Annotated in this window: 51 protein-coding genes and 1 tRNA gene (1 of these 52 only partly in view); 32 read left to right on the plus strand and 20 right to left on the minus strand. The window is 37.7% G+C overall.

All coding sequences use genetic code 11. The annotated features are described in order from the left end of the window. Window positions 1-1,542: 1,542 nt before the first annotated feature. A complete protein-coding gene (gene cas13b / locus C4F49_RS05915; protein ID WP_196934958.1) occupies window positions 1,543-4,980 on the minus strand; it encodes a type VI-B CRISPR-associated RNA-guided ribonuclease Cas13b in 3,438 nt (1,145 codons plus the stop codon). Window positions 4,981-5,199: 219 nt separating this feature from the next. On the opposite strand from cas13b, the gene C4F49_RS05920 reads away from it, so the two are divergent. Beyond that, the gene (locus C4F49_RS05920) at window positions 5,200-5,910 is read left to right on the plus strand and encodes an SH3 domain-containing protein (protein WP_196934959.1); all 711 of its coding nucleotides are present in this window, start codon (window positions 5,200-5,202) and stop codon (window positions 5,908-5,910) included. Window positions 5,911-6,002: 92 nt separating this feature from the next. Here the strand turns inward: C4F49_RS05920 and C4F49_RS05925 are convergent, their stop codons facing one another. Then, a complete protein-coding gene (locus tag C4F49_RS05925; protein WP_196934960.1) occupies window positions 6,003-6,350 on the minus strand; it encodes a winged helix-turn-helix transcriptional regulator in 348 nt (115 codons plus the stop codon). 141 nt (window positions 6,351-6,491) lie between these two features. On the opposite strand from C4F49_RS05925, the gene C4F49_RS05930 reads away from it, so the two are divergent. Further along, window positions 6,492-6,863: a DoxX family protein gene (locus tag C4F49_RS05930; protein WP_196934961.1), complete on the plus strand. Its 372-nt coding sequence runs from the start codon at window positions 6,492-6,494 to the stop codon at window positions 6,861-6,863. A gap of 192 nt (window positions 6,864-7,055) precedes the next feature. Here C4F49_RS05930 and C4F49_RS05935 read toward each other — a convergent pair whose 3' ends face one another. After that, window positions 7,056-7,463, minus strand: a complete 408-nt coding sequence (locus tag C4F49_RS05935; RefSeq protein WP_196934962.1) for a group III truncated hemoglobin — start codon at window positions 7,461-7,463, stop codon at window positions 7,056-7,058. An 81-nt stretch (window positions 7,464-7,544) separates the two neighbouring features. Here C4F49_RS05935 and C4F49_RS05940 point away from each other — a divergent pair, with 81 nt between their 5' ends. From C4F49_RS05940 to rodA, 6 genes are all read left to right on the plus strand, one after another. Next, window positions 7,545-9,200, plus strand: a complete 1,656-nt coding sequence (locus tag C4F49_RS05940) for a M1 family metallopeptidase (protein ID WP_196934963.1) — start codon at window positions 7,545-7,547, stop codon at window positions 9,198-9,200. 148 nt (window positions 9,201-9,348) lie between these two features. After that, window positions 9,349-10,371: a rod shape-determining protein gene (locus C4F49_RS05945; protein WP_196934964.1), complete on the plus strand. Its 1,023-nt coding sequence runs from the start codon at window positions 9,349-9,351 to the stop codon at window positions 10,369-10,371. 87 nt (window positions 10,372-10,458) lie between these two features. Beyond that, a complete protein-coding gene (mreC, locus tag C4F49_RS05950) occupies window positions 10,459-11,292 on the plus strand; it encodes a rod shape-determining protein MreC (RefSeq protein ID WP_196934965.1) in 834 nt (277 codons plus the stop codon). Further along, window positions 11,285-11,812, plus strand: coding sequence for a rod shape-determining protein MreD (locus C4F49_RS05955; RefSeq protein WP_196934966.1), 528 nt, complete (start codon window positions 11,285-11,287; stop codon window positions 11,810-11,812). Before mreC ends, C4F49_RS05955 begins: the two co-directional genes overlap by 8 nt. Before the next feature lie 17 nt (window positions 11,813-11,829). Continuing rightward, window positions 11,830-13,809: a penicillin-binding protein 2 gene (gene mrdA / locus C4F49_RS05960; protein WP_196934967.1), complete on the plus strand. Its 1,980-nt coding sequence runs from the start codon at window positions 11,830-11,832 to the stop codon at window positions 13,807-13,809. Then, on the plus strand, window positions 13,787-15,061 hold the full coding sequence (rodA, locus tag C4F49_RS05965) for a rod shape-determining protein RodA (protein ID WP_196934968.1): 1,275 nt from the start codon (window positions 13,787-13,789) through the stop codon (window positions 15,059-15,061). The genes mrdA and rodA overlap by 23 nt, the downstream gene beginning before the upstream one ends. A gap of 2 nt (window positions 15,062-15,063) precedes the next feature. Here the strand turns inward: rodA and C4F49_RS05970 are convergent, their stop codons facing one another. The 3 genes from C4F49_RS05970 to C4F49_RS05980 are packed head-to-tail and all read right to left on the minus strand — an operon-like array spanning window position 15,064 to window position 17,389. After that, entirely contained in the window at window positions 15,064-15,918 is an 855-nt protein-coding gene (locus tag C4F49_RS05970) for a nucleoside phosphorylase (protein WP_196934969.1), read from the minus strand. Then, a complete protein-coding gene (locus C4F49_RS05975; RefSeq protein WP_196934970.1) occupies window positions 15,915-16,532 on the minus strand; it encodes an IMPACT family protein in 618 nt (205 codons plus the stop codon). The genes C4F49_RS05970 and C4F49_RS05975 overlap by 4 nt, the downstream gene beginning before the upstream one ends. After that, window positions 16,529-17,389 carry an EamA family transporter gene (locus C4F49_RS05980; RefSeq protein ID WP_196934971.1) on the minus strand — a complete coding sequence of 287 codons (861 nt, stop codon included), beginning with the start codon at window positions 17,387-17,389 and terminating at the stop codon, window positions 16,529-16,531. The genes C4F49_RS05975 and C4F49_RS05980 overlap by 4 nt, the downstream gene beginning before the upstream one ends. A gap of 578 nt (window positions 17,390-17,967) precedes the next feature. Here C4F49_RS05980 and C4F49_RS05985 point away from each other — a divergent pair. From C4F49_RS05985 to C4F49_RS06005, 5 genes are all read left to right on the plus strand, one after another. Next, window positions 17,968-18,792, plus strand: a complete 825-nt coding sequence (locus tag C4F49_RS05985; RefSeq protein WP_196934972.1) for a prephenate dehydratase — start codon at window positions 17,968-17,970, stop codon at window positions 18,790-18,792. 33 nt (window positions 18,793-18,825) lie between these two features. Then, the gene (locus C4F49_RS05990; RefSeq protein ID WP_196934973.1) at window positions 18,826-19,932 is read left to right on the plus strand and encodes a chorismate mutase; all 1,107 of its coding nucleotides are present in this window, start codon (window positions 18,826-18,828) and stop codon (window positions 19,930-19,932) included. Next, the gene (gene aroA / locus C4F49_RS05995) at window positions 19,933-21,183 is read left to right on the plus strand and encodes a 3-phosphoshikimate 1-carboxyvinyltransferase (RefSeq protein ID WP_196934974.1); all 1,251 of its coding nucleotides are present in this window, start codon (window positions 19,933-19,935) and stop codon (window positions 21,181-21,183) included. Between the two features lie 67 nt (window positions 21,184-21,250). Further along, the gene (gene aroC / locus C4F49_RS06000) at window positions 21,251-22,348 is read left to right on the plus strand and encodes a chorismate synthase (protein WP_196934975.1); all 1,098 of its coding nucleotides are present in this window, start codon (window positions 21,251-21,253) and stop codon (window positions 22,346-22,348) included. Beyond that, on the plus strand, window positions 22,338-23,195 hold the full coding sequence (locus C4F49_RS06005) for an ROK family protein (protein WP_196934976.1): 858 nt from the start codon (window positions 22,338-22,340) through the stop codon (window positions 23,193-23,195). Before aroC ends, C4F49_RS06005 begins: the two co-directional genes overlap by 11 nt. Window positions 23,196-23,199: 4 nt before the next feature. Here C4F49_RS06005 and C4F49_RS06010 read toward each other — a convergent pair whose 3' ends face one another. Beyond that, window positions 23,200-25,617, minus strand: a complete 2,418-nt coding sequence (locus C4F49_RS06010) for an alpha-ketoacid dehydrogenase subunit alpha/beta (RefSeq protein ID WP_196937213.1) — start codon at window positions 25,615-25,617, stop codon at window positions 23,200-23,202. Window positions 25,618-25,769: 152 nt separating this feature from the next. On the opposite strand from C4F49_RS06010, the gene C4F49_RS06015 reads away from it, so the two are divergent. Together C4F49_RS06015 and C4F49_RS06020 are read left to right on the plus strand one after the other, a co-directional pair. Further along, a complete protein-coding gene (locus C4F49_RS06015; protein WP_196934977.1) occupies window positions 25,770-26,510 on the plus strand; it encodes a hypothetical protein in 741 nt (246 codons plus the stop codon). Window positions 26,511-26,540: 30 nt separating this feature from the next. After that, window positions 26,541-26,990, plus strand: a complete 450-nt coding sequence (locus tag C4F49_RS06020; RefSeq protein WP_196934978.1) for an NUDIX domain-containing protein — start codon at window positions 26,541-26,543, stop codon at window positions 26,988-26,990. A gap of 233 nt (window positions 26,991-27,223) precedes the next feature. Here the strand turns inward: C4F49_RS06020 and rlmH are convergent, their stop codons facing one another. Continuing rightward, window positions 27,224-27,697 carry a 23S rRNA (pseudouridine(1915)-N(3))-methyltransferase RlmH gene (gene rlmH, locus C4F49_RS06025; RefSeq protein WP_196934979.1) on the minus strand — a complete coding sequence of 158 codons (474 nt, stop codon included), beginning with the start codon at window positions 27,695-27,697 and terminating at the stop codon, window positions 27,224-27,226. Between the two features lie 117 nt (window positions 27,698-27,814). Here rlmH and C4F49_RS06030 point away from each other — a divergent pair, with 117 nt between their 5' ends. Next, entirely contained in the window at window positions 27,815-28,690 is an 876-nt protein-coding gene (locus C4F49_RS06030) for a DUF3078 domain-containing protein (RefSeq protein ID WP_196934980.1), read from the plus strand. A gap of 73 nt (window positions 28,691-28,763) precedes the next feature. On the opposite strand, the gene C4F49_RS06035 is transcribed toward C4F49_RS06030, so the two are convergent. The 5 genes from C4F49_RS06035 to dnaB form a co-directional block, all read right to left on the minus strand. After that, complete coding sequence (locus C4F49_RS06035; protein WP_196934981.1) at window positions 28,764-29,393, minus strand: YceI family protein; 630 nt, start codon at window positions 29,391-29,393, stop codon at window positions 28,764-28,766. Between the two features lie 113 nt (window positions 29,394-29,506). Further along, window positions 29,507-30,832: a UDP-N-acetylglucosamine 1-carboxyvinyltransferase gene (murA, locus tag C4F49_RS06040; protein ID WP_196934982.1), complete on the minus strand. Its 1,326-nt coding sequence runs from the start codon at window positions 30,830-30,832 to the stop codon at window positions 29,507-29,509. A gap of 96 nt (window positions 30,833-30,928) precedes the next feature. Further along, entirely contained in the window at window positions 30,929-31,681 is a 753-nt protein-coding gene (locus C4F49_RS06045; protein WP_196934983.1) for a DUF4290 domain-containing protein, read from the minus strand. 66 nt (window positions 31,682-31,747) lie between these two features. Further along, window positions 31,748-34,015, minus strand: a complete 2,268-nt coding sequence (locus tag C4F49_RS06050; protein ID WP_196934984.1) for an ATP-dependent helicase — start codon at window positions 34,013-34,015, stop codon at window positions 31,748-31,750. A 208-nt stretch (window positions 34,016-34,223) separates the two neighbouring features. Next, window positions 34,224-35,825: a replicative DNA helicase gene (dnaB, locus tag C4F49_RS06055; RefSeq protein ID WP_196934985.1), complete on the minus strand. Its 1,602-nt coding sequence runs from the start codon at window positions 35,823-35,825 to the stop codon at window positions 34,224-34,226. 411 nt (window positions 35,826-36,236) lie between these two features. On the opposite strand from dnaB, the gene ubiE reads away from it, so the two are divergent. Genes ubiE through C4F49_RS06080 form a run of 5 tightly spaced genes read left to right on the plus strand, consistent with a single transcriptional unit; the run spans window position 36,237 to window position 39,493 of the window. Then, window positions 36,237-36,980 (plus strand): bifunctional demethylmenaquinone methyltransferase/2-methoxy-6-polyprenyl-1,4-benzoquinol methylase UbiE, encoded by a 744-nt coding sequence (gene ubiE / locus C4F49_RS06060; protein WP_196934986.1) that lies wholly within the window; start codon window positions 36,237-36,239, stop codon window positions 36,978-36,980. Beyond that, window positions 36,977-37,801 carry a PorT gene (locus tag C4F49_RS06065; protein WP_231388220.1) on the plus strand — a complete coding sequence of 275 codons (825 nt, stop codon included), beginning with the start codon at window positions 36,977-36,979 and terminating at the stop codon, window positions 37,799-37,801. The genes ubiE and C4F49_RS06065 overlap by 4 nt, the downstream gene beginning before the upstream one ends. A gap of 5 nt (window positions 37,802-37,806) precedes the next feature. After that, window positions 37,807-38,577, plus strand: coding sequence for an SDR family NAD(P)-dependent oxidoreductase (locus C4F49_RS06070; protein ID WP_196934987.1), 771 nt, complete (start codon window positions 37,807-37,809; stop codon window positions 38,575-38,577). Window positions 38,578-38,589: 12 nt separating this feature from the next. Continuing rightward, the gene (locus tag C4F49_RS06075; RefSeq protein ID WP_196934988.1) at window positions 38,590-39,039 is read left to right on the plus strand and encodes a GatB/YqeY domain-containing protein; all 450 of its coding nucleotides are present in this window, start codon (window positions 38,590-38,592) and stop codon (window positions 39,037-39,039) included. A gap of 1 nt (window position 39,040) precedes the next feature. After that, window positions 39,041-39,493, plus strand: coding sequence for a GNAT family N-acetyltransferase (locus C4F49_RS06080; RefSeq protein WP_196934989.1), 453 nt, complete (start codon window positions 39,041-39,043; stop codon window positions 39,491-39,493). Window positions 39,494-39,528: 35 nt separating this feature from the next. Here the strand turns inward: C4F49_RS06080 and C4F49_RS06085 are convergent, their stop codons facing one another. Both C4F49_RS06085 and C4F49_RS06090 read right to left on the minus strand, forming a co-directional pair. Continuing rightward, entirely contained in the window at window positions 39,529-40,488 is a 960-nt protein-coding gene (locus C4F49_RS06085; protein ID WP_196934990.1) for a GNAT family N-acetyltransferase, read from the minus strand. 3 nt (window positions 40,489-40,491) lie between these two features. Next, window positions 40,492-41,325, minus strand: a complete 834-nt coding sequence (locus C4F49_RS06090; protein ID WP_196934991.1) for a 1-acyl-sn-glycerol-3-phosphate acyltransferase — start codon at window positions 41,323-41,325, stop codon at window positions 40,492-40,494. 205 nt (window positions 41,326-41,530) lie between these two features. On the opposite strand from C4F49_RS06090, the gene C4F49_RS06095 reads away from it, so the two are divergent. From C4F49_RS06095 to C4F49_RS06135, 9 genes are all read left to right on the plus strand, one after another. Next, window positions 41,531-42,193 (plus strand): CBS domain-containing protein, encoded by a 663-nt coding sequence (locus C4F49_RS06095; protein WP_196934992.1) that lies wholly within the window; start codon window positions 41,531-41,533, stop codon window positions 42,191-42,193. A 126-nt stretch (window positions 42,194-42,319) separates the two neighbouring features. Next, a complete protein-coding gene (locus C4F49_RS06100) occupies window positions 42,320-43,213 on the plus strand; it encodes an NAD kinase (protein ID WP_196934993.1) in 894 nt (297 codons plus the stop codon). A 92-nt stretch (window positions 43,214-43,305) separates the two neighbouring features. Next, window positions 43,306-44,136, plus strand: coding sequence for a type IX secretion system protein PorG (porG, locus tag C4F49_RS06105; RefSeq protein ID WP_231388221.1), 831 nt, complete (start codon window positions 43,306-43,308; stop codon window positions 44,134-44,136). A 19-nt stretch (window positions 44,137-44,155) separates the two neighbouring features. Next, entirely contained in the window at window positions 44,156-44,893 is a 738-nt protein-coding gene (locus C4F49_RS06110) for an isoprenyl transferase (protein ID WP_196934994.1), read from the plus strand. 116 nt (window positions 44,894-45,009) lie between these two features. After that, window positions 45,010-47,586 carry a BamA/OMP85 family outer membrane protein gene (locus tag C4F49_RS06115; RefSeq protein WP_196934995.1) on the plus strand — a complete coding sequence of 859 codons (2,577 nt, stop codon included), beginning with the start codon at window positions 45,010-45,012 and terminating at the stop codon, window positions 47,584-47,586. Window positions 47,587-47,649: 63 nt separating this feature from the next. Next, on the plus strand, window positions 47,650-48,183 hold the full coding sequence (locus C4F49_RS06120) for an OmpH/Skp family outer membrane protein (RefSeq protein WP_196934996.1): 534 nt from the start codon (window positions 47,650-47,652) through the stop codon (window positions 48,181-48,183). A 102-nt stretch (window positions 48,184-48,285) separates the two neighbouring features. After that, window positions 48,286-48,825 carry an OmpH/Skp family outer membrane protein gene (locus tag C4F49_RS06125; RefSeq protein WP_196934997.1) on the plus strand — a complete coding sequence of 180 codons (540 nt, stop codon included), beginning with the start codon at window positions 48,286-48,288 and terminating at the stop codon, window positions 48,823-48,825. Window positions 48,826-49,015: 190 nt separating this feature from the next. Continuing rightward, window positions 49,016-50,305: a 4Fe-4S dicluster domain-containing protein gene (locus C4F49_RS06130; RefSeq protein ID WP_196934998.1), complete on the plus strand. Its 1,290-nt coding sequence runs from the start codon at window positions 49,016-49,018 to the stop codon at window positions 50,303-50,305. A gap of 9 nt (window positions 50,306-50,314) precedes the next feature. Beyond that, complete coding sequence (locus C4F49_RS06135; RefSeq protein ID WP_196934999.1) at window positions 50,315-51,109, plus strand: (Fe-S)-binding protein; 795 nt, start codon at window positions 50,315-50,317, stop codon at window positions 51,107-51,109. A 9-nt stretch (window positions 51,110-51,118) separates the two neighbouring features. Here the strand turns inward: C4F49_RS06135 and C4F49_RS06140 are convergent. The 5 genes from C4F49_RS06140 to C4F49_RS06160 all read right to left on the minus strand — a co-directional run bounded on the left by C4F49_RS06140 (window position 51,119) and on the right by C4F49_RS06160 (window position 56,531). Next, a tRNA-Leu gene (locus C4F49_RS06140) sits at window positions 51,119-51,202 on the minus strand. Window positions 51,203-51,257: 55 nt separating this feature from the next. Next, the gene (locus tag C4F49_RS06145; protein WP_196935000.1) at window positions 51,258-52,133 is read right to left on the minus strand and encodes a Ppx/GppA phosphatase family protein; all 876 of its coding nucleotides are present in this window, start codon (window positions 52,131-52,133) and stop codon (window positions 51,258-51,260) included. Between the two features lie 116 nt (window positions 52,134-52,249). Continuing rightward, window positions 52,250-53,275 carry a Gfo/Idh/MocA family oxidoreductase gene (locus C4F49_RS06150; protein ID WP_196935001.1) on the minus strand — a complete coding sequence of 342 codons (1,026 nt, stop codon included), beginning with the start codon at window positions 53,273-53,275 and terminating at the stop codon, window positions 52,250-52,252. Between the two features lie 4 nt (window positions 53,276-53,279). Then, complete coding sequence (locus C4F49_RS06155) at window positions 53,280-53,882, minus strand: hypothetical protein (protein ID WP_196935002.1); 603 nt, start codon at window positions 53,880-53,882, stop codon at window positions 53,280-53,282. A 72-nt stretch (window positions 53,883-53,954) separates the two neighbouring features. Next, window positions 53,955-56,531, minus strand: coding sequence for a phosphoenolpyruvate carboxylase (locus C4F49_RS06160; protein WP_196935003.1), 2,577 nt, complete (start codon window positions 56,529-56,531; stop codon window positions 53,955-53,957). 193 nt (window positions 56,532-56,724) lie between these two features. Between C4F49_RS06160 and C4F49_RS06165 the strand changes: the two genes are divergently transcribed. Beyond that, complete coding sequence (locus C4F49_RS06165; RefSeq protein WP_196935004.1) at window positions 56,725-57,138, plus strand: organic hydroperoxide resistance protein; 414 nt, start codon at window positions 56,725-56,727, stop codon at window positions 57,136-57,138. An 89-nt stretch (window positions 57,139-57,227) separates the two neighbouring features. After that, a protein-coding gene (locus C4F49_RS06170; RefSeq protein WP_196935005.1) for an FUSC family protein crosses the window boundary here: on the plus strand, window positions 57,228-57,671 show its start. It continues 1,716 nt past the right edge of the window; 444 of the gene's 2,160 nt are visible here — the first part of the coding sequence; its start codon is at window positions 57,228-57,230; the stop codon falls past the right edge of the window.

Raw genomic sequence — 57,671 nt, forward strand, 5'->3', positions numbered from 1 at the left:
CACTGACCGTGGCACAAGTAAACCCATCCGACCCATAGGGACACACTTTAAAACCTACTATATAATTAACGATAAATAGTTGTGATTACCTTTCAAATTAAGGGCATTAACAACGCTTTCCTTTGGCAAGGATTAGATAGGTTTGTTGTGACTACCTTTCAAATTAAAGGCATTAACAACGTGTTGGTGTTTGTTGGTGTTAAAACTATTGTTGTGACTACCTTTCAAATTAAAGGCATTAACAACTTAGCACCTACGAGAGAGGAGGTTGAGGATGTTGTGATTACCTTTCAAATTAAGGGCATTAACAACTTCAGGTCATCATATTTATGCTTATACCAAGTTGTGATTACCTTTCAAATTAAGGGCATTAACAACACGGTGTAGAGATATTTGAAGGGGATATCGGTTGTGATTACCTTTCAAATTAAGGGCATTAACAACCTCAACAAGAAGCTATCGAATTACTTTTCCGTTGTGATTACCTTTCAAATTAAGAGCATTAACAACGGGTTAACAGAATAACATTATGATAGTTACGTTGTGATTACCTTTCAAATTAAGAGCATTAACAACTGAGCGATGCGCCTGAACGCACGAGAATTTGTTGTGATTACCTTTCAAATTAAGAGCATTAACAACTTTAAAATCGAAATAATATGTTAGTAGAAAGTTGTGATTACCTTTCAAATTAAGAGCATTAACAACGTACGGCGTGAAAACCCGTTGGGATGCCAAGTTGTGATTACCTTTCAAATTAAGGGTATTAACAACAGAATTCTTGTTTAAAAATGGCTACTCGAAGCTGTGACTACCTTTCAAATTAAGGGCATTAACAACTTGTTTCCTGCGTATGCTGTTTTACACCCCGCTGTGACTACCTTTCAAATTAAGGGCATTAACAACTCTTCCAATGAAAGCGATAAAACAGAATTTGTTGTGACTACCTTTCAAATTAAGGGCATTAACAACCAGGAGGTACTACAGGCGCTGGTACTTCATGGTTGTGATTACCTTTCAAATTAAGGGCATTAACAACGAAACACTTTAGACGCATTTGTATTAGCTAGTTGTGATTACCTTTCAAATTAAGGGCATTAACAACTGGGTCAAGGTCCTACTGGTGAACCGGGTGGTTGTGATTACCTTTCAAAATAAGGGCATTAACAACTGTCCTGCACGGTGGCCTTGGCCATTTTATGTTATGATTACCTTTCAAAATAAGGGCATTAACAACCGGTCGGGCGCAAGTCTTCTGTAGTTTTTCGTTGTGATTACTTTTCAAATTAAGGGCATTAACAACTTTGGCAACAGGCTTTTGATTGGTTTAGAAGTTGTGACTACCTTTCAAAATAAGGGCATTAACAACCAAAATCAAAGGAGGTAACAATGGATAGTTGTTTTGATTACCTTTCAAATTAAGCGCATTATATCTCTATCAATTAAGCTATTGTCATCAACTTAAAAAGGTAAGATTTATTTTTATTCTAAATCGCCTAATATTAGTTAGATTTCAAAGAACGCTAGTGATTTAATCAATCATTAGTTTACCGATGGATTAAAGAACCCAATGCCTCGCCTCACAAACGAAAGGATAAGCTCGCTATAGCTTTGTGCATGTTGCTTTTCTTCTTCAGAAAGAAATATTTGCACCAAGCTCATATATGGCTCGATAAGCAATTGATTATGTGCGAATTTATTCCGAATATAGATAAGCAAGAAAGCTTGCTGAACAAGCTCTGGCTTGGTATCCACTGTATTTATCGTGGCTTCGCTTTCAAATGTGCTATCGCCTAACCCTTTAATCCAATCTATATCATCCGATGAAATATCTGCTCGATTTCGCAGTATGCCTTCTGTGATATACAATTTTAAATTAGGGTTACCTTTAAGTTCAAATTTAGAAGGATGATTAACGCCATCAAATTCATTCGCTAATAAGATATTCTTTTCCAATTGCTGATACGCGCTAAAGAGCTGATCTCTGCGAATAACTTCATATGAACTAGGCAGAAGCTGTAGTTCATTTTCTAATGCTAACTTCGTCCAGGTCCTTTCTGGGTTGTAAGAGAGTATACGTTTGGCTTTTGAAGAATGAATTAAGCTTTTGAACTTCCCAAGATCTTTTAATCGAACCTTAGGTTCTTCGATTTGTCCCTCCATATACGGAACTGTCATTCCCCAGATAAAACTATCGTTTATTATATTTTCCGAAGCATCACCTTCCACACGTTGACTTTGCTGAAGGGCTATTTGTTCTCTTTTTATTCGTTCTGCTTGTGTCAGATAATAGTCTTTCAAGGATAGTTCTACACGATAGCCAAATACTTTTTCGAACAAATCTTTTACAATTAGGTTCAGATATAAGTCTTGCATCTGAACTTTCTTTATCTTCTGATCTTGCTTTAATTTAATAAAATCAACTTGTTGTTGATGGGTATATTCCTTCTTGTTCTTGGCTAAGCTTTCATTGTCTACACGATGTTGATCAAATAAGGTACTACAATCCCTTTCCATGGCGTAGAAGCTTTGGTAAGCGTGTTGCTGATATGCATAACTATACCAATCGGCATATTTTTCAGGATGCTTGTGGATATCTTCGCCCAAAATAAAGGTTGGTTTGTCATCAAATAAGCCACGAGGCATAGCTACCGGATGGCTGAGCAATTTGTTGATCTGATCTTCCGTTTTATCTATTCGATACAAACGTTCATAAAAAATCGTCCAAATAGACTGTTGTTTGATAAATCTTTTCAGTAATCCATTATTGTCTTGAAATCCTTCAATCTGCTTTGCGTAATTACTTAATAATTGCTTTCGACTCGATAAATATTTCTTGTAGAGATCTTCGAAGGTTTTGGTCGTATCGAAAGCTTGCTTAATACCTTGATTCCACGCATGAGACTTATCCTCAAAATTCCAAAATTGACTTAATAGATCAATGGATTCATTTCTATTAATGGAATAATAAGCCAAAGACTGCTGAAGCTGACTATGGTGATAACCCTTCCATTGTTCCCTTACAGGGATGGGCATAAAGCGTTTTAAATCGTTAGCTAACCAAGTCGCCTCTTGACCAACTTCGCGAGAACCAAACATGTATCGTTTTGGAGGTTTAGCATTTCGCTGTTCGTCACTTTTTGTTCTGATAAATTCTAGCTTTTTATCTGTGACCTCAATTTCTCTGCTTATTGCATTTATCAGCTTCAAGACATCGATAACCGCACCGTTTCCATTACTCCTTTTTAGTTTAGTGGTAATCTGGGAGCTTGGCAATTGTTGGTCTGGATTGTAGTTCTTTACTACATTTAGACGAGCAAATAATTTACGTTTATATATTCTTTCGATTTCTTGCTCCGTCAGTTTATTATTTTCATTAAGCAACGCATACAACAATCCAGGAAGTTCGTTTAATGAAAGCATCGCATCCGGTGATTCGACATTGGCCTTATCAGCATGGGTAAACGTATGATTTAACAATTCACCCAAAAAGCCCTGCTTTGCTTTGTGCTTATCAGGATCACCATTAGCCCGATTTAATCGTATTTGAATGGGAATATTACCGGCGACGAAATTATAAGATGGATGAGGAAATTCCTCCCATCCTATAACGTCAGGCTGTTCCTTTTGCACAAAATAATCTGACTTAATATGTACAAGGTCAGCTAACTTCCCAAATACATTAACAGCCTTTTTTGTTGTTCGTTCGGTCTGATAGTCAAGGCCATTCAATTGTTTCACTCTACGGTCGTGCACATAATTTCCTAAGAAGATTTGAAAACGAAGCTGATCAAAGTTTCTAAACTCATCCAGGTATCGAATAACAAAATAGTTAAACTTATCCTCATAGCGCTTCCGAATCACTGGATGAACAACCAATGCGTTATCTAGGGATTGGCTCTCCAGCCCATCTTTATAATATTGGTTTACATCTTCAACAAATTCCTCTTGCTTTTTCGGAGACAAGGATTGATACACTTCATCGGGTACTTTACTTAATTCGTCTACAATCTGGATCAATAGAGTTTCTTTGCTGAAGGTTGTAGTCAACCGTCGTTTCAATCCTTTAAAGCCTAAATAACTAAAGACCCAATGAGTCGCCATATATTTTAGGCTATTGTTATTGCTATCGACTGGCTTATCTACATCCTTAATAACTTTTGCTTTGTATCCAGTGATCTGTCCTCTCATATCTTCGCCTTCTTTCTTTTTTAGGAACATGCCCATCAAGAATACAAGCCCGCTCTGAGAAATGCTGATGTTATTTTCGGCAGGCAAGGTGTCATCAAGCCTAGCTTCATAATTTCTATTGATGCCATCTTTATACAATAGATGGTAAAAAGCATCATTAAATACAGCATTTTTAATAGCCGTTTCCGTTAAATCTACACGCTTACCTTCTGCCTTATCAGCTTGGAGTTTCGCTCTTTTCAGTTTTTCTAGGGTGATTAATTCTTGTTTGAGAGAAGATTTCAAGAGCTGTTTAGTTTTATCGTCTTTTTTCTTCGTCTTTTTAACGTGATCGATCACATGAAACAAAACATCATCCAGCACATCAAAAAGCTCCTGGTCAAATTCAATAGGCTTGTGGAAATAATGGGTATAAAAGTTCCGCAGGGATTCAATAGCTGAGATCAAGAAGGTAAAACTCTCTAAAAAATACTCTCTTCTGCTAAGTTCCTTATCGTTTGCTCTTTCAAATCGAATGTTTGCCGGAGACAGATCCAAATAATTAACTACCGGCAAATACTGCTTTAGAAAATCTAAATACATCGTATAATCGGACGGCGATATTAGATGAATCGTATCCTTATGAAATTTAGTTTTAAAATCACCATTATATCGCTCTTTAAACGCGCTAAATACCTCTTCTTTATTATTCACCGCTAGGTTCAAATAACCTGCGAAATAATGTTTATCCTCAATCTTGGTGTGGTTGTATTGGATACCCCTTCCTATCCTCTCCGTGTTTTGATTCATGTTAATAATATTTGGTTAGAAATTAGCATAGTGGAGCCTTCCTCTAGTACAGCTACGATATACCAATTATTGATATCAATAAACAAAAAAAATCTAACAATTCAAAAGACAATGTCAAGGAGATTAACTTTACGTATTTCCTCGGCTAATATGCGTACCTGTGTCTTAACACTTTGAATATTGGAATTTAATAAAGATATTACCCCCAAATAAAATCATATGTTCAAACTGATTCTAACTTTAGCAGGTATCTGCGCTTTCCTGCCCTCCTTTGCTCAATTTGCAAAAGTTGTGGATAAGGATGGCTACGCCAATGTAAGGGAGCAAGCAAATGGGCAATCCAAAATCATCGGCAAGGTCAATTCGAATGAAATCGTGTATGTTTTCGACCCGTTTGATTTGGCTTCTGGATGGATAAATATTGATTATGTCGAAAATGAGAAGATTCGGTTTTCGGGACATATGCACACTTCGAGACTAAAGTTGATTGCTGATTTTGAGGAAATCCCTCTGGCTATCGCCGAAGAACATGATGCGACGTTTATCTTGCGCGATATCGCAGTCAGCATTCAGTCCGCTCCCTTTGATTATGAACTTAATAAAAAGCTATTTTCCTCAACCAATTATGGAGACTACACGATAGAGGACAAGTATAAAGGGAAGCAGGTTTGGGGAACGGACGGAACCATTCCGCAAACGCAGTATACCTCAATTTTAATCACAAAAGGCAACAGCAAAATCGAAATACCTCGAGGAGAATTTGAGAACTTATTTAATGTCAATAACGACTTTGCGAACTGCTATTACGACAAAGATTCCGACAGGATTTACATCACATCCGTAAATTCAGACGGAGCCGGTGGCTATGCGGTATTATTTATTATCGAGAATGGAAAATATAGCAAGAAAATTGTGCTGATGCCTTTTTAGATGAAGAACGTTTGACTGATACATGGGTTTAGCGTGTCCTTTTATCAAATAAGATTTAATTATTCGCCACTTGAGCATATGAGCATCAATACTTATTGCAGATATTTCACGCCCCATTTTTCGATTTCGGCGATGATTGGTTCCATCGCCTTGCCCTTATCGGTTAAGGAATATTCGACAGTCGGTGGTACGGTCGCGTATGCTTGACGGTTGATAATCCCTTCAGCCTCCAACTCTTTTAGCTCTTTGACCAGCATCCTCGTGTTGATTCCATGCAGGGCACGCTCCAATTCTTTGAACCTAAACGTACCATCCATCAGGGTTTTGATAATCGGAAATGTCCAGCGTCCTTTGAAAATATGCATGGCTCTTCCGACATGACAATGTAATTCTAATTTCACATGTTTTTTTTCTTCGAATGTAACTGCTTGATTTCCCATATTACTTTAATTTATGTTCCTAGTGGACATATTGGTAACTACTTGCAAAAGTAAAGTAATGTATTCAATTTTGCTGTATGAAATCGTTAATTAATTAAAAGCGAGCAGTATTTAAGAATAACAGTATACAACATCATCATTATGAACACAAAAACGAAAAACATCATCGGATGGGTTTTAGCAGGCCTTGTTGCCTTTGTATTAATTGCCAGTGGCGTGCAAAAATTAATTGGCAGTCCTGAAATGGTCGAGCAGTCCGCGAAAATGGGCGGTCTTGCAACGCTAAGAATCTTAGGCACATTGGAATTAGTAATCGCCGTTTTGTACCTGATTCCTCGCACGGGCGTATTAGGCACCTTGCTTGCTGTAGCTTACATGGGTGGCGCGATGGCGACGCATCTTGTAGGTGGCATGCCGATTTTGATTCCGACCATTATCCAAATCCTTATCTGGATTACATCAGCCATTCGTTTTCCAGAATTGACAACTAGGTTGGTAGGCAGTAAGCCGTAAGCTTTAGGCGGTAGGCTTTAGGCGGTAGGCAGTAAGCCGTAGGCTTTAGGCCGTAATCTTAGGCGGATTGAGGTGCTGGCGCTAGGCGGATTGAAGTGACAGGTTTTAGGCGGAATGAAATCCCCTTCAGCAATCAGGCTCGAAGCTTAAAGCCTATTGCCTAAAGCCTAAAGCTTATAGCCTACGGCTTCTTCAAATCAGCGGTTTACCAGCTTGCGTTTTATAATATGCAATCTTGCTCATAAAGATTTCGGCCATGCGCTTGCCTTGCCAGATTGCTTTTTCGGTATTAGCTCCTTGATTAAGTTCGTGCAGGGTGGATTCAAAAATAGAAATCCAGCGCTGAAAGTGATGGGGCTCAAGATTCATTGTCGCATGAGGGAGAAAAGGCGCACCAAAATACGTCTTCTGCTCGAAAAGAATAGTTTCCCAGAAAGTATACATTTTCTCTAGGTGTATAGCCCATTTGTCTCCAATGCGTTCGGTAAAGATGGGGCCAATCAAATCATCCTTCCTGATGCGTGCATAAAAGGTATCCACAAACAATCGGATATCCGCCAAGTCACGCACATCTTTCAATTCCTGATTCTCATTCTCCATCTTATTGTTTATGATTTATGTATGAATTTGACACCAAATTAGTAATTTGGCTATCTGTAAAAGTAAAATACGCACTTATTTATGTCATCTAAAAATTTCTTCCTGATTATTACACTGGTATTGCTTTCCCATCTTGCTTCTGCACAGCTTATGAAGGCCAAAGAAATTTTCAGTAAAGCAGATTCATTGCGTGGAATGCTGACCCCATTAAGAACTTGTTATGATATTCAATATTATCATTTAGATATTCAAGTCGATATTAAGAACAAATCCATTGCCGGAAGCAATCTCTTTCGCTTCAAAGCCAACGATACATTTTCCCGATTGCAATTTGACCTGTTTGAAAATCTATCTGTCGATAAGGTAGAATATCAAGGAAAATCCCTACCATTCGAACGGGAATACAACGCTGTTTTCGTAGATTTTCCGCAAGCCATTGAGAAAGGCAAATTGGATTCGTTCACTGTATATTATTCGGGCACGCCGATTCAAGCAACCCGTGCACCTTGGGATGGAGGATTCGACTGGAAGAAAGATAAAAATGGCAAACCTTGGGTAGCGACAGCTTGTCAAGGATTGGGAGCCAGCGTTTGGTGGCCCAATAAAGACCATTTGTCGGACGAAGTCGACAGCATGTTGATTTCTGTATCCGTTCCGAAAGACTTGATAAATGTGTCTAATGGCAGACTGGTTAAGGTCGAGGCAAATGGAAATTTCAAAAAGTACCATTGGAAAGTCCGCAACCCGATAAACAATTATAATGTAGCGCTAAATGTCGGCGACTACGCACATTTCTCCGAAAAATATTCTGGTGAGAAAGGAACCTTGGATATTGATTATTATGTCTTAAAAGAAAACAAGGAGAAGTTACCGCACTTGAAGAAAAATGTCCACGAAACGTTGGACGCTTTTGAACATTGGTTCGGCCCCTATCCGTTTTACGAAGACGGCTATAAAATTGTCGAGACTGCCCATCTGGGAATGGAACATCAGAGCGCCATTGCCTATGGCAACAAATACATCAATGGCTATTTAGGAAATGATGGTTCGGGCACAGGATGGGGAAAGAAATGGGATTTTATCGTCGTGCATGAGTCTGGGCATGAATGGTTTGGCAATAACATCACGGCAAAAGATTTGGCTGATATGTGGATTCACGAAAGCTACACCAATTATTCAGAAGCCTTGTTTATTGATTACCATTATGGCAAAAAAGCAAGCGCAGAATATGTAAACGGAAATCGCCGGGGCATACGGAACGATTCCCCAATCCAAGGACCTTATGGGGTCAATAAAGAAGGTTCGGGCGACATGTATGTGAAAGGTGGCGTCTTGCATCACATGATACGCACCATTGTTGCCGATGACGAAAAATGGAGGGAGCTGTTAAGAGGGTTAAATAAAACCTACTATCATCAGACCGTAACCTATAAAGACATTATTTCTTACCTGAATAAAGAATCTGGAATCGATTTATCCAAAGTTTTCGGACAGTATGTTCAGCATACTGAGATTCCTGTATTGGAAATTAAATTTATCGACGAAAACAGCGCTAAGTTTCGTTGGATTTCAGAAGTCAAAGGCTTCAACATGCCGATAGATATTGGTTTGAAAGGAAAAAACAAGCAACGTTTTTACCCAACGACTGAGTTTCAAGAGTTAAAGCTTGACGGACTGACAAAACAATCGCTAGACGTCGATTTATTTAACTATTATATTCAACTTTCTGTACAATAAACTGAATAAAAAAACGTTTATTTTCAGTCATTTAGTAATTGTAGAATAATATGCAGATTAGATGCATTTTTTCATGCAATACTATAACATAAACCATTTTTTTTCATTAGTTTTGCATCTAAATTACAAATCAGAAAATACAGTTTAAATGGGGTTATTCAATTGGTTTACGCAGGAAGTTGCTATCGACTTAGGGACAGCAAATACCCTTATCATACATAACGATAAAGTAGTAGTAGATGAACCTTCTATAGTTGCTTTCGACCGAACCACCAACAAGGTGATTGCTATCGGAAGACAAGCAATGCAAATGGAAGGAAAAACGCACGACAATATTAAAACAGTAAGGCCATTACGCGATGGTGTTATTGCAGATTTTACGGCAGCTGAACATTTGATTCGCGGCATGGTGAAATTAATAAACAATGGGAAGAGCTGGTTTTTTCCATCGTTAAGAATGGTTGTCTGTATTCCTTCAGGTATTACAGAAGTAGAGAAACGTGCAGTAAGAGATTCGGCGGAAATTGCTGGTGCAAAAGAAGTTTACTTGATTCATGAACCAATGGCCGCAGCAGTGGGTATTGGAATTGATGTTGAAGAGCCTGTCGGAAATATGATTATCGACATCGGTGGTGGAACGACTGAAATTGCCGTTATTGCCTTGTCAGGAATTGTTTGTGACCAATCTATCCGTGTTGCCGGAGATAATTTTGACTCGGACATCGTACAGTACATTCGTCGTCAGCATAACATTATGATTGGAGACCGTACAGCAGAGAAGATTAAAATCGAAGTTGGTGCGGCTTTACCAGAGCTGACAGACCCACCAGAAGATTTCGCTGTTCAAGGACGCGATTTGATGACTGGTATACCAAAACAAATTACAGTTTCTTATACAGAAATCGCTCACTGTTTGGATAAATCAATTTCTAAAATTGAGGAAGCAATACTGAAAGCTTTGGAAATTACGCCTCCAGAATTATCAGCGGATATCTACCAAACAGGAATTTACCTGACAGGTGGCGGTGCTTTGTTGAGAGGTTTGGATAAACGTATTCAGGCAAAAACAAAACTACCTGTTCATGTTGCTGAAGACCCATTGCGCGCGGTGGTTAGAGGAACAGGAATCGCGTTGAAGAATATCGGCAGATTTAAATTTTTAATGCAATAATTAATTGCAAACCATACAATATTGCGATAGAGAAAATTGAGTTTTTCTCTATCGTTTATTTTTACAACATAAAGAACGAATTAGTACATGAAAAACCTTTGGCTTTTCTTTGTTAGATACAATGCCTTTTTTTGGTTCGTTTTGTTCTTTGTGATTTCCATTTTATTAGTTGTCCGCAACAATAATTACCAAAAATCTTCTTTTATCAATTCTTCGAATGTCGTTGTAGGCTCTTTCTACGAGAAACTAAACTCATGGAAAAGCTACCTTGCTTTGACAGAAACCAATGAAAGTTTAGCGCAGGAGAATGCTTCGTTGCGTCAGGAACTTCAGAATTACATTGCAAAAGATACGATTGATTCCGTTCAGCTTGTTGATTCAATTGAACAAGGACGTTATGAATTTATTATCGCCGATGTAGCCAACAATAGTGTCAATCAAAAAAGCAATTTCTTGACGTTGAACAAAGGCTCTAAAGATGGTGTGGTAAAAGGAATGGGTGTGATGACTTCAAATGGAGTTGTAGGAACGGTACTGAATGTTTCAGCAAATTTTAGTACGGTTCAATCTCTTTTAAATCCGAACACAAAAATTTCCGTTACTTTAGATAGCACCGGTGAATTAGGTTCCTTGGTTTGGGGAAATAATATCGACCCTCGTTATGCCATCGTGCGGGATATTCCAAATCATGTAGTGGTTAAAAAAGGGCAGAAAGTATTCACTTCCGGTTTTTCAATTTATCCTAAGGGAATCAATGTCGGTGCCGTAGAAGAAACAGGCATCACCTCAGGAGAAAGTTTTCTGGATGTGCGCATAAAATTATCCACCAACTTTAGCAACCTTCATCATGTATACATTGTGAAGGATAACTTAGCTGGAGAAAAACAGGCCTTGGAAGCCTTGAATGACGACAATGGGTAGAATTTTAATTTATAATGGTATTCGTTTTGTAGTATTGATTTTACTGCAGGTCGTGCTGTTCAAAAATATTGGGTACTACAACCTAACATCCTCATTTCCGTATATCCTTTTTATATTCTTATTGCCGATAGGGATTTCAAATTTTCTATTGTTCTTAATTGCATTTCTTACGGGCCTTACCGTCGACGCATTTTATGATTCCATCGGCGTCCATGCGGCGGCATGCGTTGCGCTGGCTTGGTTTCGCATATTCTTCAAGCGGATTACGTTGGAAATCGAAGTCCGGGAATCTTTTGACACGCCGACCTGGGATGAAATGGGATTTAAATGGTTTTCGTCTTACATCTTTTTTGGATGTCTTATCCATCATTTCGTCTTATTTATGGTCGAAGCTTTTTCTTTTAAAAACTTCCACTACACTTTACTTAGTACACTCTTAAGTAGTATCTTTACGTTTTTAATTATTTTGTTAATCAGTTTGCTATTCTATAAACGTAAATCGCGTTTGATTAGCAAGTAAATCATATCAACACATTTATGAACAGTTTTTTTGCTCGTAAATATGTGATTCAAGGGATTTTTATAGCCATCGCATTGATTATTGTCGCGCGGTTGTTTTATCTCCAAATCATAGACGACAAGTATATTTTATCGGCTAATAACAACGTACTACGCAAGGTGGTAGTCTACCCGGCGCGCGGTGTTATTTTGGACCGGAACAATGAAGTTTTGGTTCAGAACGAACCTGTTTATGATTTATTGGTGACACCAAGAGAAGCCAAAGAAATCGACACGGCTTTATTGTGTCGTTTAATCGATATTGATGTAAAAGGTTTTAATGACCGAATGGACAAAGCTAAAAAGCATTCTCCATACCGCGCATCTATATTCGAGAAGCAATTATCGTCTGAAACCTACGCCAGTCTTCAAGAACATTTATATAAGTTTAGTGGCTTTTATGTTCAGAATAGAACCGTCCGTAATTATCCCGATAGCATTGCTGCGCAATTCTTAGGTTATATTACGGAGGTCAATGACAAAGATATCGAACGCTCGAATGGATTTTATAGCCCTGGAGATTACATCGGCAAAAGTGGCGTCGAACGCGCTTATGAAGAATTGCTTCGTGGAAAGCGCGGTGTCAAAAATTTAATGGTAGATGCGTTGAACAGACCGAAAGGTGTGTTTATGGAAGGGAAATATGACACGTTAGCTGTTACCGGAGACGGGTTAGTTTCTTCATTGGACAAAACACTACAAATTCTTGGTGAAAAGCTAATGAAGAATAAGCTGGGTTCAATTGTCGCGATAGAGCCTTCGACCGGAGAAATATTGACATTTGTCAGCAGCGAAACCTACGACCCGAATATGATGGTCGGCCGGCAATTAGGAAATAATTACATGAAATTGCTGGAAGATGAAAATCGACCGATGTTTATCCGTCCAATTCAAGCTTCGTATCCTCCAGGTTCAGTTTTTAAAGTGGTTGCGGCATTAACTGCCCAACAAGCTGGAGTAATTGATGATAAGACTACATTTTATTGTCCTGGTGGCTACAGTTATGGAGGTGGCCGTGGCTTTATGAAATGTACTCATGTAGATGGTTCGACTGATTTAGTCAAGTCAATCCAACGCTCTTGTAACACGTATTATGGCTATGTGTATGCACGCATGATTGAATCACGTGGCATGCCGACAACCAAAGCATACGATTTATGGCGCGAAGCTTTAGGACAATTTGGACTGGGCCATACGTTGGGAATTGATTTACCCGGCGAAAAGCCAGGACTAGTTCCGACATCAGATTATTACACCAAAAGTTACGGAAATGCGACTTGGCGTTCAAGTTTCAATATTTCGTTATCGATTGGTCAAGGCGAATTAGGTATCACTCCTCTCCAAATGGCTAATATTATGGCAATTGTTGCGAATCGTGGTTTTTATTATCGTCCGCATCTGATTAAAGGGATTGGAGAAGAAAAAATTGTCAAGAAGGAGTTTACAGAGAAAATCTATGCAGGTGTTGATGCTAAATATTATGAGCCCGTTATCGAAGGGATGAGCCGTGCAGTAAATATTCCGGGAGGAACTGGGTATTCTGTTCGCATCAATGGAATTGAAATGTGTGGCAAGACCGGAACTGTGCAGAATCCTCATGGGGAAAACCATGCGGTATTTTTTGCATTCGCTCCGCGGGAAAACCCAAAAATTGCTATTGCAGTTTTTGTGGAAAATGCAGGATACGGTGGTACTTGGGCTGGCCCGATAGCCAGTATGCTGGTGGAGCAGTACCTAACCGACACGATTACGTTAGCTAAACATCTTCAAGACCGGATTTACAATGCAAGTTTATTGCCAGCGCCGAAAAAAGTTGAGCAACCAAAGAATAGCACCATCAAAGCAGACAGCACAAAAAAGAACACGCAACAAGCAAATACCACGCGTGCAACAAATAATGAATTAGTCGTTCACCATAGTCAAGTGAGAAGAAGAAATGAACAAGTCGCAGCAAGGTAGTTTTTTCGGACGTATTGATTGGGTAACCATTGTTCTATGGTTGCTGTTGTGCTTAATCGGATGGTTTAACATCCACGCGGCAGTTTTTGACCCTGAACATCCGAATATTTTTAGTTTAGAAACAAACTACGGCAAGCAGTCGATTTATATTTTTACAGCCTTGTTAATAGGTGTGAGCATATTGATTATCGATTCGCGGTTTTTTATTTCAGCTAGCCCGATAATTTATATTGTCGTTATGCTGTTGTTGGTGACGGTGTTGATTGTTGGTCGGAATGTGGGTGGAAATCAAGCTTGGATTCCGCTAGGAAGTTTTAGGTTGCAGCCTTCGGAATTTGGAAAATTAGCAACCTGTTTGCTATTGGCTTATTATTTAAGTTCGCAAGCAGGAAAAATGCCAAACAACAAAAGTTTATTTATTGGCTGTTTGATAATTTTATTGCCGGTCGCACTGGTTATGCTGCAGCCAGATACAGGTTCAGCTTTAGCCTTTTTTGCCTTAATCTTTGTTTTCTATCGAGAGGGATACATCGGAAATTCAGTTTTGATTATCGGTGCTTTGGCAATTTTGCTATTCGTGTTAGCGTTGCTAATCAACCAATGGATTTTAATCGGAATCATCGCTGCAGTTTGCATCTTCTTCGGATTTATGCTTCGCAAAAGACGTAAAAACATTATCAATATTGCGATACTGTTTTTTGCTTCTTCCATGTATATTTTATGTGTTGATTTTGCATATGAAAACATTTTGCAAACCCATCAACGGAACCGCATCGATATTATTTTAGGGAAAATTGATGACCCTAGGGGTCAAGGTTATAATTTGAACCAATCCAAAATTGCGATTGGGTCTGGTCAATTGTTTGGCAAGGGTTATCTGCAAGGCACACAAACGAAATATAATTTTGTACCCGAGCAAAGTACGGATTTTATTTTCTGTACGATTGGTGAAGAATGGGGATTTGTGGGTTCGGTAGTCTTGATTAGCATCTATTTATTTCTATTGGTCCGAATCGTCAACATCGCCGAACGGCAACGAACGGCCTTCGCACGAATCTATGCGTACGGTGTTGCATCTATTCTGTTTTTCCACTTCTTTATCAATATAGGAATGACGATTGGAATTGTTCCAGTTATTGGAATTCCATTGCCATTTATTAGCTATGGAGGTTCTTCCTTATGGAGTTTTACAATTTTGCTGTTTATCCTATTGCGCTTTGATTCGGCAAGAAAAGGATTAAGCCCGATGTAATTTTACAATCTGTCTAATACAAACCGAATAGCTTGGTCTACAATTTCAGCAGGTTTTTCAGCAAACTCTTCTTTGACACGGCTTGCTAAAATAGCGTTGATGGAAATGGCATGATGGCCAAACATATTGGATAGCGCGTAAATCCCTGCGGTTTCCATTTCTAGGTTCGTGATTTTGCGGCTATTCCATGAAAATGAATTTGCTGTTCGGATTAAATCAGGGTACACATTCTTTGAACGAAGCATTCGCCCTTGAGGTGCATAAAATCCCGGTGCGGTCATCGTGATTCCCTTTGGCAAATCCTTGGCAATTTTTTCCAGCAATACCGAACTCGCTTTACCGACATAAGGTTTAAAGCTTAACGAATTAAACTGACTGTCTATTTCTCTTTTTAAATCCTCTTCATCTGATGTGTAAGGTTTGACATAATATTGCATTAAAGCATCAAAACCGATTGCATATTCGCTTGCCAAAAGTGTCCCAATCTGAAGATTTCCTTGAATCGAACCTGATGTTCCAATCCGGATAATCGTTAATGATTTTAAATCAGATTTCAATGATTTTGTATTGAAATCAATATTTGCCAACGCATCCAATTCATTCATGACGATGTCAATGTTGTCCGTTCCAATTCCGGTTGAGATGACTGAGATTTTCTTGTTTCGTAAAGTTCCGGTATGCGTAATAAATTCTCGTCTTCCTTTCGTAATTTCGATGGAATCGAAATATCTAGACACTTCTCCCACTCTGTCAGGGTCTCCAACAAAAAGAATCGTATCGGCAATGTCTTCAGGCAACAAATTGAGGTGATAGATGCTGCCATCTGCATTTAAAATTAGTTCGCTATCATTTATCATACTGTTCTTAAATAGTTCAATTTTAGGTTCTCTATTTTCTCCAATTTCGAAAGCACGCCTTCAACCTGCGTCTGCCGCATCTCAATCTGCATCTCACAATCCAAATCAAACTGCTGATTGATGACAGTGATATCTTCCTCTTTAATAACACGCATAACATCATTTAGTTGTAAATATTCGAAATGAATTTTGTAAACATCATTCACGGTCATCTCGATAATTTGGGATTGTTCAATTGCTTCAATCGTTGCCATTTTATAGGCATTAATCAAACCCGGAACACCCAGCAAGGTTCCACCGAAGTAACGCACAACAACAACGAGGATATTTGTCAAATCCTTAGATAGCAACACATTCACGATTGGTCGGCCAGCTGTCCCCGAAGGTTCGCCATCATCATTGACCCGATAGACCGAGCGGTCCACGGTTAACCGATAGCCATAACAAAAGTGGCGCGCTTTGGGATGTTGCTCCCTAAGTTCAGAAAGGATTTCTTTTAATTTGGCTTCATCACGGAACGGAAAAGCGTAGGCAAGAAATTTACTTCCTTTATCCCTAAAAATTCCTTCAGACTTGTTTTCAATTGTTTGGTAGGTATCTTCGAATAAACTCACAAATAAGCAATTAATAAAACGGATACAACAGCCAAAAGTAAGCCTATTTTATTTAGGTTAGTCAATTTTTCCTTAAATAACAGCACGCCAACCAAAGCTCCCAAAACGATTACTCCAATGTTCATTCCTGTAAATACGACTGATGGATTATCCGGAAGGGTTCGATGTGCTTTCATATAGAAAAGAATATTTCCGAAGTTAAACACGCCGAGCAACAAACCTGAAAACAATGCCCGAACATCAAATTTTTGCTTATCCAGAATCAATAGATAGCCTAAATACAAGAAGGAAACGAACATGGCCAAACAAAAGATAATGAACATGGACGTCGTATAAGGAATGGCTGTGAACTGTGCGACCTGCTTGAATAACACATCGATTACGCCCATTCCAATAAACACGATTAATGGGTATTTCCAATTCTTGCTTGATGCTGTTATTGATGTATCCTTCGTCCATCCGATTGAAAATAAGATAGCAAGAAATCCGACTGAAATCCCTGCCAATTTCCCCATTTCCAACTCTTCGTGAAAAATAAAAAATGCCGCAAGCAAGGGGATAAATAAGGAAAGGCGCATAGCGATTTCCGTTTTAACAATTCCACTATATTGTATAGCCAAGGCTATGAACACAAAAATAGTCGGCAGTAAAATCGATAAAGGAATATAAAACTCCCAAGGCAAGTAAAGGTAATTTAAGGTAGTTAAAGAAGGTTTGAATAGTGCATAAGTCAACAAAACTGCAATCGGGTAATTCCATACAATCAATTGCTTTGTGTTTACTCCCCTATTTCTTGCGAGTTTAATGATAATCGAAACGATTACACTGCAAACCACACTATATAAAACATAAATCATAGTAACACTAAATTTTGAGTTTCAATTCGGTAAAAACTTATGCAAAAATAGAATCTATTTCATAAATAGGCATGATAATCCGAAAAAATCTAAATTTCTGCATGAATAGAAGGGTATTATTGTCAACTATTTTGTAAAAAATAAAGTAATTTTTAGTCGTAAAATCATCAAAATTTTACGACTAAAAATTAATAAAAAATATAATCATTTTAAATAGGCAATTTTTAGCAAAAATACCATTTAAAACGATTAAACACACTTAATGACATTTTACAACTCGATAATCGAACAATAATTGACGGATTAAATCAATAATTTATGTTAAAAAACAGACAAAATATCTATCAAAAACGAAACTAAATAACGACTTATTTTATAAAAAAAATTAAATTTATTTTGCAGAATAAAAAAATAGTTCTACATTTGAAATGTTAAAACGAGACATGAAAAATTTAGCAACATATCAATCATTTTGGTTCTTTTATTTTGAAAGTAAAAGCCGGGATTAGTATATGTTCTAAAACAGAAAATATAAAAAGTCCCGGATGAAAATTCGGGACTTTTTTTGATTAAAAACTATGCAGACAAAAATTGCCATACAAGGTGTAAAAGCCTCATTTCATGAAGAAGCAGCCATCAAATATTTTGGCGGAGACATTGAAACATTAGAATGTGATTCGTTCAAGCAGACTTGTGAAATGCTTAAACATGGGAAAGCAGACTATGTGGTGATGGCCATCGAAAACTCGATAGCCGGAAGCATTCTTCCCAACTACAATCTGCTTCGTGACTATCGCTTTCATATTATTGGCGAAGTTCACTTAAACATTCAACAGAATTTGTTAGCCTATCCGGGAGTCAAATTAGAAGACATTCAATTTGTCGAGTCACATCCGATTGCCATCAGGCAGTGTGATGAATTTTTGTCGGACCATCCCAACTGGACAATTAAAGAAGGAATGGATACAGCGGCTTGCGCTAAAAAAATTGCAGACGAAAAGCTTAAAAATACTGCTGCAATCGCAAGTGCATTAGCCGCAGAGATATATGGTCTTCATATTTTGGAGAAACGCATTGAAACGAACAAAAAAAATGCAACACGCTTCTTGATATTGGCCAATGAAGTAACCGAGCAAAAAAACGCAAATAAAGCATCTTTATCATTCCAGACAGGAAATGCTGTAGGTTCTTTGGCAGCAGTACTTCAATGTTTTGCGGAGCAAAATGTCAATTTGAGTAAAATTCAATCAATGCCTGTCGTCGGACGTAGAAACGAGTACGATTTTTATGTCGATGTGGAATGGAAAAAACAGGCAGAATACGACGCGGCTATCCGTAAGGTTTTAAAGCACACCGTCAACTTTAGCATTCTAGGCGAATACATCAAAAACGAAAAAGTATAATTTATCATTAGCAATTAAAAATCTTATCATACAATGAAACATTCATTAGACATCGTCCCTTTAAAATCTTGGATTGACACAGGTGACAAACCATTAATTATCGCAGGACCATGTAGTGCGGAAACAGAAGAGCAATTAGTTTCAACAGCTCACTTATTAGCTAACACTGGAAAAGTAAACATTTTGCGTGCTGGAATTTGGAAACCACGTACTCGTCCGGGAGAATTCGAAGGAATCGGAAGCATCGGTTTGCAATGGTTAAAAAGAGCAAAAGAAGAAACTGGATTGTTAACAGCAACAGAAGTTGCGACAGCAAAACACGTTGAAGAAGCTTTAGAAGCTGGTGTGGATGTTTTGTGGATTGGTGCTCGTTCAACAGCAAATCCATTCACCGTGCAAGAAATTGCGGATGCACTTAAGGGTGTTGACGTTCCAGTATTAATCAAAAATCCGGTGAATCCAGATTTATCATTATGGATTGGCGCATTAGAGCGTATCAATGGCGCAGGCATCAAAAAAATCGGAGCGATTCACAGAGGATTCTCTTCATACGAGAAAACAGCGTTCCGCAATGAACCGATGTGGGATTTGGCAATTCAATTGAAAACGATTGCACCTGATTTGCCTATTATCAATGACCCTAGCCACATTTGTGGAAATAGAGAATTGATTCCATACATCACACAAAAAGCAATGGATATGGATATGCAAGGCTTGATTATCGAATCACATATCGACCCAAGCGTAGCATGGACGGATGCGAAACAACAAGTAACTCCATCAGCATTGGCGGATTTATTGAACAACATTTCTGTCCGTAAACCAGAATCTGATAACCCGGCGTTCGAAGATAAATTAGCTGAATTGCGTACGCAAATCGATAAGATTGATGACCAAATCATTAAACAAATCGGTGACCGTATGAAAATCGCAGAAAAAATCGGCGAGTACAAACGTGATAACAACGTAACAATCCTTCAAGTAAATCGTTGGGACGAAATCGTTCAAAAACGCGTTCAATTAGCAAAAGCATTGAACCTAGGAGAAGATTTTACGGTGAAATATTTAGAACTATTGCACAACGAATCCATTCGTAAGCAAAATGAGGTGATGAATAGCAATACGGTTGCGGAGGCATAAATGAATCATACAAGCATTACGCTTTCCCACCCTACTCAGGAAATTTCAGGCACGGTACAACTGACAGGTTCAAAATCTGAAAGTAACCGTGCGTTGATTATCCGAGCATTAAGCAAAGGAAAAGTTTCTATTGAAAATCTATCAGACGCCGATGACACAGTCATTCTTCAGAATGCACTACAAATCGCTCATCAAGCTGGCGAATCAGAAAAAATCATCAACATCGGCCCCGCTGGAACCGCGATGCGTTTTTTGACGTCTTACCTAAATCTTGTAGAGGGAAAATTTGTTCTTACCGGAACTGACCGCATGAAACAACGGCCTATCGGAATTTTAGTGGATGCATTAAAAAACCTAGGGACGACCATAAGCTATCAAGAAAAAGAGGGATTTCCTCCCATTCAGATTACTGGAGGTTTCAAGCAAAAAGCAAATTCAACAACAATCAAAGGCGATGTGAGCAGTCAGTACATTTCTTCGTTGCTTTTAATCGCATCAGCATTAAAAGATGGGTTGAGATTGGATATTGAAGGTGAATTGACATCAAGGCCTTATGTGAACATGACCCTGCAACTGCTGCAAGATTCTGGAATAGCACATACTTGGGAAAACAATTCAATCATTATCCAGCCACAAGCGCATCAGGCGACGAAAATTTACATTGAACCAGATTGGAGCGCAGCTTCGTATTGGTATTCTGTTGTCGCACTTTCGAAAAATGGCCGTATCCTTTTGCCTGGCTTAAAAGAAAACAGTCTTCAGGGAGATTCAGCAATTGTTGAAATCATGACTCATTTTGGTGTCAAATCGACATTTACGAACGATGGAATTCTGCTGGAGAAATCGGACTCCGATTCGGATAAAAAATTATTCGATTTCAAGGAATGTCCAGATTTGGCACAAACAGTTGTTGTCATCGCAGCAGCATTAAAAAGAAATGTTTCTTTCACCGGTTTAGAAACTTTAAAGATTAAAGAAACAGACCGTATTCTTGCTTTGCAAAATGAAATTGGAAAATTCGGAGCCAAATTACTGGCCGACGGAGAAATCTACCATTTGAAAACAGAAGAAACTTTTGTTCCTGAAAAATTAGAAATAAAGACGTATGAAGACCATCGCATGGCGATGGCATTCGCTCCTTTAGCGCTAGTCTTTAAGAATTTAACAATTATAGAACCACAAGTTGTCGAAAAATCATACCCAGATTTTTGGTTACATTTAGAACAACAGGGTTTCAAAATAACTCAATAATTCATTTTAATAGGTCATAAACCACAAAGTTTGTGACCTATTTAATATATTTACAGAAATTTAAATTATGGCAGGTAATTCTTTCGGCGATATTTTCCGTATAACTACATTCGGTGAATCACATGGTTCTGCGATTGGAGTTATTATTGATGGTTGTCCATCGAATATTTCTATTGACGAAAATTTTATCCAATCGGAACTTGATAAACGTAAACCGGGTCAATCTAAAATAACTACCCAAAGGAAAGAAAGCGATACCGTTCAGATTCATTCTGGTGTTTTTGAAGGAAAATCAACAGGTACTCCGATTGCGATGTTTATTCCTAACGAAGACCAACGTTCGAAAGACTATTCACATATCTTGGATAAATTCAGGCCCTCACATGCTGATTTCACGTATCAAAGCAAATATGGAATCCGTGATTATCGAGGTGGCGGACGCTCTTCGGCAAGAGAAACCGCAGCACGCGTAGCTGCTGGTGCAATTGCAAAATTATTTTTAAAGCAAGAAGGTATTGAAGTCTTCGCGCACGTTTCCGGTGTGGGTTCAATCGAATCTCCAAACATCGACCCAACAGATTTAACAGATTTACTAGCGCTTCGCGAAGAAAATATCGTTCGCTGTGCAGATCCTGCGACAGCAAATGAAATGATTTCTTTTATCGATGACATTCGCAAAAATGGCGATACTGTTGGCGGAAGAATCTCAACCGTTATCCGGAATGTTCCGGTAGGATTGGGAGAACCCGTTTTCGACAAACTTCATGCAGATTTAGGCAAGGCCATGTTGAGCATCAATGCTGTACACGGTTTTGAATACGGATCAGGTTTTGAAGGTTCAAAAATGAAGGGTTCAGAACACAATGATATTTTTATAAAAGACTCAACCGATAAAGTCACTACACAAACCAATTTTTCGGGCGGTATTCAAGGAGGAATTTCCAATGGTATGGATATCACATTCCGCACTGCCTTTAAACCTGTAGCAACAATTATGCGAGACCAAAACACCTTAAATTTAGAAGGTGAGGAAACAACTATTTCTGGGAAAGGTAGACACGATCCCTGTGTAGTTCCTCGTGCTGTGATCATTGTGGAAGCAATGGCAGCGTTGGTGATAGCAGATCATTTGCTCAAACACAGAAGTTACACACATGCAAGATAATAATCCTCAATTCATTTTAGCCTGCGATATTGGAGGTACACATATTACCTGCTCTGTTGTAGAGCACGGAACCTGGACAATCTTTGAAGACACCCTATCCCGTTCTTTAGTAAATTCGGGAGAAACAGCTAAAACGATTTTTCAGTCTTGGACTCATGCCATTCTTGATTCCTTGTCAAAGTTTGACAAACCAGTCCAGCACATTGGAATCGCCATGCCAGGTCCTTTTGATTACGAAAATGGCATTTCGTTGATGAACGGACAAAGCAAATACGACAGCATTTATAAACTTAGCACAACCGAAGGTTTGTTAACTGAGCTGAATGGCGCGTACGAATTGTTGTACATCAATGATGCTGCTGCCTTTTTACAAGGAGAAGTCTTTGCAAATGACTTGACCAGCCACCATAAAATTCTTGGAATTACTTTAGGAACAGGATTGGGAAGCGCAGTCTGGGAACAAGGACAAAAAGCGTTCGATGCCGATTTATGGGATTCTCCTTACAACGGAAGCATTTTCGAAGAGCATTTGGTAACTCGATGGTTTGTTAGAAGATTCAAGGAATTAACCGGAATCGAAGAGAAAGGCTTGAAAGAAATCATTCAACATCATGCTGAAGATGAATCGGTGGTTGTTCTATTGACAGAATACAGCCATCACCTAGAAAATTTCTTAGATTTCTTTAGCGAGAAATATGATTGCAAAGAGTTTATCATCGGTGGTAACATTGCCAGAGCATGGGATAAAATCTTACAATATAACACTTCCTTAAACGAAAAATACAGCTTAATACTTGGAAAGTATGAAGAAAAAGCTGCAATGATAGGAGCCGCTTCCTTATTTTAGTCTGCTAAAATAAGGAAGGGAAATCCTTCGTATTACTTTCATTCATCATTTCATAGACAATTTCAACGACATCATCGACAGATGGCTTCGTGAAATAATCTCCGTCCGAACCGTAAGGAGGACGATGTGCTTTTGCCGTCAATGTTCTTGGCTGGCCATCCAATTCATAATAGCCTTTTTGAACCTCAACGATTTGCTGCAGCAGATATGAAGAAGCGCCACCAGGGAAATCCTCGTCAACCACTAACAGTTTATTTGTTTTCGATAGAGATTGTTTACTGATTTGATCTCGGTCAAAAGGCTGCAGGCATTGTGCATCAATAATCTCAATCGAGATACCCAATTTTTCTAGTTCCATTGTTGCTTCCTGAACAACACGCAATGTAGAACCATACGATACAACCGTGACATCCGAACCTTCTTTAAGCAGTTCTGCTTTGCCGATTGGAACGGTAAACTCGCCTACATTATCCGGCATTTTTTCTTTTAAACGATATCCGTTCAAGCATTCAACCACTAAAGCCGGTTCATCCGATTTTAACAAAGTATTGTACATACCGGCTGCTTGAGTCATGTTTCTCGGCACACAAATATGAATCCCGCGCAAACTGCCCAGCAAAGTCGTCATTGGCGACCCGGAATGCCAAATGCCTTCCAAACGATGTCCACGTGTCCGAATGATTACTGGAGCTTTCTGGCGCCCTTTTGTCCGATAACTCAAACTAGCTAAATCATCGCTCAAAACCGGCAAGGCATAAATCAGGTAATCTAAGTATTGGATTTCAGCGATGGGACGAAGCCCTCTTAACGCCAAACCCAAACCTTTACCAATAATTGCTGTCTCCCGGATACCGGTATCAAAAATCCGTTGCTCTCCGAAAATTTCCTGAAGACCAGCAAATCCTTGGTTCACATCACCAATCCGTCCGACATCTTCGCCAAATGCGACAATGCGCTCGTCCTTTTCAAAATTATATTTGAAACATGCATTCAGTACTTCTCTGCCATCGACAGTGATCGAATTTTCTGAATATGCTGGAGCTTGCTCCTCAACTAATAATGGTGAATTTTGAGTATTGCTAAATAACAAATCGTTATAGCGTTGGTAATTTAGCTCTTGCTTTTCTTTGTACCATTCGATTAATTCCTGTTTACCAGCAATCGAGACCGCACGAAGATCTCTCAATACACGACGAACATTTACGTACACATCTTTCAGCGATAATTCAGTTAACGACTGAAGTGTTTTAAGCGGAATTTCTACCGCATCGTGTTTAATGGTAGTCAGCAAATCGATTGCTTCCTGAAGATCGACCTGAATCGTTTTGTACAAATCTGTCCACGCGCGCTTTTGTTCCTTCCGGACGAAATCTTTGGCTTCATTTTCAATGAGTTGCAAATCTTCTTCAGAAGCTATTCCAGCTTCTAAAATCCAACTGCGCATTTTCAGGTTACAGTCGAATTCAACTTCCCAAGCCAGACGTTCATCTGATTTATACCGTTCATGCGAACCAGAAGAAGAATGTCCCTGAGGTTGAGTCATTTCAACGACGTGAACAATACAAGGTTGGTGGTTTTCGCGGGCGAATTTAGCGGCCTTTTCGTACGTTTCACATAAAGCTGGATAATCCCAACCTTTAACTTTAAATATTTCGAAGCCTGCTCCTTTTTCATCTCGCTGAAATCCTCTTAACACCTCAGAAATATCTCCTTTGGTTGTCTGAATTTCATTGGGCACTGAAATCCCATAGCCATCATCCCAAATCGAGACAACAACCGGAATTTGCTTTACGCCCACGGCATTAATCGTTTCCCAGAAAACACCTTCAGAAGTCGATGCATTTCCAATAGAACAGAAAATCACTTCATTTCCATTGTCCGAAAAATATTTCAGATAATCTAGGTTTCTATTTTCGCGATACATCTTTGAAGCCAAACCTAAGCCCAAAATACGCGCCATTTGACCTCCGGTCGTAGAAATGTCTGAAGCTGAATTTTTTTGCTTTGTCTGGTCTAACCAATTCCCATGCTCATCCAACAATTGAGTTGAAAAATGGCAATTCATTTGCCTTCCTCCCGAAGAAGGCTCTGCTTCTAAATCAGGATTGGCATATAGTTGAGAGAAAAAATGATATATCGAAGTAATTCCGGTAGCAAATGCGAAAGTCTGATCTCTGTAATAACCAGAGCGCCAATCTCCATCTTGAAAAACCTTTGAAACGGCAATTTGAGCTAGTTCCTTTCCGTCACCAAAAATGCCGAATTTAGCTTTCCCGGTCAAGACTTCCTTTCTACCTAAGAGACTAACAACGCGGCTTTTAACTGCTAGTGAATAATCGCTAAGAATCAGTTGACGGAAATCATCAAAACTTAACTTTGAGTTATTTAAATCTACCGTATGTATTGTTTGTGTGTTTGACATCATTAATATGCGGTTTTAACAAAACTACTAAAAAATAAATTTTAAAACAGATGCATTTCACAAAATTTAATGCTGTTTAACTGATTAATTGTAAACTAAATTTACGTTTCCAGCATTTATTAATTACTTTTAACCCGCACACAAATCAAGCTATGAGTACAATTCATTTATTTGGAAACAACAATAACCCTCTGACAAATTTTGGCGACTTAGAAAAAACAATCCGTTTGAATACGCTGATGGAAACCGACTTTTCAGCGCGAGATGAAAATTGGATTTCGGAATTTTTGGACAATCTCGGTGAATCAAACTTGCAATTAGCTGATAGTGAAGTCACTATTCTTGCCGATGGGTTTCCATACATGCATTTGAAAACTGTTTCTCCAAACGAAAATTTTAAGGCATTCGTCATCAAAAATGAATTACCCTTATTGCTTGAAAAAACGTTCGGTGTTATCATCAATTCGCACCACGAACGCCCAGACTGGGTGCTTTCGTCAGGTGATATTTTAAATTACTATTTGAATCAAGAATTTTACACAGACAACTCCGTATTTTCAAAGTCGGATTCCAATATTGCCATCGGCAAAGATGAAGATATTTTAGTTGGAGCTCCGTCAGAAGCTATACTTCCATCGTTTACAAGAGAATCTTTACGTGAGTATTTTGTGTATGCCGGCGTCAAAAATACGAAAGTCATGCTGATTGCACGAAATTATACCGACGAAGCGACTGTAAGCCAAGATTTGGTTTTTAACATTTCTCCAGCTCAATTTGCTTCGCAAAAAGATTATGAAGACGTAATGAAAGCGATTGCATGGATGTTGCCGAAACATTATTCTTTCTTTGGCGTGAATGAACTGGAAATTGAGAATGGTTTTGTTAGTTTATAATTTTTAAAAAAGAAATAGAAAAAGGTTTAGATGTTTTTATTTAATGTTAGGGTGTACGGGATTTTGGTTGATGCGAATCAAGAAGTATTGATCAGTGATGAAAAAGCGGAAAGCGCATCATTCACTAAATTTCCTGGAGGCGGGCTGGAATATGGAGAAGGGCTAATCGAGGCATTAAAAAGAGAATACATGGAAGAATGTAATTTCGATGTTGATGTTGTAAAACACCTTTATACGACCGATTTCTACGAAAAATCAAGCTTTAATGAGAGCCAGATTATTTCAGTTTATTACGAAGTAAAGGCTAAAAGCGACATGCACTTAAACATTAAGAAATTACCGTTTGATTTTGAAGGAGAAGCCCTTGATGGAAAGCAACAAGCCTTTCGTCTTGTGCCGGTTAGGGATTTAAAAACTGATGACCTGACATTTAAAACCGATCAGATTGCTTGGGAACATTACCTAAAATCCCTAAACTAAAAATCCCCCGAAAACCTTTCGAGGGAAATTTTGAATTTTCAATAAAGCCTTATTATTTAAGAAAGTAAGCCAATAAAGCTACGGCTACACCGCCTATAATAATAATCCATTTATTAACACCTTCGTTAGCGCCTTCAGCACTCTTGTACTTGTAGTCGCGTTTATATTTATTTACATCCATTGTAATTCCTCCTTATTCTAATGATGATATTTCATACTAATTTACATAAAATTTATTCATGATGATAGGGCTCTCCTTTTAAAATGCTGTAAGCCCGATACACTTGCTCGATAAAAAACAAACGGATCATTTGATGAGAAAACGTCATTTTTGATAAGGAAATCAACTGATTCGCACGCGTATAAAGGCTTTGATGAAATCCATACGGACCGCCAACCACAAATACAATTGATTGTGTACTAGCAATTTGCTTAGCTTCAATAAATTTCGCGAATTCTACAGAGCGATACTCTTTTCCCTTCTCATCCAACAAAATAACCAAATCTAAATTAGAAATATGTTTGAAAATCAATTGAGATTCTTTTTCTTTTTGAAGTTCTTGGGTCAGGTTTTTTACATTCTTAAGATCGGGAATAATTTGTAACGAAAAGTTTGTGTAATGTTTCAAACGATTTACATATTTTTCTATTCCTGTTTCAATGTATTTATCATCTGTCTTACCGATACAAATCAAGGTTATTTTCATTCGCCAAAATTGTAAAAAATTAGGATATGTCACAATAAATCTACAAAGTTTATATTTCTGAGTAATAAAGTTGTTATAATTATTATTTTCGCACCAAATTAAAAAACAAAAAATAATATGCGTTTATTAAAATTAATTTTCACTTTGGGTATTTTGTTTACAGCATTTATTGCTGCAGCACAAGAAGATACTACGAAACTATGGACAATTAAAGGCGAGAACACCTTATTGTTGAATCAAAGTTCATTTACCAACTGGGCCTCTGGAGGTGTCAATGCATTCGCGGCAAACTTGTCGTTGAATTATGATTTCAATTATAAAAATGGCAAATGGAACTGGGACAATAAAGTAATCGCTGCTTATGGGCAGACTTTTCAAAAAGAAACGGATTGGCGTAAAAACGACGACCGTTTCATGATCAACAGTTTGTTGGGTTACGAGGCTTCTGAAAAATGGTTTTATACATTTTTCATGAACTTCAACACGCAATTTGCAAACGGATATGATTATTCGGGCGACGAACGCAAATTTATTTCTGCTGCTTTTGCTCCGGCTTATTTAAGCTTCGGTCCAGGTTTTGCATTCAAAGAATCGGACAATTTTAAGGTGAACCTTTCTCCTGCTGCCGCTAGAATGATTTTCGTCAATGATCAAGTGCTAGCTGATGCAGGACAATTTGGAGTTGACCCAGGTAAAAAATCAAGGTTTGAGTTTGGTGCTTCTTTAGATGCGTATTACAAAGTAAACATCATGGAGAACATCGCATTCGAAAACATCCTGAAATTATATTCAAATTACTTGGAAGATCCTCAGAATATCGATGTTGATTATACCGCAAATTTATTTATGACTGTTAACCGTTTTATTACGGTAAATGCAGGTGTTCAATTGATTTATGATGACAATACCATGCTGACAAAGAAAGACGACCGAATCGGCCCAGGCATTCAGGTTAAACAGATTCTAGGAGCTGGAGTAACGTACAAGTTTTAATCCCGAATCCTCAAACATAAAAAATGCCATTGAAAATTTCAATGGCATTTTTTATATAATACAATTTTGGCGCTTATTTAGTAGCTACCAAATTGATTTTGAAATTAATTTCTTTAGAAATTAAATCATCTTCTTTACCTGTATAGTTAACTCCCCAGTCTTCGCGAGCAATGTTGAAATCAGCAGAAGCTTTAACAGTTGTTTCTGTAACTTCAGTTAATTTAGCGTCGAAAGTAACGTTTTTAGAAATACCTTTAATCGTTAAATTACCAGAGATAACAACATCACTTGCTGTTGCGCCAGCTTTAACAGTGGTAATCGCGAAAGAAGCTTCTGGAAATTTTGCAACATCAAAGAAGTCTTCAGCTTTCAAATGTCCATCCAATTTATCTTTGTATTCTCCTTGCAAGTCAGTGGAACTGATTGTATTTAAATCCAATACAAAATTTCCGCCAGTCAAAGCACCGTTGTCAACAGTTAGCGATCCCGATTTAACTTTAACAGTACCAGTATGCGCACCAGTAACCTTTGTTCCAGTCCAAACAACTGTAGATTGAGTAGTATCAACAGCAAAGCTATTTCCTACTAAATCATTTACTGTTTCAACTGAATCTTTTGTTTCAGCCTTTTTTCCCTCAGGGTTTCCTGCACAAGAAGCTAATACTAAAGCAGCTGCAGCAGATAATAAAATTAATTTGTTCATGTTTCTAAATTATATGTTTAAACTTATATTTTAACAAAAGTACTATTCTTTTTTAAAAAACTAAGCTAAGGTAAAAAATTTGATATTAAATCTACAAATTCAGTAGAATTAATCTAATGACCCGACGGCTCAGCTTCAACTCTCCGAATATCAGCGCCTAAGGCTTTTAATCGTTCCTCGATATCCTGATAGCCTCTTTCGATTTGCTCAATGTTGTAAATCGTCGATTTTCCCTGAGCAGACAGTGCGGCAATCAATAAGGAAACTCCTGCACGGATATCCGGCGAAGTCATTTGAATACCTCTTAATTTATTTTGCTTATTCAAACCGATAACAGTCGCACGGTGCGGGTCACATAAAATAATCTGGGCGCCCATATCAATCAGCTTGTCAACAAAGAACAAACGGCTTTCGAACATCTTTTGATGAATCAGCACATTTCCTTTTGCCTGAATCGCAGTTACTAAAACAATACTCAATAAATCTGGCGTAAATCCTGGCCATGGCGCATCTGAAACCGTCAAAATCGAACCGTCAATAAATGTTTCAATTTCATATGAATCTTGAGCAGGGATAAAAATATCATCGCCTCTTAATTCAAATTTGATTCCCAAACGTGAAAATATGGTCGGAATAATTCCCAATTCATTAAAACAAACGTCTTTAATCGTGATTTCAGAACCCGTAATTGCCGCAAGGCCAATGAAAGAACCGATTTCAATCATATCAGGAAGCATGCGATGCGTCGTTCCTCCCAATTTTTCGACACCTTCAATTGTCAACAAATTAGAACCGATGCCTTCGATTTTTGCACCCATTCTATTCAACATTTTGCAGAGCTGCTGCAAATATGGTTCACAGGCTGCATTGTATAATTTCGTCACTCCTTTAGCCAAAACTGCAGCCATAACGATGTTTGCAGTTCCAGTTACTGATGCTTCATCTAATAAAATGTAAGTACCTTTTAATTCCGTAGCATCGACGTTGAAGAAATTATTTTCCGCGTCGTAGACAAATTTAGCACCCAGCTTTTCGAATCCTAAAAAGTGCGTATCCAAACGTCTGCGTCCAATTTTATCACCTCCTGGTTTCGGAATTGCCGCTTTACCAAAACGAGCTAACAAAGGACCAACAATCATAATCGAGCCTCTCAAACCTCCGCCCTTTTTCTTAAATTCTTCGGATTGGAAATAATCGATATTTATATTTTTTGCTTCGAATTCATACGTGTCTTTGTTGATTCGTTGCACATCAACTCCCAACGCAGCCAATAAATCAATTAATTTATTGACGTCTTTAATATCAGGAATATTGCTGATTGTAATTTTCTCTTCGGTTAGCAATACAGCTGACAAAATCTGTAAAGCTTCATTTTTTGCACCCTGAGGAATAATTTCTCCTTTTAATGCTTTTCCCCCTCTTATTTCAAATGCATCCATAAATGTGTGTTCTATACTATCTTGATTTTAAATAAAAAAGCAATTGAAATCCAGATGTCTATCAATTGCTTTGAAAAAAATTCAAACACGAATGTGTTATTTCTTATAATTATTGTTGGTGTAAGGCTTCTTGCCTCCAGAAAAACTTTTCTTCTGACCGCCACCGCCGCCACCGCTGTGACCTTGCTTTTTATAATTATTGTTATTCGAGTTGTTGTTATTGTTGTTGTTTTTGAAATTAGAACCCGAATTCGACGAAGTCGTGTTTTGTTTAATTCTATTTCCTGGAGTTTGAACTTTCAAATCCACTTTTGTCAAGACAGTTCCTTCTGGAAGTTTCAATTCGCCGTTAGATAATTGTGCCAAATCTTCGATAATCAAATCATCAGCTACAGAATCTTTATTCCAAGTCATGTAAGCCAGCTTCATGAAATTCGCTATGGAAAGTGTCATTCGCTGACGAACTTCTTCATCAGGAATTGATTTTGCTTTCGCAATCATTTCTTCAACCGTGTGCCCATAATGCTTATAGCGAATAGTATGTTGCGGATATTTCATCTGTTCCGGTTTCTGACGGATGTTTTCTCTGCTTTGGATTGGGTACGGAGAATCTACATCAATCTTGAAATCGGAAATAATGTGTAAATGGTCCCATAATTTATGCTTAAAATCAGATACGTCACGTAAATGCGGGTTTAAAACACCCATCATATCAATAACAACCTGAGCAAGTCTATTACGTTCCTCTTTTGTTGGCAACGTACAGATATGGTCTACCATATTCTGAACATTTCTACCATATTCAGCCAGAATCAGCTGTGGTCTTGTACTATTATAATCGAATGTCATATGTGTGATGAAACGCTGTACCTACTAAACGTATGAATCAGCGTTATATTTTTATTAAATGTAAAATTATACTACTCTAAGTTTTGCAAATTTAAGCAACAATTGTTTCTGTCCCAACTCTTTGAAGAAAATAGTTGCTTTTATATCCGGTTTATTGCCTTCTAGGTTGATTACTTTACCAAATCCAAAACGTTCATGCTCAACTTCCATACCAACTTCGAGAACTGAAGTATCAGAAGGCTTGAAACCTTCCGAAGGCACATGGGCTTTGGGCAGAATGCTTGTTGTTTTAACAACTTTTGGCTTTGGCTTCGTAAAGGTATCTGCTTGTTGCCAAGCGACACGTTCTGAATTGAATGCCGAATTATTTTCGCTTTTCATTTCCTTCGGTCTGAAATCAAGTTCCAAGCACGCAGGATTTAACTCATCTAAAAAACGGCTGGGTTCACAATTATTTAAAGACCCAAAACGATAACGAGAAGTTGCGTAGGAAAGATACAATTTTTTTTCCGCACGCGTAACTGCGACATAAAATAAACGACGCTCCTCTTCCAATTCCGTTCTTGAATTCAAGGACAATTGTGAAGGAAATAAATTTTCTTCCAATCCGACAACAAAAACGACCGGAAATTCCAATCCTTTAGATGAATGGATTGTCATCAATGACACCGTATCAGCATTTGGATTTTTATCGTTATCATCATTGGTTAACAAGGCAATATCTTGCATGAAGACGTCTAAGCCCTTTTCTTCAATATCCTCACGTTCGGAAAATTCTTTTATTCCGTTCAGCAATTCTTGAATATTCTCATAGCGGCTCAATCCTTCAACCGATTTGTCTTCGTATAAATCTTTTAGAATTCCTGTGTGCTGCGCAATGTGCATCGCCGTATCGAATGCCGTATTTGTCTTAGCAATCGCCTGAAAACTCTGAATCATTAATCCAAAATTACCAACTGAACTTGAGCTTCGACCATCTAAATACATACCTGCATTTTCGACAATGTTCCACAAACGCGTTTGATGCTGGTCAGCTGCCACAATAATCCGTTCGACCGTCGTATCGCCGATTCCTCTTCTAGGGTAATTGATGACACGTTTTAAGGCTTCTTCGTCATTCGGATTGAATGTTAATCTGAAATAAGCGATTAAATCTTTAATTTCTTTCCGTTGGTAGAATGAGGTTCCTCCATAAATTTTATAAGGAATACCAATTTTCCGTAGCGCTTCCTCCATTGAACGGGATTGTGCATTCGTACGGTAAAGAATAGCAAAGTCTTTAAAATACAATCCTTTCAGGGATTTCTCCTGAGCAATGGCTTCCGCAATAATTTTTCCTTCTTCATTATCCGAAAACGCACGGCTGACTTTTATTTTTTCACCTTCTTCGTTGTCCGAAAAGACGTTTTTCTCAAGCTGATTCTTGTTGTTTGCAATAATGCTATTGGCCGCATCGACAATCATTTTTGTCGAACGGTAGTTTTGTTCTAACTTAAAAACTTTAACATCTGGATAATCTTTCTGAAAATTCAGGATGTTTTGAATATTCGCTCCGCGAAACGCATAAATACTTTGCGCATCATCGCCTACCACGCAAATATTTTCATTGACCGCAGCCAAACGCTTCACAATCAGGTATTGAGAAAAGTTGGTATCCTGATACTCATCCACCATCAAGTAGCGAAACTGATGTTGGTATTTATGCAGTACTTCCGGATATTTATTCAGCAATACATTGGTTTTGAACAACAAATCATCAAAATCCATAGCGCCGGCACGGTAACAGCGCTGTGCATACGTCATGTACAACTGCCCTAACTGTCCGCGTCCATTGGAATGGTCTTCAGCCAGAATAGCTTCGTTTTTATTGTATTCCTGTGGAGAAATTAAATTATTTTTTGCGGAGGAAATCCTGCCGTAAACATGATTGACGTTATAAAGCTTGTCATTCAAGTTCATCTCTTTGATGATTGCGCGCAATAAACTTTTGCTATCATCAGTGTCATAAATGGTGAAATTTTTAGGATAGCCCAACAGCTCCGCTTCGACTCTTAAGATACGAGCGAAAACAGAGTGAAATGTTCCCATCCAAATATTTTTTGCTTCCGCGCCAACGACAGACTTAATCCGCTCGCGCATTTCTTTCGCTGCCTTGTTCGTAAACGTCAGTACCAAAATATTGAAAGGGTCGACACCTTGATTGACCAAATGCGCTACTCGATAGGTAATTACGCGTGTTTTTCCTGAGCCCGCACCAGCAACTATCATCACAGGGCCTTTGGTTTGCTCGACCGCTCCTCGCTGTGACGGATTTAATCCTGCTAAATAATCCAAATTATCTCCTAAAATTAGTTTTAGTTTTTAAAAATATGAGAGTGTAAAAATAAGAAAAAATTGTCTATCCTTAAAATAAACATGGCTTGAGGATGCGTTATTCATAATCATAAAGAAAACTTTCTAAATCACTGATTATGAATACCCAATCACACGAAAGTACTTTTAAAAAAAGCTACAAGAAAGAAAAACCTACTTCAGTCAGGAACTAAAATGGCGAATCGTCTGGCATATCGTTCATTCTTGATGAACGAGTGATACCGCCTCCGTTGAAATCTTCAAAATTCTCCGAAGGTTTTAGATTGGAATTATCGTTTGGTTTGAAATCCATAAAATTGCCTCCGCCAGAATCCATTCCAGAGAAATCATCTTCCAAATCTACGAACTTCACATATTTACCGACAAAACGCAAAGGCACAATTCCGGTCTCTCCATTTCTGTGCTTCGCAATAATTACCTCGCCGATTCCAGCCGTTGATACTCCCGCCTCATCTTCCAAAATTCCGTAATATTCAGGACGATACAAGAACAACACCATATCCGCATCCTGCTCGATTGAACCCGACTCACGTAAATCGGATAACATCGGACGCTTGCTATTTCCTGGACGCGATTCCACCGCACGGCTTAATTGAGATAAAGCGATTACAGGGATATTCAACTCCTTTGCTACAGATTTCAAAGCCCTGGAAATACTACCAATCTCCTGCTCACGATTTCCAGCTCCACCTTTACCTTCGGCTTTACCGTGCATCAATTGCAAATAATCGACGATGACCATCTGAATATCATACTGAGCTTTTAGTCTTCTACATTTTGCTCTAAATTCAAACACGTTTAATGCTGGCGTATCATCGATAATCAAAGGCGCTTCGGTCAAACGGCCGATGCGCGAATGCAATTGTTGCCATTCGTAATCTGCCAGATTTCCTTTTTTTAATTTTTCTTGTTCGATTTCTGTTTCCCCTGCAATCAAACGATTCACCAACTGAACCGAAGACATCTCCAACGAGAAAACGACAACCGGCTTATTGTGATCCACTGCAGCGTTTCGGGCAACGGAAAGTACAAACGCCGTTTTTCCCATTGCTGGACGCGCAGCGATAATTACTAAATCCGAAGGTTGCCAACCAGAAGTCATTCGGTCTAAAGCCGACATGCCAGAAGGAATTCCTGTCAAACCATCGGTTTTGTCTCGAAGCAATTCCAAGTTATTGATTGCTTCACGCATGATGTCATCCATTTTTCTGGAATCTCTGCGTAAATTATTTTGAGCGATGTCAAATAAACTTTTTTCTGCGTGGTCTAACAAATCGAAAATATCAGAGGTTTCGTCGTAAGACGAATTGATAATTTCAGAAGAAACCTTAATTAGCTCGCGCTGAATATATTTTTGTGAAATAATACGTGCATGGTACTCGATATTTGCTGCCGAAACCACACGGTCTGTCAGCTGCGTTATGTAATAAGCACCACCTACGATTTCCAACGAGCCCATTTGGCGCAACTCTGCAGTTACGGTCAATAAATCGATAGGCGACGTTTTTTGAAATAAATTATAGATAGCCTGAAAGATTTTTTGGTGAGATTCTTTGTAAAACGATTCTGGTTTCAGAATATCGATGACCTCACTTAACGCATTTTTCTCCAACATCAAGGCTCCCAAAACCGCTTCTTCTAAATCGAGCGCTTGAGGAGGCAATTTCCCTAATCCGCTGACAAGATTATTCAAACTCGTACGCTTCTTATTGAAATTAGCTCGTCCCGGTTGACCAGGATTGTTATTGGAAAATTCGTTTTCTACAGACATTTTTTATTATTAATTCTTGTAATGTTTTAGCACTTAAATTTTGAGTAAAATTTGAAGGGGATAACAAATGTAGGAAAATTTACAGCACTTTAATTTACAAGTTTTAAACACCAAATGTGAATTAATAATTGTTCATCATTTCTCCGCCTCTTTATAAACGAGTTATCCACACTTTTGTTACCCCGAATGTTAGCCAAGTTTTCAACACATTCAACAACAATGCTTTAAAACGATGTTAAAAAGTATAACTGATGTGCATAACTCTAGACCATCTGTAGTTTATTTTATCAAAAATGCTATTTTTCTTAAAATCAAGATTCAAGTATTCAGCTAGTTTTCAAGAGTCTATGTTATTTATTTTTGAAAGCTTGGTGCTTTCAAATTATTCCATCTTTATTGTATCTTTGTCGTATGACGTCTAATGATACAACTACTGTAAAACCATATAAAGGACAAGAAGGAGCTAAGAAAGAGCAAGTTGCTGATATGTTCAATAATATATCGAAAACTTACGATTTCCTGAACCATTTTTTATCCTTAGGAATTGATATTATTTGGCGAAAAAAAGCAATCCGTTCGTTAAAATCAAGCCAACCACAGCTCATGCTGGATGTGGCTACAGGAACAGGCGACTTTGCCTTGGAATCGATAAAAATCTTAAATCCGAAAAAAATAATCGGCGTAGATATTTCTCAGGGAATGCTGGATGTGGCAAAAGAAAAAATCGCGAAACAAGGCTTGCAAGAACAATTTGAAGTTCATTTGGGCGATTCAGAACAGTTAAACTTTGACGACAATACGTTCGATGCTGTTACCGTTGCATTTGGTGTGCGCAATTTCGAAAATTTAGAAAAAGGAATTTCAGATATCTGCCGAGTATTGAAACCGGGAGGGAGAGCAATTATTTTGGAGTTCTCAAATCCTAAAGGATTTCCGATAAAACAACTGTATAATTTCTATTTTCATGCGGTCACTCCTACGATAGGAAAACTGTTTTCCAAAGATTCAAGTGCGTACGAATACCTTCCGGAATCTGTTGCTAATTTTCCAGATGGAGACAACTTTGCACAAATCATGAAAAATGCGGGTTTTAAATCGACAAAAGTAAGACCTCAGACTTTTGGTATTTGCACCATTTATGAAGCTGTTAAATGAGAAAAATTGTCATTTTAATTCTTTTTTTGTTTGGAATAACTTCGTCAGAAACGTTGCTGGCACAAAGAATCTCTTTTCCATTTTCTGGTGCATATGATGAAGATGCCGTGCTCAGAATCGGAATACAGTATTCTTATGTCAATGCGAGGTATATTCTTAATTTAAATGAGAATTGGTCGACGACTGGCATTGATTACGGGCCAACCAACAACAATACGTTACCAAATTTACAATCGATTCGTTCTCAAGCATCCCATGGAATGTCCGTCGGGTTGCCTATAGATGTTCGAATTACAGATAATTTATATTCTACATTCAGCCCTAACTTTGTTTTTATCAACAATTCAAGCATCACATTTACGGGTGTTGACCCAGAAATTGGCTTTATTGATAAACGCATGCGCCATACCACAGAATCCAGAGACGGTTCAAATTTTAATTCCTTTGAATTTCCATTGTCATTAAAATTACGTTCTGACGAGAAAGTGTTAAAGAACAAATTCAATCGCTACAGAGCTTATTTAACCGGCGGTACGAAGTACACACGATTCGTTGGATTATCACAAGAATACAATGAAATTGCTCTGGAACCAGAACAAGCAAATCCTTTACTTATCAAGCCTGGATATTTATCATGGGAAGCTGGAGTTGGCGTAGAAATTTTCTTCACCTATTTTAAAGTTTCTCCTGAAATAAAATTTTCTCAAAGTTTTGGCAATGTTTTGGACAAAAACCATGCTTTAAATACCGACAATCAATTTATGGAAAAATTGGACAAAGCTTTTGTCAGAAACATTCAGTTTAGTTTGATTTTCCAATAAAACATATGCAAGAAGTTAGAACAGTATTCATTACAGGAGCGAGCTCAGGAATCGGCGCATCTTGTGCCAAATTATTCGCTCAGGAAGGGAAATATAGATTATTGCTTTGCGCAAGAAGAATAGAGAAATTAATTCTTTTGCAAGATGAATTATTGACAATCAATCCTTCTTTACAAATCCATGTATTCCAATTGGATGTAAAAAATTCAGATGAGGTTAAAGAATCCATCGCTTCTCTACCCGAAGAATGGAAAAAAATCGATGTGCTGATTAACAATGCTGGTTTGAGTCAAGGTTTGGACCCAATCCAAAATGGAGATTTGGGAGATTGGGACCGCATGATTGACACCAACATCAAAGGATTGCTGTATGTCAGCAAAGCTGTAATTCCATTTATACAAAAAAGCAACAATGGGCATATCATCAACATCGGTTCTATCGCCGGAAAGGAAGTATATGCAAACGGGAATGTATATTGTGCCACAAAACATGCGGTCGATGCGCTGAATAAAGCCATGCGAATCGATTTGTTAAAAGATGGAATAAAAGTAACGGCAATCAATCCGGGAATGGTGGAAACTGAATTTTCAGAAGTACGTTTCCATGGAGACAAAGAACGTGCGAAAGCAGTTTATGACGGTCTATCCGCTTTGACACCGTTGGATATTGCAGAGATTATATCATTTGTTTTGTCAAGGCCAGCGCATGTGAATATCAATGATTTATTAGTGATGCCAACTGCACAAGCAAGTGGCTCAATCGTTCAAAGAAAATAAAATAACAATATTATGTCGTTAGAAATTAAAATCAATCAAGAGATTAAAAGCGCAATGATTGCCAAAGATAGCGTTAGGCTTCGCGGTTTGCGTGCCATTAAATCAAGCATACTTTTAGCTAAAACCGAGAAAGGCCATTCAGAAGAGTTGAATGAAGAAACCGAAATCAAAGTTTTACAAAAATTAGCAAAACAGCGCAAAGAATCTGCGGAAATTTACAAGACTCAGAATCGCGATGATTTATACCAAATCGAAATTGAAGAATTGAATGTGATTGAGGAATTTCTTCCAAAACAGTTAGACCGTTCTGAAATTGAAAAAATCATCCAAGAAATCATTTCTCAAAGTGGAGCGACTTCTGTTAAAGATATGGGAAAAGTAATGGGCGCTGCCAATCAGCAATTAGCTGGAAAAGCGGATGGAAAAACGATTTCTGAAGTCGTCAAATCGCTTTTGCAATAAGATGGATTACAGCTGGGCCATTAAAGAATTTCAAGAATTGTCGGCTACAGAATTGTATAAAATTCTACAGCTTCGGATTGATGTCTTTATGTTGGAACAAGATTGCTTGTACCCTGAATGTGACAACAAAGATTTTAAATCAGCGCATATTTTTGCGCAATCAGGCGAACAGATTATCGCATACGCTCGACTCGTGCACCCCGGAATATCCTACTCCGAAAGTTCCATTGGGCGCGTTGTTGTTCATAAAGACTTCAGAAAATTTGGATTAGGCAAAGAATTGATGGTTCGTTCGATTGAACAGGTTCTGAAAACTTATCCAAATCGCGGTATTCGCATTAGCGCACAAGCACATTTACAAAAATTTTACGAAGAGCTGGGCTTTTTGAAAGTGAGCGATGAATATTTGGAAGATAATATTCCGCACATCGAAATGCTTCATCAGTCGGCATAAAAAAAGGAGGTTTTGTTTAACCTCCTTTTTTGCTATTATCCTTTTTTTCGACTTCCGAACTCTTTATCTCGTTCGAATGTATTCATGTGTCTTTCTTTCTTAGCTGGATAAATATCATCCAAAATCAATAAAATTCCAGTTTCTTCCACTTCACCGAACTCATTGTTTCGTGATGTTCCAAACGTTTTCATCGAAGGCGAAAGATTCATATACGTATTGATTAAAGGAGGGATATTTTCTCCCAGTTCGCGCACGCGGTGATTCAATATTTTATAGCCTTCTTTGTAAGACAAGCCTTCAAAAATCCCTTCAATTTTAGAAATATCCGTTTTGTAACCGATTTTCAGATGGTCAAAAGGCACAACTAAATCTTCTCGGTCTGGGAAATAGGATTCCATAAAATAGATAAGCAAATCACGAGCTTCTTCGTTATAATGAGGATACATCGTCACTTTCCCAAATAAATATTTTATTTCAGGATTGATAACCACCAATGCACCTAAGCCATCCCATAGATTATCCAAAGAAAACAGACCTTTGCGATTATCGATCGCGGGCTGGAATCTAGGCTGTACCCAAGAACGTCCCAATTCCAATGTATACGGAAGGTAATCCTTGATGAATTTTTCTGAAAAATTAAAATAATGTGCTGTCGATAACTGGAAATGACCGTCTTCTTCAAGTGCATTTTCACATTTGATTACACGGTAACCTGCAATGATTTCTTGCTCTTCGGGATTCCACGCAATTAATTGGTCGTAATTGTGTGTACATGTATCATTTTCATCGATGTCAAGAGATAATCCTGTTCCACCCCCCGCATGTCTAAAAGTCAATTCACGCAGTCTCCCAATCTCACGCATAATATTTGGTGCTGCATGGTAGTTTATCAAGTAGACTTCATTATTTCCGTTATTGGTATAACGGATAAAAGAATCCTTGGTAAGCTCAGCTTTTATTAAATTTCTATCTACTGGATCGATAATTTCTTGCATATATTATTTTTTTTCCAATGCCATGTCATAAACCGTTTCTCTAACCTCTGCCGCCCATTCGAGCTCCGTTTTACGCTTATCAAAATGCGTGTAAGGAATCCGCTCCCCAATATGAATGGTTACGCAATGATTCCTTTGAGCGAACATTTCGTCAGGCAAATACAGCATTTCTATATTCGCTTTGATACCCACGCTCTGTCTTAATTTTGCTAAGTTGTAAAAAAAATTAGAATTCTTGCCATCAATATACACAGGAATAATGTCTTTTTTATATTTTTTGGATTTAGAAATGAAACTTTTCTTCCATTCTAAATCTTGTACTTTTCCATTTATTTTCCTTGAAACTAATCCAGCCGGAAAAACTAAAAGCGCCTGATCCGATGCATAAGCCCGATCTATGGCCGCGATTATATCTTTGCTTTGACCACCAACTTTGTTTACAGGAACGAATAAAGGTTCTAAATTCCGAATGTTCATCAGAATATCATTCACCAAAAATTTAACATCTTTTCGGTAACGTCCGATCGCTTCCATTAGCGCGACGCTATCTAAACCTCCCAATGGATGGTTAGATGCAAAAATCACGCTATCTTCTAAAGGAATATTTTCTCCGCCAACCAATTTGACCTCAACATTTAATTCCTTTAACAAAGCTTCAACAAAATCCAAACCAAACAGGTCACGATACTTGACCATGATGTAGTTTATATCATCTTCATGAATGATTTTCTTAAGATAGTTTATAACAGGTTTCGGTATCCATTTTGCTAATTTCGGACTTTTCTTGTGTATAACTTCCCTTACGTGAATGAATTTCTCTTGCTCGTTTGAATCCATAAATATTCTAAATACACAATTTTCTAAACCCTATATTTTTGTAAAAATAAGTAAAAATCTTTAAGAAATTAGGAAATAATCCCATCCGTTTTTAAAGTTTTTCAGTTATTAATTGATTATTATTAACTTAGTCATAGATATATTAAGCTCTCAAATTAAACCATATCAATTTTTAATTGTTTAATAGTATATTAGCAAACGAAACATGTATATCGGAGACATCATATCAGACTTTTATGCTGAAGTTAAATCTTCTGATACCGTCGCATACACGCTTGACAAGATTAACGAATTGCATTTCCACCAACTTCCTATTGTTGATGAAAAAGAATACAAGGGCTTAATTACAGAAGAACAATTGATTCAGATTTCAGATGACCAATTGACTTTAAAAGACATTAAATTACTAAGTCCATTAATCTACATCTTTGATTATCAGCATGTGTATGATGCTTTGCAAATCATTTCCATTTACAAAACAGATATCCTACCTGTTTTAAATAAGCAGATGCAGTATATTGGAGTGATTACCAATAACGATATTTTAAAATCGTTAAACAGCACGCTGGATAATGCGGAGAATGGTGCTATCATCGTACTGGAATTGGATGCGCGAGATCAATCCTTCACGCATTTAGCGCATATTATTGAATCTGAAAACACTAAAATCGTCAACGCCTCAAGCAGAGCTATTCCCGACAGCAACAAAATCGAGATGACGATTAAATTGAACAAAAACAATATTTCTTCGGTTATTGCTTCACTATGGCGATTTGATTACGAAGTCAAGGCGACTTTCAATGATGGCACGGATCAAGATGAATTATTGGATCGTTATGATCACCTGATGAATTATCTAGATCTCTAAAATTAATCTCTTAATATCATCTTCGTTATTCATTATCCAATAAATAGGTTGAATATTTATCTTCCATAGGATTCGTGTTCGTTTTTTCCCATCTTTGTTGTGTTATTTAACAACACAGACAATTATATGAAAAAGAAAGCCATTGCTATATATGGCCGAGAATTTAATAGTTCTGTTCTTCCCTATGTAGAGCAGGTTTTTGATTTTCTTGAGAAAAACGACGTAGAAGTTTTCATTTATTCCAATTTTCATGCATTTCTGATTAACCAATTTGGTTTTTCAGCGAATTGTGCAACATATACTTGTCATGAAGATTTACCTAAAGACGTTTTATTTGTTCTCAGTTTAGGCGGTGATGGAACCATGTTGTCTGCGGTTTCTATTATCAAAGATACTGGAATTCCAATTGCCGGAATTAATTTTGGACGTTTGGGCTTTTTGGCTACAATCAATAAAATTGAAATCGAAGAAGCGCTGACCCAAATACTAAATAAAGAATACCAATTACAGCCAAGGTCATTATTAAATGTAGAGTCTTCATCAGGTTCTCTTTTTGAAGGCAATCATTTTGCTTTAAATGACATGACGGTTTTCCGGTATGATAGCTCTTCCATGATCACGATCCATGTAAAGATCAATGGCGAAGTTTTAAATTCATATTGGGCAGATGGTCTAATTATCGCTACGCCGACAGGATCTACAGCATATTCTTTAAGCTGTGGAGGACCCATCATTATGCCAGGAAGCGGTAATTTCGTAATTACACCGATATCTCCACATAACTTAAATGTACGCCCGATCGTAATTTCTGCCGAAATGCAATTAGTACTGGAAATAGAAAGCCGTACGGAAAAATATATTTTCAGCAGTGACTCGAGAAGTGTTACTTTGCCCACAACAACCAGTTTGAAAATCAATAAGGCGAAATTTACAATTAACCTCATCCGCTTGAAAGCTGACGGATATTTTAAAACATTGAGAGAAAAACTGCTTTGGGGGATTGATGTTAGAAATTATTAAGTGTTAAAAATAGATAGTTTAGCTATTTTTAACGTCAATAAATTTCAACTGATACTATTAAATCAATTATCTTTACATCAAAATTTTAAATCTTGCTTAGAAAGATATATATAACATCGCTAGCCATTTTTATGTTGACCCTTTCTCCCGTCCTTGCACAGCAATGGGAAGTAGGCGCCAATCTTAGTGGCTCTGGTTATATGGGTGATATCAATCCAAGCAATCCTATTTATTTCAAAAGCTTTGCAGGAGGCATCAATCTTAAATACAATTTCAATCCGACATGGGGTGTCAAGGCTGGCGCTAACTTTTTGGAATTGACAGGTTCTGACCGAGATTTCTCTTCACAGCTTCAGCAAAATAGAAATTTGAATTTTCGCAACCATGTTTTGGAAGTTTCAGCTGTCGCTGAATTTAACTTCTTCAAATTTATCGCAAACCGCAAAGATAATCGATATACGCCTTATCTTTTTGCAGGCGTTGCGGGAATTATGCACAATCCGTTCGTAACATTCAGTACTGGTGAAAAATATTATTTAAGGGATTTGTATCTAGAGAATGATTTATTTGATCGTTCGTATAAACCGAGCAGGTATGCAGTAGCAATTCCATTCGGTGCTGGTTTTAAATACAACATCAGTGGGCCATGGACATTAGGTGCTGAAATTGGCTATCGTACGGCTTTGACTGACCACATCGACAATGTTAGTGGCAACTATACAACTTTGATTTATTCTGATCTTCCGGCATCTACGAGAGCTAGGATTGATGAAGCAACATGGTTATTCCTTGCTGACAAAAGCAACAATTTAGAAGAGAACGCTGGAAAAATGCGTGGCAATGGACAGCCATTAGATGGATATATGACAGCTGGGGTGACCGTAACGTATACATTTATAAGTCGAAAATGTTATTGGTGGTAATTGTATTGGCAAAAGAAAAATGAGTTTTAAAGATAAAATAGATAAAAAATCATTACCTAAACACATCGCCATCATTATGGACGGTAACGGAAGATGGGCTAAAGGTTTAGGGAAATTAAGAATATTCGGACATCAGAACGGAGTTTCTGCTGTACGTGAAGCTTTAGAGGGTGCTGTAGAAATCGGGATCGAATACCTTACATTATATGCCTTTTCTTCTGAAAACTGGAACAGGCCTAAATTAGAGGTTAAAGCGTTAATGGAAATTTTAGTCAATTCATTGACAAAGGAATTGCCGACTTTTCAAAAACATGGCGTACGATTGAACACCATCGGTAATTTGAAAGATTTGCCAGCTAACTGCCAGTCAAAACTGACCGAAACCATAGAGCTAACAAAAGACAATAAGGCATGTACATTAACATTGGCTTTAAGCTATGGCTCAAGAAATGAAATTTTGGAAGCAACAAAATCCATAGGCGAAAGGCTATTAAATGGCGATCTTAAGCTGGAAGATATAAATGAACAGGTAATCGAACAGCATTTATTTACGAAAAACATTCCTGACCCTGATTTATTGATCCGCACGAGTGGTGAACAGCGCATAAGTAATTTTATGCTTTGGCAGATTGCTTACACCGAATTGTGTTTCTTGCAAAAAATGTGGCCAGAATTCACGAGAGAGGATTTATTCGAATCGATTTATCAATTTCAGCAACGCGAAAGAAGATTTGGTAAAACGAGCGAACAATTATAATATTTAACTACCTTTGCGCCCAAATAAATCGCAATTACAGCGGAAAAATTGATATTTTTCTTTTAACAAAAATTAACAAGAGTTTGATGTACTTTAGCATCGATAAAATTTAGTAGATGAAGCATTTAATATTTTTAGTTACCGTTTTTTCAGTTTTTGTATCGCATTCATCTTATGCACAGATAACTGGAAACAAACCTATAAATCTTAATAACGCGGACGAAATAAGCTATTTAACTCCAAAAGATTATGTAATTGGTGGAATAACGGTTTCAGGAGCGCAGTATTTGGATCAAGAAGTTCTTATTACCATTTCAAAACTTGTTGTTGGACAATATATAGAAGTTCCAAGTGAGACTACTGCAAATGTTGTGAAAAATCTAATGTCTCAAAATTTATTTGAAGACGTGCAGCTTTATGCTACTAGCATAAAAGATGAAACTATATTTTTAGAAATACGCGTTGTAGAAAGACCTCGATTGACTCGTATTGACATTAATGGATTGAATAAAAGCCAAACCGAAGAAGTTCGTAAACGATTGAATACAGGTACTGGTAAAATCGTCAACGAAAATTTAATTCAAACGACCAAAGCGACCATTCAAAAGTTTTTACGTGAAAAATCATTTTTATATCCTGATATCACGATTACAGCAGAGAAAGATACATCACAAACTAACAATGAAATTTTAGTCGTAAATGTAGAACGCAACAAAAAAATCAAAGTTCGTAAAGTTACATTTACTGGGAATGAAGAATTCTCTAAAAGACAGCTTAACAAATATCTAAAAGGCGTAAAACCTCGCAAATTCTACAGAGTTTTCGGTCCAGGTAAATTCAAAGAAGATAAATACCTAGAAGCAAAGGAAAATTTAATTGCTAAAATGCAAGATAAAGGTTTCCGCGATGCAGAAATTATTAGAGACAGTGTATGGAGATTCGATGATAACGAAGTCGCAATCGACATCGATTTGTACGAAGGACCAAAATATTATATTGGAAATATTGAATGGTCTGGAAACTCCAAATACAGAGATTCAATCCTTAACATTATCCTTGGTATTAAAAAAGGTGATGTATTTAGCGAGGAAAAATTGACTACGAAATTGCAAGGCCCTACTCGTAATGGAGATGACATCGCTGCATTGTACCAAAATGATGGTTATTTAACGTATTCTGTACAGCCAATCATTAAAAAAATCTATCAAGATACCATTGATTTAGAGATTCAAATGTACGAAGGCAAGCAATACACGATCAATAACGTGATTTTGAAAGGAAATGACGTGACGAATGACCGTGTAGTTCTACGTTCTATTTACACTAAACCTGGACAAAAATATTCAAGAGAGGCAATTGTACGAAGTGTGCGTGAGATTTCTACATTGGGTATGTTTGATGAGCAAAAGGTTACACCGATGCCTATCAACTTAGATCATGAAAATGGGACAACCGATGTTGAATTTACCGTTGCAGAAAAACCTTCCGATCAGGTCGAGCTTTCCGGTGGTTACGGTGCTGGACAGATTATTGGCACTTTGGGTTTAACATTCAATAACTTCTCGACAAGTAACTTTTTCAATAAAGAAGCTTGGAAACCACTTCCTCGTGGAGATGGCCAAAAGTTGAGTATTCGTGGACAAACTTCTGGTAAACGTTACCAATCCTACAGTTTCTCATTCTCTGAACCTTGGTTAGGTGGTAAAAAACCTATTTACTTTGGTTTGAGTGCGTATACTTCAAATTCGTCAACAAATGGATTTGATTACTATACAGGTCAGCAAGTTGTTGCGGATTCAGAATTAAGCCGTATTTGGATGACTGGTGTGACAGGAACTTTAGGTAAACGTCTGCAATGGCCAGACAATTATTTCCAAGTGAACAGTTCATTGTCGTTCCAACGTTATAAATTACAGAATTACGGAAACTACTTCTTGTTCTCGAACGGTACAGCTTACAACATCAACTTTACGCAAGAGATTAGCCGTAACTCCATTGATGCACCTATTTATCCGACATCAGGTTCACACATCAAGTTTTCGGTTCAGTTAACTCCTCCTTACTCGTTGTGGAATAATTTAGATTATGACACTGCGCCTCAAGAAGAGAAATACAAATGGACAGAGTATCACAAATGGAAATTTGACTCGCAATGGTATACAAAAGTTGCCGGTAAACTAGTTTTAAAAACACAAGCACAGTTTGGTTACATAGGAAATTACACGTCTCGCACACCAACTTCTACATTTGAACGTTTCAAATTAGGTGGTGATGGTATGCAAGGATTCGATTTCTTACAAGGTTCTGAGATTATCGCGATGCGCGGTTACGCGAATGGTTATGTGATTCCTCAGACAACGGGTAGCAATCAACAAATTTATGCGGTACAGTCAGGTAGTCCAATTTATGCGAAATACCAAATTGAGTTGAGACATCCAGTAATGTTGAATGAGCAAGCAACAGTGTTTGTTTTAGCTTTTGCTGAAGCAGGTAATACTTGGGAAAAATTCGGCGATGTGAATCCGTTTAAAGTACGTAGAGCGGCCGGTGTTGGAGCTCGGATTTTCTTGCCTATCTTTGGTATGTTAGGAATTGACTACGGTCACGCATTCGATCCTATCCCTGGAATTCCGTCAAGTACATGGAAACAAAACTTTACATTTAGTATCTTACAAAATATGGGAGGATTTTAATTTAAACTTTTTGCAAAATTATTTGTCATAAAGATTAATTAGCATCATAAAAAATTAAAACAGATGAAAAAATTTATAGTAGCATTTGCATTTTTAGCCTTCATAACGACCAGTTCATTTGCCCAGCGTGTTGCATATGTGGATTCTGAATTCATTTTAAAGCATATTCCTGAATATGTTTCTGCACAAAAACAACTAGACGATTTGTCTACTCAATGGCAGGAAGATGTTGATAAGCAATATGGCGAAATTGAAAAATTGTACAAAGCCTATCAAAACGACCAAGTCTTATTAAACGATGATATGCGTCGCCGTAGAGAAGATGAGATTGTAAACAAAGAAAAACAAGTAAAAGACTTTCAGCGCCAGAAATTTGGCTTTGAAGGCGAGTTATATCAGCAACGTATCCGTTTAGTTAAACCTATACAAGATCGCGTAGCCAAAGCCATTCAAGATATTGCTACTGCGCAAGGATTGGACTTGATTTTGGATAAGGGAAGTGAAGTCACATTTCTTTATGCAAACCCTAATTTAGACAAGAGTAATGATATCATTACAAAATTAGGATTCAAGCCAGATGCATCTTTAGCAAATTAATTTTTTTTTTGTATAATTGACAAATTTTAAAATCGTATAACAAATAAAACTAAAAACAAAGCCTGTAAATTTCAGGCAGAGATGATGAATAACATGAAAGGAATGAAAAATTTATTAAAAAGTGCGATTATAATCGCTGTAGCAGTTTTCTCAACACAACTTGCACAAGCACAACAAAAAATTGGGCATATCAATTTTGGTGAACTGATTTCTTCTACACCAGAATTTAAAAACGCACAAGAACAATATAAAGTTTTGCAAGATGCTAAAACGAAAGAATTGCAGGATATGGGTGCTGCATTTCAGAAGAAACAAACTGAAGCAAACGACAAATTATTGAATCGCAGCGAAGCAAATAAAGCAACAGTTGATGCTGAATTGCAAGCTATGGGCGAAGAGTTAAGAACAATCGATACGCGTATCCAAGAAGTTCAACGTCTTGCTCAGGAAGAATTAGGTAAAAAAGAGCAAGAGTTATTTGATCCTATTCAAAAGAAAGTTCTTGATGCAATCAATGCTGTAGCAAAAGAAAAAGGATATGCTTATGTATTTGATATTTCAGGCTCTCAAATCCCTTATTTCCAAGGTGGCGATGATTTAACACCAGATGTTAAAACCAAATTAGGCGTTGTCGCTAAATAAGTAATTTAAAAATATTTTTAGAAGCTGTATCCAATAGGATGCAGCTTTTTTTTTGGAAAAAGAATCCCTTCTCTCCTACTGCAAAACCAATATTTTCTTAAATTTAATTTTTAATCTTTCCAAATAAAGTATTATGCATGCATAGTATTGATAGAATATTTATATTTGTTAGAACCGGAATGTTAATGTTATGATAAGCCAAATAGTATTTACACTCGTTTTTATTTTCTCTATCGCATTTTTCTATAAAAACGCGAAGACGATTTATAGAAATATAAAATTAGGAACGCAAACAGACCGTTCTGGAAATAAGAAAGAACGTTTAAAAATGATGTTGTTGGTTGCTTTTGGACAAAAGAAAATGTTCAAAAAACCAATTCCTGCCATTTTGCATCTATTCGTTTATGTTGGTTTTTGTATCATCAACATTGAAATGTTAGAGATTATCATCGATGGTATTTTTGGAACGCATCGATTTTTGTCTTTTATGGGCTCCTTCTACGATTTTTTGATTTATAGTTTCGAAATCCTAGCATTTTCAGTTTTAGTTGCCTGTGTTATCTTTTTAATACGTAGAAATATTCTTTACATCAAACGGTTTAGAAGCCATGATTTGGACAATTGGCCTCGTACAGATGCTAATCTTATCCTGTTTACGGAAATTATCTTAATGACAGCATTTTTGGTAATGAATGCAGCTGACGCAAAACTTCAATCGCTGCATGCCGAACATTATGTACAAGCAGGCTCATTTCCGATTAGCTCCTACTTAATCCCTTATCTTCCGGATTCCATATCTTCTTTGGTTGCCATTGAAAGAACAGCTTGGTGGGTACATATTTTAGGCGTTTTGGCATTTTTGAATTATTTGCCATTGTCTAAACATTTGCATATTATTTTGGCTTTTCCGAACACCTATTTTTCAAATTTAAATCCAAAAGGAAAATTTGAAAACATGCCAGCGGTAACAGCTGAGGTGAAATCCATGTTGGATCCTTCCATCCCACCTCCTTCTGGAGAAGTTTCGAGATTTGGCGTGAAAGATATTCAGGATTTGACTTGGAAAAATTTACTGGATGCATACACTTGCACAGAATGCGGACGATGCACCGCAGCTTGTCCAGCAAACATGACTGGCAAATTATTGTCGCCGAGAAAAATCATGATGGATACCAGAGACCGCATGGTCGAAGTTGGAAAGAACATAGACAATCCTCAAGAAAATGTAAGCGAAGAAAAATCATTAATTGACTCATACATCAGCAGAGAAGAAATATGGGCTTGTACGAGCTGTAATGCTTGTGTAGAACAATGTCCTGTCAACATCAATCCATTGGAAATAATTATTGGCTTACGCCAATATGCAGTAATGGAAGAATCACAGGCTCCGTCGAGCATCAACGGCATGTTAAGTAATTTAGAAAACAATGGCGCCCCTTGGAAATATTCGCAAGCAGATAGAGCCAATTGGACGAATTAAGAAAAAGATATGGAAGACAATTTACATATACCAACCGTAGCCGAATTAGTAGGCAAAGGAGAAGTTCCTGACTTATTATTTTGGGTGGGATGTGCAGGCAGTTTTGATGAGCGCGCGCAGCGCATCACCAAAGATATCTGCAAAATACTTAATCATGTTGGAATAAAGTATGCTATTTTGGGTACTGAAGAATCATGCACCGGCGACCCAGCAAAACGGGCAGGGAATGAATTTTTGTTCCAAATGCAAGCCATGATGAATATCCAAGTATTGGATGGCTATGAAATCAAAAAAATCGTCACCGCCTGTCCTCATTGTTTTAATACGTTAAAAAATGAGTATCCTTCTCTTGGAGGCCACTATGAAGTTATTCACCATACGCAATTGATTCAATCGCTTATTGACGAAGGAAAACTGAAACCAGCCGATGGAAATGAGTTTAAAGGAAAGAAAATAACCTACCACGACCCATGTTATTTAGGCCGAGGTAATGAAGTTTACGAAGCTCCGAGAAAAGTTTTGGAAACTTTAGATGCAGATTTAGTTGAGCTGAAACGATGTAAATCGAATGGACTATGCTGTGGCGCGGGTGGCGCTCAGATGTTCAAAGAACCTGAGCCTGGAAATAAAGATGTAAATATTGAGCGTGTTGAAGAAATCATCGATTCAAAAGCGACGATAGTCGCAGCGGCTTGTCCGTTCTGTATGACGATGATAAGCGATGGCGTGAAAGTAAAGGAAAAAGAATCGGAAATTAAGGTTTTAGATATTGCAGAAATCACGGTTAAAGCAAATAAAATTTAGCGTTTTAAGTACCCAGGAGCAGATTCGAACTGCCACGCCCATTCAGGCGCCACCCCCTCAAGATGGTGCGTCTACCAATTTCGCCACCTGGGCATCTTGCCGTTAAAAATACAGTATTTTTTCGAAGCTTAAAATAAAATTTCTTGAATTAATCGTGATTTTGATCGATTAAAGTCTGAATGACACCATCCACTAAACCAACACGTGGAGCGACGATATTTTTCAGGCTTCCTACGCGCATAATAGTCAAGAATATCTCTGAAGCAGGAATAATTACGTCGGCTCTATCTGGCTTCAAACCCAAAACTTGCACACGGTCTTTCATCGAATACGAAGAAAGGTGTTCAAAAATAGCTTTTAATTTGGCATAGGAAATCGGTTTGTCCACTTTGTCATTCGCGATCCGAGATAATTTATTGATGTTACCTCCAGTACCGATCCCGTAAATGTTCTTGTGATTCTTAGTAATATCTTTCACCCACTTTTTCATGTCGTCCCAAGTCTCTGGCTCATCCTGATTATCTAAAATACGGATTGTTCCCAGATTGAAAGACCTAGAATCAACCAATTCACCGTTTGCAAATAAAGAAATTTCAGTACTTCCTCCACCTACATCAATGTACAGATAGGTTTTATTTTTATCCATCTTCGTATTCAGATGGCTATTATAAATAATTTGTGCTTCTAAAGAACCGTCAATAATCTGAATATCAATCCCCACTTCACTGCATGCTTTGACAACATCAGCTCCGTTATCGGCTTCTCTCATCGCAGAAGTTGCGCAAGCCATGTATTCGGTCACTTTGTAAACGTCCATTAGATCTCTGAAAGCACGCATGGTTTTGACCATGTTATCAAACTTAGGTTTTGATATCCGATGCTGAATAAAAGCATCGTCTCCTAAGCGTAAAGGAACACGTAAGAGTGTATTTTTTTTAAATGTAACTTCATTTTTTTGTTCGACAATATCAGCAATCAATAAACGCACAGCATTCGAACCGATATCTATAGCAGCATACCTCACAAGATTTCTAATTTAGCTAAAAAATTATTGTAAAAATTTATTCTGCGTAAAGATAGAAGTAATTGAAACAAATAAATATAAGTTAACATTAAATTAATGTTAACTTATTATTAATCTTATTTCTTAGGGTCAGAAAGGATTTCTAACTGCGTGATAATCTGCTCAGGTTGAACATAATAGGGTTTTCGGTTTCGAATCGTCTCATAGACTTCCTCAAAAACCTGCATGTAATTTCCTTTGTCAGAAGAAATCGGTAGTTGTTCGCTTTCGCCTGGTTTGTGTACGATGGTGAGAAGTCCAGAACTACCCGCATCTTCAACACCGTATATTGCGTTGTCAGGTGTAATGTCCAATAATAACTGACGCTCTTGAACATCGGTTCTATTTTTTATAAAAGAACCTTTCGTTGCATGCAGCACAAAACTTGCTTGCGGATCAGCAACAAGCAGGCTTGTCGTGATAAAGACATTTAGCCCCTTTTTATAGTTTAGAATCAAACAGGCGTAATCATCTACTTTTGATTGAGGACGATGCGTCGATTTAATTTTAGTCACTGAATATGGTTTGCCGAAAAGAGAAATGGTTTGATCCAATAAATGAGATCCCAAATCATATAAAATTCCAGAAGCTGGCCTTTTTGTTTCTTTAAAAACTTTAGGTCCTACATCCATTTTATAGCGGTCAAAGCGAAGGTGCAATTCAATGGGCTCGCCAATCTCTCCAGATTCCAAAACTTTCTTAAGCGAAATAAAATCAGAATCAAAACGTCGATTGTGGTAAGCCATGACCTGCTTTCCAACTTTTGCTCCTAATTCAAACAATTCATTTGCTTCTTCGACTGTTGGCGCAAATGGCTTTTCGATAAGCACGTGTTTACCAGCTAATAAAGCTTTTTTAGCAAAATCAACGTGCGTATCATTCGGCGTGTTGACTATGACCAGCTCAATGCTTTCATCAGCCAACAAATCATCTACGGATGTGTATCGCGTAACGTGAGGATATTTGAGCTGCGCTTCATTTTTGCTGCGTTCAACAATTGCTGAAAGCAAAAAATGTTCGTTAACCTCTATAAACGGCGCATGGAATACCCTTCCGGACATTCCATACGACAATATACCTGTTTGGATAGGACTTTCAGCCATCTAATTAGTGATGAGCCCCTTCATGGATTTCTCCACCAGATTTTTTATACAATTCTTCTAATGTATGCAATTTATCCGCAGCGAAATCACGCAAAACTTTATTCGTGTTTCTTGACAAGCGAGTGAATTGATCCAAAATAATTGCTTGTTCGTGTTGTGTATGTTTTAGATACGCATCATCTGAATAAGCATGTGCATTAACAGCAGGCTGTGCGGCTACTGAAGAAGTCGAATCCAAAGCCGTGCTAACTGGAGTTGCGGCAGTTTCAGTGTGTGCTGCAAAACTTTCTGCTCCTCTAATAGGAAAATCAACAAAAAACTTAGTTGCTAAAGAATCTAATTGAGGCAATAAGTCTCCGTATACTTTTTCAATTTCAGCGGAAATCTCTTTTACTTTAGCAGAAGAGTTTGCTGAATTAGCATAGGCTGCATATTGAACTTCATAAGGAGTTTTCGTACCTACAACTTGGAAAAAATGATAAGCATCACCATCTACACGCGTAGTGTGTGTGTATTTCACTTGATTTTCCTCAGCCTTTTTATTGCTGCATGAAACAAAAAATGCACTTGCGCATAATACTGAAGCAACGATTGAATTTATTTTCATTATGTATTTCTTTATGCTTACAAAATTAAAAAATTATCCTATACATCCTAAAATAAGCTGATTAATTTTGAATTAAGCTAAGTTTCGGCCAGCGTTAACCACTCCGTAAATCGTTCTGCTAATTAACTTCGTGTAACTCGCTTTCGTTTCTTCTGATAGCTGACGGCTTTGCAAAGCGCGGATTGCATAATGCTGAATAATCAATAAAGGCAATACGATTTTTTCTCTTGCCAAAATAGAAGCTCGTTCGATTGGATAATTTTCCATCAACACTTTGGAGTTTGATAACTTCAAAACATATTTTTTTGTAGTCTCATATTCCGTGAACAACATTTTCCAGAACTCACCGAATTTCTCATCATTTTTCATGTACTCAGTGATGTTGAAATTAGATTTGGTCATGGACATCATGCAGTTGTCGATTAACGTGTTGAACATACCCGAAGTTTCATACAAATTAGTCACTGAAGACCACAAATTATTTTCTTCTGCCCATTTCAATGCAGAACCTACTCCATAAAAACCTGGAATGTTCTGTTTCAACTGGCTCCATGAAGTCACAAAACTGATCGCTCTCAAATCTTCTAGCCTCAATTCCCTATCCGAATTTCGTTTAACTGGACGAGAACTGATGTTGATGTTTGATAACGATTTCAGCGGGCTCAACGTTTCCAAATAGTTCAAGAACAATGGGTTTTTTCGCAAGCTTAAGAATTTTGCATGGCTTTCGTGCGCCATCTTATCAATCACTGATTTTTGAGAAGACGTCAGCGTATCTCCTTCTTTTTGTTCTAAATCGGAAATTATACCCGCATACAGCAATTGTTCAATGTTGTATTGCGCAGTGTCCAAAGAACCGTATTGGCTACTGATGGTTTGGCCTTGAATCGTCAATTGAATATGTTTGTTTTCAATCTCTTTGCCCATCGATGCATAAAAGCGCTGTGTCTTGCCACCGCCACGAGCAGGAGGTCCTCCCCTTCCATCAAAGAACACCAAATCAACTTTGTATTCTCTAGCGATAGCTGTAAGTTCGATTTTCGCTTTGTAGATCGACCAATTCGCCATCAAATAACCACCGTCTTTTGTACTGTCAGAAAAGCCCAACATGATGGTTTGCTTGTTGCCTCTTTTTTTGATGTGCGCTTTGTAGTGTTTATTTGTATACAACGAACGCATCACATCCGCTGCGCGGGATAAATCGTCCACTGTTTCGAACAATGGAACGAAATCGATCGTCAAGCTGTCCTTCTTCCAGCCATTCCACAAAAACAATTGCATCAACTCTAAAATGTCAGAAGCTTGCTGGCAATTGCTGATAATGAAACGTTGCGCAGCACGCTCACTTCCAGATTTCTGGATTGTCTTCAACAATTTGATTACATCAACCGTATCTTGGATCAATGCGTCTGCATCGTCTGCATAGTTTAAATTCAGCTCATTAAACTTGATTTCAGCTTGCTTTTCTTCTTCTGATTTGGATAATTTATCCAAATTAAAACTGGTTTCTTTTTGATTATTTTCAATCAGGTATGAGAACGTCTCTCTCAGCACACTGCTATCCTGACGGATATCCAATGTCGTGAAATAGCATCCAAAAGTATTAACCTTCCGGATCAAGTCTTCCACAATCTCGACAAACAATCCATTGTGGTATTTATTTAAGACATCTTTAACCGCATTTAGATTTTCAAGAATAATTCCTGTCTCATCATCTGGATGCTCAATCGGATTAAAACTGTTTTCGTAAAATAAGTTTTGTAAAATATCAAGGTATTTTTCTACCCCTTTAAACGTAATTCTGCGTTTGACAATTCTGAAATCGCGATAATAACACCTAAATAAGATTGTTCTCAATAAAGTTGCAACCTTCCTAGTACTTTCTGCACTTACGTTCGGATTCCCATCGCGGTCACCGCCTGGCCAAAAACCAAGCTCTACCAATTGCTTCACATCTTCCGTCGGAACTTCTAGCTCATCATCAATTTTAGATTGGATTTCTGATGCTACGCTATAAAAGACATTCTCAAGGTACCAAGCCAGACTGATCGCTTCGTCGACCGGAGTCGGCTTTTCTTTATTGATAAATGGCGTTTTACCCAATTGCTGAAGCAACAGGTAAATATTTGGAATATCGTTGATTTTCATTGCCTCAATCAAATCATTGATAATTCCTAGAACAGGTCCAGGATAGAACTGAGTTGGATGCGCAGTTAAGACTAAGCGGACAGAAAAATCTTTTAATTTATTGATGATTTGTTTTTTCAGTTGTGGATTGTTATTCGACAATTGAAACAAGCTATGCAATCCTCGAACATCATCCGTTCCGCTTACATGAGCGAAGGAAGAATCTTCGATCGCATCAAAAAGAACAACCTGACGCTCAACATATTGCACTATTCTAAACAATAGATCAATTCGGTCCTCTTCTTGTACAAATTGCTCGTATTGATTGAAGAAACTATCGATAATTTCCTCTGGCGGTAAATGATTGTTTACGCCATTTTCACAGTGTGTCGTAAAAAATGGCAATAATGTTCCTGTATGTTTAACCGTTTGAAATGGTAATGTTAAAAATAAACTTTTAAACAAATCAAATCGTGTCAACACTTCGTTCTGAAATGTAGTTTGTTTTTGACTTAACTTCATTTTGTATTATTAATGATTTGGACGTGGTGTTTAGTAAAAATGTTGAATCCCAACCTCAAATATACTATTCTTTAATTAAAAACGGCTAAATGATATAAAAATCACATTCGTTTAACAAATTATTTACTAAAATGAAAAGAACAATACAAGCTTTGATGTGTTCTACTACTACGTAAACTAAACATTTTCAACTATGAGTAACAAAGTTTATACCGCAGAGGTAACCGCAATTGGTGGAAGAGACGGAGAAGTTAAATCATCGGACGGCATTATTGACTTTAAAGTCAGCAAGCCGGTCGAAATGGGTGGAAAGGGTGGATCGACAAATCCTGAACAGCTCTTCGCCGCAGCATGGAGTTCATGCTTTCTAGGAGCCATGGGCGCCGTTGGCGAAAAAGACCATGTCGATTTAAAAGACGCAACTGTTACGGCAAAAGTTTCCTTCAATCAAGAAGACAATTCCTTTTTTATATCGGCGGATCTAGAAATTCACATCCCGACATTATCTATCGATGACGCTCAAAAGCTAGCAGACAAAGCGCATAAAGTATGCCCTTACTCGAAAGCTACGCGAGGGAATGTAGAAACTAGCATCAAAGCTGTATAAGTTTCATAAAGATTAAGATATTTCAATCCAGTTTTGCAATTATTCCCGCAAAAGAAATATCTTAATCTTTATCTTTGCGTCATTATTTTATGAAGCAAACACAGGAAATCAGCAATTTTTTCTACAGCCAATATTTTGCAGATGGTTTAAGGATTACCATTGGTTGCATTTGCCCTATTATGGTCTGTGCAGCTTTAGGTGAATTTGCCATTGGAACTAACATTTCGTTAGGTGCGCTTTTGGTTGGTTTGTCCGATACGCCAGGAGCTCCAACGCATCGCCGTGTCGGAATGCTTTCTTGTGCGCTTTTCTGTATTTTCACGCACATCGTCACGATTAGCTTTAATTCAAATTTCGTCCTTATGGCAATCGTCATCGGGATTTTGAGTTTTTTCTATTCCATGTTTGCTGTATTCAACGCGCGGGCTGCGACGGTTGGATCCATGTGTATTTTGATGATGTTGCTGAATGTCGACAATATCTATACCTTCAAAGAAGAATTATATTTCCTGTTATTTTTTATCATTGGCGCA

This window comes from Sphingobacterium hungaricum (assembly GCF_015210005.1).
GTDB classification, from domain to species: domain Bacteria; phylum Bacteroidota; class Bacteroidia; order Sphingobacteriales; family Sphingobacteriaceae; genus Sphingobacterium; species Sphingobacterium hungaricum.

Excerpts from the sequence above, each read along its gene's own strand:
- cas13b (WP_196934958.1), bottom strand. The coding sequence starts at position 4,980 with ATGAATCAAAACACGGAGAGGATAGGAAGGGGTATCCAATACAACCAC.
- C4F49_RS05920 (WP_196934959.1), top strand. The coding sequence starts at position 5,200 with ATGTTCAAACTGATTCTAACTTTAGCAGGTATCTGCGCTTTCCTGCCC.
- C4F49_RS05925 (WP_196934960.1), bottom strand. The coding sequence starts at position 6,350 with ATGGGAAATCAAGCAGTTACATTCGAAGAAAAAAAACATGTGAAATTA.
- C4F49_RS05930 (WP_196934961.1), top strand. The coding sequence starts at position 6,492 with ATGAACACAAAAACGAAAAACATCATCGGATGGGTTTTAGCAGGCCTT.
- C4F49_RS05935 (WP_196934962.1), bottom strand. The coding sequence starts at position 7,463 with ATGGAGAATGAGAATCAGGAATTGAAAGATGTGCGTGACTTGGCGGAT.
- C4F49_RS05940 (WP_196934963.1), top strand. The coding sequence starts at position 7,545 with ATGTCATCTAAAAATTTCTTCCTGATTATTACACTGGTATTGCTTTCC.
- C4F49_RS05945 (WP_196934964.1), top strand. The coding sequence starts at position 9,349 with ATGGGGTTATTCAATTGGTTTACGCAGGAAGTTGCTATCGACTTAGGG.
- mreC (WP_196934965.1), top strand. The coding sequence starts at position 10,459 with ATGAAAAACCTTTGGCTTTTCTTTGTTAGATACAATGCCTTTTTTTGG.
- C4F49_RS05955 (WP_196934966.1), top strand. The coding sequence starts at position 11,285 with ATGGGTAGAATTTTAATTTATAATGGTATTCGTTTTGTAGTATTGATT.
- mrdA (WP_196934967.1), top strand. The coding sequence starts at position 11,830 with ATGAACAGTTTTTTTGCTCGTAAATATGTGATTCAAGGGATTTTTATA.
- rodA (WP_196934968.1), top strand. The coding sequence starts at position 13,787 with ATGAACAAGTCGCAGCAAGGTAGTTTTTTCGGACGTATTGATTGGGTA.
- C4F49_RS05970 (WP_196934969.1), bottom strand. The coding sequence starts at position 15,918 with ATGATAAATGATAGCGAACTAATTTTAAATGCAGATGGCAGCATCTAT.
- C4F49_RS05980 (WP_196934971.1), bottom strand. The coding sequence starts at position 17,389 with ATGATTTATGTTTTATATAGTGTGGTTTGCAGTGTAATCGTTTCGATT.
- C4F49_RS05985 (WP_196934972.1), top strand. The coding sequence starts at position 17,968 with ATGCAGACAAAAATTGCCATACAAGGTGTAAAAGCCTCATTTCATGAA.
- C4F49_RS05990 (WP_196934973.1), top strand. The coding sequence starts at position 18,826 with ATGAAACATTCATTAGACATCGTCCCTTTAAAATCTTGGATTGACACA.
- aroA (WP_196934974.1), top strand. The coding sequence starts at position 19,933 with ATGAATCATACAAGCATTACGCTTTCCCACCCTACTCAGGAAATTTCA.
- aroC (WP_196934975.1), top strand. The coding sequence starts at position 21,251 with ATGGCAGGTAATTCTTTCGGCGATATTTTCCGTATAACTACATTCGGT.
- C4F49_RS06005 (WP_196934976.1), top strand. The coding sequence starts at position 22,338 with ATGCAAGATAATAATCCTCAATTCATTTTAGCCTGCGATATTGGAGGT.
- C4F49_RS06010 (WP_196937213.1), bottom strand. The coding sequence starts at position 25,617 with ATGTCAAACACACAAACAATACATACGGTAGATTTAAATAACTCAAAG.
- C4F49_RS06015 (WP_196934977.1), top strand. The coding sequence starts at position 25,770 with ATGAGTACAATTCATTTATTTGGAAACAACAATAACCCTCTGACAAAT.
- C4F49_RS06020 (WP_196934978.1), top strand. The coding sequence starts at position 26,541 with ATGTTTTTATTTAATGTTAGGGTGTACGGGATTTTGGTTGATGCGAAT.
- rlmH (WP_196934979.1), bottom strand. The coding sequence starts at position 27,697 with ATGAAAATAACCTTGATTTGTATCGGTAAGACAGATGATAAATACATT.
- C4F49_RS06030 (WP_196934980.1), top strand. The coding sequence starts at position 27,815 with ATGCGTTTATTAAAATTAATTTTCACTTTGGGTATTTTGTTTACAGCA.
- C4F49_RS06035 (WP_196934981.1), bottom strand. The coding sequence starts at position 29,393 with ATGAACAAATTAATTTTATTATCTGCTGCAGCTGCTTTAGTATTAGCT.
- murA (WP_196934982.1), bottom strand. The coding sequence starts at position 30,832 with ATGGATGCATTTGAAATAAGAGGGGGAAAAGCATTAAAAGGAGAAATT.
- C4F49_RS06045 (WP_196934983.1), bottom strand. The coding sequence starts at position 31,681 with ATGACATTCGATTATAATAGTACAAGACCACAGCTGATTCTGGCTGAA.
- dnaB (WP_196934985.1), bottom strand. The coding sequence starts at position 35,825 with ATGTCTGTAGAAAACGAATTTTCCAATAACAATCCTGGTCAACCGGGA.
- ubiE (WP_196934986.1), top strand. The coding sequence starts at position 36,237 with ATGACGTCTAATGATACAACTACTGTAAAACCATATAAAGGACAAGAA.
- C4F49_RS06065 (WP_231388220.1), top strand. The coding sequence starts at position 36,977 with ATGAGAAAAATTGTCATTTTAATTCTTTTTTTGTTTGGAATAACTTCG.
- C4F49_RS06070 (WP_196934987.1), top strand. The coding sequence starts at position 37,807 with ATGCAAGAAGTTAGAACAGTATTCATTACAGGAGCGAGCTCAGGAATC.
- C4F49_RS06075 (WP_196934988.1), top strand. The coding sequence starts at position 38,590 with ATGTCGTTAGAAATTAAAATCAATCAAGAGATTAAAAGCGCAATGATT.
- C4F49_RS06080 (WP_196934989.1), top strand. The coding sequence starts at position 39,041 with ATGGATTACAGCTGGGCCATTAAAGAATTTCAAGAATTGTCGGCTACA.
- C4F49_RS06085 (WP_196934990.1), bottom strand. The coding sequence starts at position 40,488 with ATGCAAGAAATTATCGATCCAGTAGATAGAAATTTAATAAAAGCTGAG.
- C4F49_RS06090 (WP_196934991.1), bottom strand. The coding sequence starts at position 41,325 with ATGGATTCAAACGAGCAAGAGAAATTCATTCACGTAAGGGAAGTTATA.
- C4F49_RS06095 (WP_196934992.1), top strand. The coding sequence starts at position 41,531 with ATGTATATCGGAGACATCATATCAGACTTTTATGCTGAAGTTAAATCT.
- C4F49_RS06100 (WP_196934993.1), top strand. The coding sequence starts at position 42,320 with ATGAAAAAGAAAGCCATTGCTATATATGGCCGAGAATTTAATAGTTCT.
- C4F49_RS06110 (WP_196934994.1), top strand. The coding sequence starts at position 44,156 with ATGAGTTTTAAAGATAAAATAGATAAAAAATCATTACCTAAACACATC.
- C4F49_RS06115 (WP_196934995.1), top strand. The coding sequence starts at position 45,010 with ATGAAGCATTTAATATTTTTAGTTACCGTTTTTTCAGTTTTTGTATCG.
- C4F49_RS06120 (WP_196934996.1), top strand. The coding sequence starts at position 47,650 with ATGAAAAAATTTATAGTAGCATTTGCATTTTTAGCCTTCATAACGACC.
- C4F49_RS06125 (WP_196934997.1), top strand. The coding sequence starts at position 48,286 with ATGAAAAATTTATTAAAAAGTGCGATTATAATCGCTGTAGCAGTTTTC.
- C4F49_RS06130 (WP_196934998.1), top strand. The coding sequence starts at position 49,016 with ATGATAAGCCAAATAGTATTTACACTCGTTTTTATTTTCTCTATCGCA.
- C4F49_RS06135 (WP_196934999.1), top strand. The coding sequence starts at position 50,315 with ATGGAAGACAATTTACATATACCAACCGTAGCCGAATTAGTAGGCAAA.
- C4F49_RS06150 (WP_196935001.1), bottom strand. The coding sequence starts at position 53,275 with ATGGCTGAAAGTCCTATCCAAACAGGTATATTGTCGTATGGAATGTCC.
- C4F49_RS06155 (WP_196935002.1), bottom strand. The coding sequence starts at position 53,882 with ATGAAAATAAATTCAATCGTTGCTTCAGTATTATGCGCAAGTGCATTT.
- C4F49_RS06160 (WP_196935003.1), bottom strand. The coding sequence starts at position 56,531 with ATGAAGTTAAGTCAAAAACAAACTACATTTCAGAACGAAGTGTTGACA.
- C4F49_RS06165 (WP_196935004.1), top strand. The coding sequence starts at position 56,725 with ATGAGTAACAAAGTTTATACCGCAGAGGTAACCGCAATTGGTGGAAGA.